The sequence below is a fragment of the Streptomyces sp. NPDC107654 genome, assembly GCF_055639035.1.
This window is the reverse complement of the sequence record NZ_JBVKBI010000015.1, coordinates 109,864-164,804: the sequence shown is the minus strand read 5'-3', so window position 1 is coordinate 164,804 and position 54,941 is coordinate 109,864. Positions and strand designations below refer to the sequence as shown.

Here is a 54,941-nt window from a genome sequence, read left to right as displayed (position 1 = left end):
AGGCGCACTCCTCGTTCGTCAGCGTGACGGTCTCGCCGGCCCGCCGGTCGTACGCGATCACCTCGGTGATCGTCGAGGAGACCTCCTGGCCGTAGGCGCCCACGTTCTGGATCGGCGTGGCGCCGGCGGATCCGGGGATGCCGGCCAGGCACTCGACTCCGGCGAGCCCGGCCTCGACGGTGCGGGCGACGGCGTCGGTCCACACCTCGCCGGCCGCCACCTCCAGCGTCGTGCCGCGCAGCTCGATTCCGCGCGTGGCGATGCGCAGGGCGGTGCCGTCGAAGCCCTTGTCGCCGATGACCAGGTTCGATCCGCCGCCGATGACCAGCAGCGGCGTACCGCTGTCGTCGGCCTCGCGGACGGCGGCGATCACCTCGGCGTCGGTCGCGGCGGTCACCAGCCGTGTCGCGGGACCACCCAGCCGGAAGGTGGTCAGCGGGGCAAGGGGGGCGTCGTGGAGTACCTGCACGCGCCCAAGACTACGAGACCCCTCGGACGGTCCCGTGCCCCTCACCCCTTCCATCACGAGCCGCGCCCGGCGCCGGCCGGCCGGGCGTGCACACCCGCGCGACAGCACGCACGCGCGCGTGGAGCCGCCCGGCTGTGCCGGAGGTCCACGCGCGCGTGCCCGGTGCTGCCGCCCCGCCGGCTACGTCAGCTGCCGTGCCGCCTCCTCCCAGCGCACCGGCAGTTCGTCGGCGGAGGTGCTCCAGGTGGCGAACGCGACGTCGCGCATCTCGGCCGCCAGGGCGCGGGAGGTCGGCCGGTGGGCGCCGGAGCGGGCGAAGGCGTGCAGCGCGTCGGCCGATTCCCAGGCGGACAGCGTCCAGAAGGTGCGCCGCAGGGGCCGTGCCCTGAGGGTGGCCCCGTAGGCACCGGGCGCCCGGCCGACCTGGCGCCACACGGCCGGGGTGCGGGCGAGGAAGCGGAGGGCTCCCCACAGGGTGCGGGTCCGGAAGCGGGAGGCGAAGACGTGCACCTCGGTGCCGGGTGGCGGGGTGTGCGGAGCGGTCCAGGGAAGCGTGGGCATCGCGGGCTCCTCGGCGGGCGTGGCGGGTCGGCGGAGGCGGGTCGGGGTCAGCGGGAGGCGGTTTCGAGGACCGGTGCGGGCGCCTGTCCGTCCGCCGTGGCGGTCCGCCCGGCGCCTCGGCGGGCGGGGATCAGCAGGGCGGCGACGGCGGCGAGGGCGACCACCGCCGAGCCGGTGACCAGGGCCGGCCGCAGACCGTTCACGAAGCTCCGCGCGGACTCGTAGCCGCCCTGCGCGGAGAAGATCGAGGACATGACCGCGATGCCGAGCGCGCCGCCCACCTCGCGCAGCGCGTTGTTGGCGCCGGAGGCGATGCCCTGCTCCTGCGGGCGGACGCTGGACATGACCAGGTTGGCGGCCGGTGCGAAGTACAGCGCCATGCCGACGCCGCTGATGACCAGGGCGGGGAGCTGGACGCCGTAGGAGGCGTCCGCGGTGGCCACCCAGGCCATGTAGCCGAGGCCGGCGGCCTGGAGGAACAGGCCCGCGGCGACGACCGGGCGGCCGCCGATCCGGTCGGAGAGGATCCCGGCGACGGGCGCGACCAGCATCGGCATCCCGGTCCACGGCAGCATCCGCAGCCCCGCCTCGGTGGGCGAGTAGCCGAGGACGCCCTGCATGTACTGGCTGAGCAGGAAGATCGAGCCGAACATCCCGACGAACATCAGCAGGCTGGCCGCGTTGATGCCGGAGAAGGCCCGGGAGCGGAACAGCCGCATCGGGAGCATCGGGTGCGCCGCGCGGGAGCTGTAGCCGACGAAGGCCGGCAGCAGGGCGCCGCCGCCGAGGAGCGCAGTCAGCACCACGGGGTCGGTCCAGCCGTCGGCGGGCCCGCGGACCAGGCCGTACACGATGCCGAAGAGCCCGCCGCTGGCCAGCAGTGTGCCGGGGACGTCGAGCCGGGCGCCGGTGCCGTGGGACTCGGCGAGGCGCAGCCGGGCGAGCGGCAGCGCGACCAGGCCGAGCGGTACGTTCAGCCAGAAGATCCAGTGCCAGGAGACGTGCTCGGTGAGGCTGCCGCCGATGAGCGGCCCGGAGGCGACGGCGAGCCCGTTGACGGCGCCCCAGATGCCGTAGACCATTCCGCGCCTGGCCGCGGGCACGGCCGCGGTCAGCAGGGTGAGCGTGAGCGGCATCATGACGGCCGCGCCGACGCCCTGCACCGCGCGGGCGGCGATCAGGGAGCCGATGCCGGGTGCCATGGCCGCGGCGGCGGAGGCGCCGGTGAACACGGCGAGTCCGGTGATGAAGAGCCGGCGGCGCCCGAAGCGGTCGCCGAGCGCGGCGCCGAACATCAGCAGCACCGCGAAGGTGAGCGTGTAGGCGCTCACGGTCCACTCCAGGTCGTCCAGCGCGCCACCGAGGTCCTCGCGGATGGAGGGCAGGGCGGTGGTGACGACGAGGTTGTCCAGGGCCGCCATGAACCCGGCGACGCTGGTGATGACGAGGGCCCACACGGCACGCGCGCGCGTGGAGGTGGTACCGGCTGTTGCTGTCTGCTGCGACATCGCTCCCCCAGAAAGTGGCCGCTGACCGACCACCGATGGTTAGTTATTGCTTACTAACTTTCACGCCCGAGAAAAGGCGCCCCGCCCCCGCCGGGTCAGGACTCCGCGCGCCCCTTCAGCCGGGCCGACGGATACAACCCCTCCCACACCCGGTGGTCGGGCGGGAACCCCATGGCGACCAGGCAGTTGATGAGCATTCCGTAGGCCATGAAGGTGGTGGTCTCGCCGACGTCCGCGCCGAGCGGCAGATGGACCGTGTCCCACAGCCGCATCCAGCCGGCGCGCACGCTCTCGCCGAACTCGCGGTCGCCCTCCTCCTCGGCCGCCGCCACGGCGACGTACATCTGCATCTGCATCAGCAGCCGCTCGGGCCGCTCCGCGATGACCTTGGTGTACGCGTTCGCCATGGCGTGCAGGGCCTCTTCGCCCCGCAGCCCCTCGGAAGCCTCCGCGAAGGTCCGGATGGTGTCCTCCACGCAGCGCTCGACCGCCGCGAGGAAGATCGCCTTCTTGCCCGGGAAGAGCCGGAAGAGGTAGGGCTGCGAGACGCCTACCCGCTTGGCGATCGCCTCCGTGGAGGTGCCGTGGTATCCGCGGCGCGCGAACTCGGCGGTCGCGGCACGGATGACGCTCTCGCGCCGCTCCTCTGCGCTCATCCTGGGCATGAGGCTAAGTTAGTACTCAATCACTAACTTCGCAAGAGCGGGGGTGGCGGTGCGGTCCTGCGCCGTCCCGGGCGGTCACTGCACCAGTGACACCGGGCCGCCGCGTACGCGTAAGGGGCGCCCTCTCAGAGGGCATCTGATGTGATCAGATGCCCTCTCAGAAGGACGCCCCTTACGTCGGCCGAGCGTAGTCACGCGCCGGTCAGGCCAGTCGTACGACCGCCCGGGACATGCCGAGCACCTTCTCGCCGGCGCTCGTCGCCGTCAGGTCCACGCGGACGGTGTTGTCGTCCAGCTTTGCGGCGACCTTGCCGGCTACCTCGATCAGGGCGCCCTGGTCGTCGTTCGGGACGACGACGGGCTTGATGAAGCGGACGCCGTACTCCACCACCGCGCCCGGGTCCCCGAGCCAGTCGGTGACCACACGGATCGCCTCGGCCATGGTGAACATGCCGTGCGCGATGACGTCCGGCAGGCCCACCTCCTTGGCGAACCTCTCGTTCCAGTGGATCGGGTTGAAGTCACCGGAGGCGCCCGCGTAGCGCACCAGGGTCTCGCGGGTCACGGGGAAGGTCTGGGCCGGCAGCTCGGTGCCGACCTCGACGTCGTCGTACGCGATCTTCGCCGTCATCGGGTGCTCACGCCTCCTCGGCCGCACGGGCCACGAGCTTGGTCCAGGCGGTCACGACGTGCTCGCCGGCCTCGTCGTGCACCTCACCGCGGATGTCCAGGATGTCGTTGCCCGCGAGGGACTTGATCCGCTCGATCGTGGAGGTGACCGTGAGCCGGTCACCGGCGCGCACCGGGCGGGCGTAGGCGAACTTCTGGTCGCCGTGGACGACGCGGCTGTAGTCCAGGCCCAGCTGCGGGTCCTGGATGACCTGTCCGGCGGCCCGGAAGGTGATGGAGAACACGAAGGTCGGCGGGGCGATCACATCGGAATGGCCGAGCGCCTTGGCGGCTTCGGGGTCCGTGTACACCGGGTTGGTCTCGCCCACCGCCTCGGCGAACTCACGGATCTTCTCCCGGCCCACCTCATAGGGCGCGGTGGGCGGGTAGGTCCGTCCCACGAAGGACTGGTCGAGCGCCATGGCCCGGCACCTCCTGACGTCTGCTGTGATGGCCCCAAATTAGCCGGAAACCGGTCGCGGAATGCGGGCGGGGCCGGGGCCCGGTGTGTGCCGGGCCATGGAAACGCCGTGAGGCCGCCCCCTCGGAAGGGGACGGCCTCACGGACGAGCCTGATTTATCGCGTCTCGCGGTGCGCGGTGTGCGCATTGCAACGCGGGCAGTGCTTCTTCATCTCCAGACGATCCGGGTTGTTACGCCGGTTCTTCTTGGTGATGTAGTTCCGCTCCTTGCACTCCACGCAGGCCAGCGTGATCTTCGGGCGGACGTCGGTGGCAGCCACGTGAGTGCTCCTAAGACGAACGGATGGACTGATTCAACGCAAGAAAGAGTAGCCGATCGAAGGACCGACCCCACAATCGGCTACTGTCAGTAGCGGTGACCGGACTTGAACCGGTGACACAGCGATTATGAGCCGCTTGCTCTACCGACTGAGCTACACCGCTTTGATGAGATCAGCTCCCGCCTCGCGACGGGAACCTCTCACACCAGAGCCCCAAAACGGAATCGAACCGTTGACCTTCTCCTTACCATGGAGACGCTCTGCCGACTGAGCTATTGGGGCGAGCGATGAAGACATTACACGGTCTGCCGCCGTTCACCCAAATCCGTATCCCGGCGCCCGCGACCACCTCCGCCCCAGGACTCCCGGCAGCCTCCAGGCCTCCCCCACGGGGGCCGATCCGGCGGCGCGTGTGAACCGCCGGCGGGGCCCGAAGGCGGTCTGCGGGGACCCGCTGCGGGGCCGGTGCGGTGGGCCGCGGGACCCATCGCGAAGCCTCGTCCGGTGGACTTGGGGACCCACTGCGAAGCCCGCCGGTGGGCTGCGGGCACCCACTGCGGAGCCCGTCCGGCAAGGGGCCCGTGAGACCCCGCGGCCTGTGGGAAGCTTCCCGCGGGGGCATCCGGCGGCACGTGCGCCCGGGCGTCGCGGAGGCGGCGTCGCGCCACCGCGCGCGGGGGCGACGCGCGTACCGCCCGGGGCGGACCACGCCGGTACGACTATTGCGCTCCTGCGGGACCCGCACGGCTCGCCGCCCTAGGCTCGACTCACTCTGTGTGATCTTGGGGCCGCTCGTGGCCCCGGACCACTCACGCCGTCCCTCCCGAGCCCTCCCCGGCCCCACCCTGGAGCGCGATGCCCGACAGCCGGCCGCAGCCGCCACCGCCGTCGAACCCGTCGGGGTCCTCCGGACCCTCCGACCCGGCCGCCCTGCTGCTCTGCGGGGCACGGCTCACCGACGGCCGGACCGTGGACGTACGGCTGGGCGGCGGGCGCATCGAGGCGGTCGGCACGGCCGGGAGCCTCGCCCCGGGACCGGCCCGGCAGGGCGCCGCACGCGTCGACCTGAGCGGCTACCTGCTGCTGCCGGCCCCGGCCGAGCCGCACGCCCACGGCGACACCGCCCTGTCCGCCGAGTGCCCCGGCCCGGTGTCGTACGCCCCCGAGGACGTCCAGCGCCGGGCGACGGAGGCCGCCCTGCTGCAGCTCGGGCACGGGGCGACGGCGCTGCGCGCACACGTGCGCGTGGGCGACGTCCAGGGGCTCGGTGCGCTGGGGGCGGTCCTGCAGGCACGGCGGTCGCTGCGGGGGCTGGCGGAGCTGACGACGGTGGCGACGCCGCGGCTGCTGACCGGAGCGGCCGGCGCCGACGGACTCGCCATGCTGCGGGACGCGGTGAAGATGGGCGCCTCCGTGGTGGGCGGCTGCCCCGACCTGGACCCTGACCCCACCGGCTACGTCGAGACGGTCCTGGAGGTGGCCTCCGAGCACGGCTGCCCGGTGGACCTGCACACGGACGCCGCCGACCCGGCCCGGCTGTCCCGGCTCGCGGCCATGGCGGGCGGCCTGCGCCCCGGCGTGGCGATCGGACCGTGCGCGGGCCTCGCGCGCCTGCCGGCCGAGGCCGCCGCGCGCATCGCCGACCAGCTCGCGGCGGCCGGTGTGACGGTGGTGTGCCTGCCCCAGGGCGGTTGCGGCGGCGCCGAGCGGCGGGGCACGGCGCCGGTACGACTGCTGCGCGCGGCCGGGGTGCGGGTGGCGGCCGGCAGCGGGGCCCTGCGCGACGTGTCGAACCCCGTCGGCCGCGGCGACCCGCTGGAGGCCGCCTACCTCCTCGCCTCCGCCCACGGTCTGCGCCCTGAGGACGCCTACGACGCCGTGTGCGCCTCGGCCCGCGCGGTCCTGGGCCTGCCGGAGGTCCGGGTGGAGGCGGGCTTCCCCGCGGAGCTGCTGGCGGTGCGCGGCGATCATCTGGCCGGCGCGCTCTCCCTGGCCTACAGCCGGATCGTCGTGCACCGGGGCCGGGTGGTGGCCCGTACCAGCGCCGTGCGCGAGTACTGCAACTCGGCGGCGGCAGCGGAACTGGGGCTGCCGCGGCAGGGGCGCGGGGAGCTGTCCTGAGCGAGCGCGCGGCGCCCGCCGGGGCGGCCGGCAACTCGTGCGGCGGATGCGGCCCTTCGGGCGTACGGTCGGTTTCATGCGCATTGTCATCGCTGGTGGTCATGGTCAGATCGCGCTGCGGCTGGAGCGGCTGCTCTCCGCGCGCGGGGACGAGGTCGCGGGGATCATCCGCACGCTCGAACAGGGCGACGATCTGCGGGCGGCGGGCGCCGAACCGGTCCTGCTCGACCTGGAGTCCGCCTCGGTGGAGGAGGTCGCGGCGCATCTGCAGGGCGCGGACGCGGCGGTCTTCGCGGCCGGTGCGGGCCCGGGCAGCGGCGCGGCCCGCAAGGACACGGTGGACAGGGGCGCGGCGGTGCTGTTCACGGACGCGGCCGTACGCGCGCGCGTGCGGCGTTTCCTGGTGGTGTCCTCGATGGGCGCGGATCCCGCGCACCAGGGGGACGACGTCTTCGACGTGTACCTGCGCGCGAAGGGCGAGGCCGACGCGTACGTCGCCCGGCAGGAGACGCTGGACTGGACGATCCTGCGCCCGGGCTCGCTGACGGACGAGCCGGGCACCGGTCTGGTCCGGCTGGAGGCGCACACGGGGCGCGGCCCGGTTCCCCGGGACGACGTGGCGACCGTCCTCGCGGAGCTGGTGGACACCCCGGCGACGGCCGGTCTCACCCTGGAGCTGGTCAGCGGCTCGACGCCGGTGTCGGTCGCGGTGAAGTCGGTCGCCGGGAACTGAGGACGGCCGCCGGTCGTTGACCGGTCGACGAGCCGTAGGCGCGCTCGGGGAACCGACCGGCCGTCAGGACCGAGAACCTGCGAACAACCCGTCAGAACCGGAACCCGAACGCCCCGTCAGTTCCCGTCCGGCCTCAGAACAGCGGCAGCTGCCCGGGAAAGTCCGGCACGGCGTACCCGTCCAACGACGGCTGTACGGCCCCGAGTTGCGCGGGCTGTCGCGACCCGGTGCACGAGACGAGGTCCCCGCTCTCCCGCGCCCCGGGCGGATCGTGCCGCGCGAAGCGGCCCGCCACGACGGCGATCTCGCGGCGGCACACGGGACAGGTTCTGCGTCGGGAGGACATGCCGCCAGTGTGCCCGGAACGCGCCGTCCGTGCGTCTCCGCGCGGTCCGTGCGTCTCCGCGGGCGGCCAAGCGGCGGACGCGTAGGCGGCGGCGCACGGGCGGGGAGGGGGCGGATGCGCGGGGAGGCGCTGGAGCAGTCAGGTCCTGGTCTCCGCCTCCCACCGGTCGGGCCCGACCCCGCGCCAGTCGATCAGCGGCGAGTCGGCCACTTCCTCCGGTTCGATCTCCAGCCCCGCCCGGCGCAGGAACTCCACCAGGTCCCGCACGTTGTGCGCGAGGCCGAGGATCTCGCCGTCCACCCGCACCCGGCGACCGCCGGTCGGGGACGGCAGGTGCACGATGATGGGACGTTTCCCGGCCATGGCTCCAGCATCATCCGGACCGCCCGGGACCGCACCCGGGCCGGTCATTCGACAATTCCCAGCGCGGTGTCCGGCCGGCACAGCGGGCATGCGGGGACACCTCCCTCGGTGAGGGCCCGTACCGCCTGCTCCCGGCCGACGCCCTTCGCGCGTCCGCCGGCGCCCGTACAGCCGCCGACGTGGACGTACACCGCGCTCCGGCCGTTCAGGCCGTGCTCGACGGCCCATTCCGGAGCGTTCCGCCGGGCGGCGAGGCGGCGCCGCCGCTCGGCCTCCCGGCGTTCCTCGTCGGCGATCCACCGGTCCATCAGGGCGAGTTGCCTGGCGGCCTGGTGTTCGACGACGCGGCGCGCGAAACGCAGCATGTCGAGACGCGTCAGCGGACGGTCCTCGTTCACACGTTCGATTCTAATGAGGTACGGGGCATGAGCGCGACCAGTGCCGCCCGACCAGGACACCGGGGCGGTCGGCCGGGACCGGCACGACAACGACAAAGGCCCCGTGATCTGCTCTCGCAGATCACGGGGCCTTTGTTTCCCGTGTGGCGGCGCCAGGATTCGAACCTGGGAAGGCTGAGCCGGCAGATTTACAGTCTGCTCCCTTTGGCCGCTCGGGCACACCGCCGGGTAACGCTGCCGTTCTCGAACCCCGCTTTCGGCGGTGCTCCCCGGCAACGACGTAAACAATACCCGATGCACGGGGGTGCTCCGCCACCCGGTTGATCTCCGCCCCCGGACGCGGAGGGTGGCTAGGCTGGTGCGGATGCGGCCCGGTGCCGCACCGGGCCCGGCGGTCGTCGCCGCGCGCCGCACGCACCCGACCCGCACCCCGACAACACCCGATACAAGGAGCCACAGGACATGGCCGACTCCAGTTTCGACATCGTCTCGAAGGTCGAGCGGCAGGAGGTCGACAACGCCCTCAACCAGGCCGCCAAGGAGATCTCGCAGCGCTACGACTTCAAGGGCGTGGGAGCCTCGATCTCGTGGTCCGGTGAGAAGATCCTCATGGAGGCGAACTCCGAGGACCGGGTGAAGGCCGTCCTCGACGTCTTCCAGTCCAAGCTCGTCAAGCGCGGCATCTCGCTGAAGGCACTGGACGCGGGCGAGCCGCAGCTCTCCGGCAAGGAGTACAAGATCTTCGCGTCGATCGAGGAGGGCATCTCCCAGGAGAACGCGAAGAAGGTGGCGAAGATCATCCGCGATGAGGGCCCGAAGGGTGTGAAGGCCCAGGTCCAGGGTGACGAACTGCGTGTCAGCTCCAAGAGCCGCGACGACCTGCAGGCCGTGATCGCCCTTCTCAAGGGCAAGGACTTCGACTTCGCGCTGCAGTTCGTGAACTACAGGTGAGCCTGAGAAGGGCGGGCACCCGGTGGTGCCCGCCCTTCGTGCTGCCGTGACCGCGAGCTCAGTCGCGTGAGTTGCCGAACAGGAGCCGGTAGACGATCAGCAGCACCAGGGAGCCGCCGACGGCCGCGGCCCAGGTGGCGCCGTCGTAGAAGTTCCTGCTGATCGGATGGTCGAGCCAGCGGGCCGATATCCAGCCCCCGATGAACGCGCCCGCGATGCCGATGAGGGTCGTACCGACGAAGCCGCCGGGGTCGCGTCCCGGCAGCAGGACCTTGGCGATGGCTCCGGCCAGCAGCCCCAGGATGATCCAGCCGATGATGCCCATACCGTGAACCTGCCCTTCCGCGCTGTGTCCGCCCTGTCGGATCCCTGGGATTGCGATGCGGATCCGCCGGCGTCGCGCGCGTGTGCGTGCCGTGTCGTCGAAGAGGACGTCACGGAGCCGTCCGCCGGTTGCCGCCGTCAGTAGGGTGCGGCGCATGACACGTACCGATGACGGTCTCCGCCGCACTCTGGGCGTGTGGGACGCCGTGGTCGTCGGCCTGGGCTCGATGGTCGGCGCGGGCGTCTTCTCCGCGCTGGGGCCGGCCGCGCGAGCGGCCGGTTCGGGGCTGCTGCCGGGGCTCGCCGTCGCCGCCGTGGTGGCCTACTGCAACGCCGTGTCCTCGGCCCGGCTCGCCGCCCGCCACCCGGCCTCCGGCGGGACGTACGTGTACGGCAGGGAGCGGTTGGGCGCCTTCTGGGGGTATCTGGCCGGCTGGGCGTTCGTGGTCGGCAAGACGGCCTCCTGCGCGGCCATGGCGCTCACCGTGGGCGCGTACGTGTGGCCGGGGCAGGCGCACGCGGTGGCGGTCGCGGCCGTGGTGGCGCTGACCGCGGTGAACTACGGCGGGATCCAGAGGTCGGCCTGGCTGACGGGGGCGATCGTGGCGGTCGTCCTGGCGGTACTCGCGGCCGTGGTCGTGGTATGCCTGGCCTCCGGGCGGGCCGCCGGGGGGCGGCTGGGCACCGGGCCGTCGTCGGGGGCCGGCGGCGTGCTCCAGGCGGCCGGTCTGCTGTTCTTCGCGTTCGCCGGGTACGCGCGGATCGCCACCCTCGGGGAGGAGGTGCGCGACCCGGCGCGCACGATTCCGCGGGCGGTCCCGCTGGCCCTGGGGATCGCCCTGGTGGTGTACGCGTGCGTGGCCGTCGCGGTGCTCGCCGTGCTGGGCGCGGGGACCCTGGGGCACACGGCGGCTCCGCTGGCCGACGCGGTCCGGGCGGCCGGGGCGCCGGGGCTCGTGCCCGTGGTGCGGGCGGGGGCTGCGGTGGCCGCGCTGGGCTCGCTGCTCGCGCTGATCCTCGGGGTGTCCCGCACGACGCTCGCCATGGCCCGGGACGGACATCTGCCGGGCGCGCTGGCGGCCGTGCACCCGCGGTTCCGGGTGCCGCACCGGGCGGAACTGGCCGTGGGCGCGGTGGTCGCCGTGCCGGCCGCCACGGTGGACGTGCGCGGCGCGATCGGCTTCTCGTCCTTCGGCGTGCTCGCCTACTACGCCGTCGCCAACGCCTCGGCCTGGACCCTCGGCACGGCCGCACGCGCGCGTGCGGTACCGGCGGTGGGCCTGCTGGGCTGCGCCACCCTGGCGTTCGCGCTGCCCGCCGCCTCGGTGGCCGTGGGCGCCGGCGTGCTCACGGTGGGCGTGGCGGCGTACGGCGTACGGCGGTGGTGGGCGGCGCGGCGCGGGGTGTGACGCGTCTGCGCGGCGTACGGCGTCGGCGGGCGGCTCGGCTTGGGACGTTGGCGGGCGGCTCGGCGTGGGCCGGTGTGGTCAGCGGGTCGCGAAGGGCTGGTCGGTGGGGACGATCTCGCGGCCCAGCGGAAGCAGGGAGACCGGTATCAGCTTGAAGTTGGCGATGCCGAACGGGATGCCGATGACCGTGACGCACAGGGCGATGCCGGTGACGATGTGCGCGAGCGCCAGCCACCAGCCGGCCAGGAGCAGCCACAGGACGTTGCCCACGCAGGAGGGGCCGCCCGCGTCGCGGCGCTCGACCGTGGTGTAGCCGAAGGGCCAGAGCGCGTAGAGGCCGATACGGAAGGCGGCGAGCCCGAAGGGGATGCCGATGACCGTGATGCACAGCAGCACGCCGGCCAGCAGGTAGCCGAGGAACAGCCACAAGCCGCTCAGGACGAGCCAGATGACGTTCAGGATGGTCTTCACGGGCGTCCTGCCATCTTCTCCAGGCGGGCGATGCGCTCCGCCATCGGCGGGTGGGTGGAGAACATCTTGGACAGTCCCTGGCCCGGGCGGAAGGGATTGGCGATCATCATGTGGCTCGCCGTCTCGATCCGGGGCTCGGGGGGCAGCGGAAGCTGCTGGGTGCCCGTCTCCAGCTTGCGCAGGGCACTGGCGAGGGCGAGCGGGTCACCGGTGAGCTGGGCGCCGGAGGCGTCCGCCTCGTACTCCCGGGACCGGCTGACGGCCAGCTGGATCAGGGAGGCGGCGAGCGGGCCGAGGATCATGATCAGCAGCATGCCGAGCAGGCCGGGGCCGTCGTCGTCGTCCGAGCGGCCGACCGGGATCAGCCAGGCGAAGTTCACCAGGAACACGATCACGGACGCGAGCGCGCCGGCGACCGAGGAGATCAGGATGTCCCGGTTGTAGACATGGCTCAGTTCATGGCCGATGACGCCGCGCAGCTCCCGCTCGTCCAGCAGGCGCAGGATGCCCTCGGTGCAGCACACGGCCGCGTTGCGCGGGTTGCGGCCCGTGGCGAAGGCGTTGGGAGCCTCCGTCGGCGAGATGTACAGCCGCGGCATGGGCTGGCGGGCCTGCGTGGACAGCTCCCGCACCATCCGGTACAGCGCCGGGGCCTCGAACTCGCTGACCGGGCGGGCCCGCATCGCGCGGAGCGCCAGCTTGTCGCTGTTCCAGTACGCGTACGCGTTCGTGCCCAGGGCGACCAGGACCGCGACGACCAGTCCCGTGCGGCCGAAGAAGCTGCCGATGACGATGATGAGTGCGGACAGCCCCCCGAGGAGTACGGCGGTCCTGAGCCCGTTGTGCCGGCGGTGCACGGTGCGCCCTCCAAGTCGTACGGCTGGGGAACACTCTGATCCAGTGGACCCTCCCGCTTCTGACAACGCCGGACGGCGGTCCCGAGTTCCCCGGTGGGTGCGGCGGCACGGATCGGCCGTACGGGTGACGTGCGGGTTCGGCCTCACGCGCGCGTGGCGGCACGAGTGCCCCACACGCGCGTGGTGACGCGTCAGAACAGTCCGGTGGCCGCGAAGCGGAGGACCAGCTGCGGTGCGCCGGACAGGACGACGCCGAGGACGCCGGTGACGGCGAGGGCGGCCGTGACGGGCGCGGGGACGCGGTGCCGGACGGGCTCGCCCTCGGGGGCGCGGAACAGCAGGGCCGTCCACTGCAGGTAGTAGAACAGGGCGATCACGACGTTGAGGGCCATGACGACGGCGAGCCAGCCGAGGCCCGCGTCGACGGCCGCCGAGAACACGGTGACCTTCGCGAACAGCCCGATGACGCCCGGTGGCAGTCCGGCCAGGCAGAGCAGGAAGAAGGCCAGGAGGAGCGCGCTGAGCGGGTTGGTGGCGTACAGCCCCCGGTAGTCGCTGACCCGGTTCAGGGTGCGGCCGCGGCCCACCAGGGCGGCCACGGCGAAGGCACCGAGGTTCACGGCGGCGTACATCAGGGCGTACGCGACCGTGGAGCCGATCGTCTTCTGGGCGTCCTTGGTGTATCCGGCGGCGGCGATCGGCACCAGCAGGTACCCGGCCTGGCCGACGGAGGACCAGGCGAGCAGCCGTACGGCGCTGTACGCGCGCGTGGCCTGCTGGCGCAGGGCGGCGACGTTGCCGACGGTCATGGTGAGCGCGGCCAGAACGGCGAGCGCGGGTCCCCACACGTCGGCGTAGGAGGGGAACGCGACGACGGTGACGAGGATGAGGCCGGAGAAGCCGACCGCCTTGCCGACGACGGACAGGTAGGCGGCGACCGGCAGGGGCGCGCCCACGTAGGTGTCGGGGACCCAGAAGTGGAACGGCACGGCGGCCGTCTTGAAAGCGAAGCCGACGAGGGTCAGGACGACGCCGGCCTGGGCCAGGGTGTGCAGCCGGCCGTCGACGTGCGCGAGGCGCTGGGCGACCAGGGTGAGGTGAAGGGTGCCGGTGGAGGCGTAGACGAAGCTGATGCCCATCAGACTGACCGCGGTGGCGGTGACCGAGGACAGGAAGAACTTCAGGGCGGCCTCGGAGGAGCGCTTGTCGCCGTGCCGGATGCCGACGAGGGCGAACGCGGGCAGGGAGGCGACCTCCAGGGCGACGATCAGGGTGGCCAGGTCGCGGGAGGCGGGCAGCAGGGCGGCACCGGCCGCCGAGGACAGCAGCAGGAACCAGAACTCGCCCGCCGGGACGCGCCGCCGCTCGTCGTCCAGGTGGGTGACGGACAGCAGGGCCGCGAGCAGGGCCCCGCCGAGGACCAGGAACTGGATGACGAGGGTGAAGTGGTCGGCGGTGTAGCTGCACGCGCGCGTGCCGCCGGTCAGGCAGAAGGTGCTGCGGTCGCCGTCCAGGAGGGGCAGGAGCAGCAGGACGGAGGCGGCGAGTCCCGCGACCGAGACCCAGCCGAGCAGGGCCTTGCGGGGCTCCGGCACGAACAGGTCGGCGACGAGGACGGCGAGCGCCACGAGAGCCGTGAGGGTGGGCGGGGCGATCGCGAGCCAGTCGACGGACTGGACCAGCGACTCGGCAAGCGGCTGGGCGCTCATCGGGTGCCTCCTGCGAGGAGCTGCTGCACGGCCGGGTCGGTCAGGCCGAGCAGGGCCTTCGGCCACAGTCCGGCGAGAACGGTGAGGGTGACGAGCGGGGTCCAGGCGGCGAACTCGTACCCGTGGACGTCGGCGAGTTCCGGCACCTCCCGCTCCGCGCCGCCCATGCAGACGCGGCGGACCACGATCAGCATGTACGCGGCCGTGAGGAGGGTGCCGAACGCGCCGATCGCCATGAAGGTGAGGAAGGCGGGGCGGCTGAGGCCGGCGGCGGGCCGGAACGAGCCGAACAGGGCCAGCATCTCGCCCCAGAATCCGGCGAGCCCGGGCAGGCCGAGGGAGGCGACGGCACCGAAGGCGAGCAGTCCGCCGAGGCGCGGGGCCCTGCCGTACAGCGCGGCGCCGGTCTTCTCGGCAAGGGTGTCCAGGTCGGTGGTTCCGGTACGGTCCTTCACCGCGCCGACCAGGAAGAACAGCAGGCCGGTGATGAGACCGTGGGCGATGTTGGCGAACAGGGCGCCGTTCACACCGGTCGGGGTCGCGCTGGCGATGCCGAGCAGGACGAAGCCCATGTGGCCGACGGAGGAGTAGGCGATCAGCCGCTTGAGGTCGCCCTTCGCGCCCCGCTTGGCCAGGGCCAGGCAGGCCAGGGAACCGTAGACGATCCCGACGACGGCGAGCGCGGCGAGGTACGGCGCGAACGTGTGGAAGCCGTCCGGTGCCACCGGCAGCAGGATCCGGACGAACCCGTACGTGCCCATCTTCAGCAGCACGCCGGCCAGCAGCACCGAACCGACGGTCGGCGCGGCGGTGTGGGCGTCGGGCAGCCAGCTGTGCAGCGGCCACATCGGCGTCTTCACGGCGAGCCCGAGCCCGATCGCCAGAACGGCGATGACCTGCACGGACAGGGTCAGGGACCGGCCGTTGTCAGTGGCGAGTGCCACCATGTCGAACGTGCCCGCCTTGAGTCCGATCAGGAGCAGGCCGAGCAGCATGACCACGGAGCCGAGCAGCGTGAACAGGATGAACTTCCACGCGGCCCGGGTCCGGCCCTCACCGCCCCAGCGGGCGATGAGGAAGTACATCGGGATGAGCACCATCTCGAACGCGAGGAAGAACAGCAGCAGGTCGAGGACGGCGAAGGTCGCGAGGGTGCCGGACTCCAGCAGGAGCAGCAGGGCGACGAACGCCTTCGGGGACGGACCCGACGGCGGCTTGAAGTAGGAGTAGAGCGCGCAGAGGAAGGTCAGCAGCGCGGTCAGGACCAGAAGGGGGAGGGAGATGCCGTCGGTGCCGAGGTGGATCCGCACGTCGAGTGCGGGGATCCAGCTGATGTCGGTCGTGGCCTGCATCCTCGACGGATGGTCGTGGTCGAAGCCGAGCGCGAGGACGATCGCGGCGATGAGGACCGCGCCGGTCACGGTCACACCGTGCCGCAGCACGGCCTGCTCGGGGGACTTCCCCTTCAGTCCGGGCGGGGCCGGGAGGAGGGCGGCGGCGGCGCCGAGGAGCGGGCCGACGACGACGAATGCCAGAAGGAACTGCATCACGGACTCGTTGATATCAATCACGCCTGCTCACGCTCCCGTGGCGACGAGGAGGACGGCGACCGCCAGGACGACGGTGCCGGCGAGCAGCGCGCTCACATAGGTCTGCACATTGCCGGTCTGGGCGCGCCGTACGGCGGCCCCGAGCAGCCGGGGCAGGGCGGCGGCGCCGTGTACGTAGGTGTCGACGACCTCGCGGTCGAGGAACCGGACGAGACGCGCCCCGGCCTGCACCGGGCGGACGAACAGCGCCGCGTACACGGCGTCCAGGTGGAAGCCGGCGGCAGCGGGCCGGCGCAGCGGGCCGAGCAGCAGCCGTGACGGGTCCGCCGGGTCGGGGGCGTAGGCGATGTCGCCGTAGGCCGGCTCGTGGGTGGCGATGGCCTCGGCCTCGACCAGGCCGGCGTCCTCCTCCGGGTGGGCGGCGACCGCGCCCAGCGGGACCCGGGCGGTGAGCTGGGTGGTCCGCTGCCAGGCGCCGTAGGTGATCAGTCCGCCGACCAGGGCGAGGCCCGTGCCGAGGATGGAGGTGAGCAGGGTCGGGGTGAGGGCGCGGCCGTCGAACCAGGCGGGCAGCGCGCGGTAGGTGAGCGCGCCGAAAGCCAGGGACGGGACGGCCAGGACCCACAGCACCACGGTCATCGCCGGCGGCTGGCGTCCGTGATCGGGGGCCTCGGTGCCCCGGCCGCGGAAGGCCAGCAGCCACAGCCGGGTTGCGTACGCGGCGGTGAGCAGCGCGGTGAGCAGGCCGGCGACGAGGACGATCCAGCCGGCGGCGCCGGGGACGTGCTCGGTGTGGCCGGCGGTCACGTGCTCGGCGGCGCCGAGGACGGACTCCTTGGAGAAGAAGCCGCTGAAGGGCGGGATCGCGGCGAGGGCGAGCAGCGCCACGGTCATCGTCCAGTAGGCGTCCGGGATCCGGTCGCGCAGTCCGTGCACGCGGGACATGGCGGCCAGCGAGTTGGTGCCGGCGGCGTGGATGATCACGCCGGCCGCGAGGAACAGCAGCGCCTTGAAGGCGCCGTGCGAGAGGAGGTGGAAGACGGCGGCACCGCGGTCGCCGACGGCGAGGGCGCCGGTCATGTAGCCGAGCTGGCCGACGGTCGAGTAGGCGAGCACGCGCTTGATGTCGTCCTGGGCGAGCGCGGCGAGACCGGAGCCGGTCATCGTGACGGCGGCCATGACGGCAAGGACCACCATCGCGGCCTGGGAGGACTCGAAGAGCGGGAGGAGACGGGCGATGAAGTAGACACCGGCGGCGACCATCGTCGCGGCGTGGATCAGCGCCGAGACGGGCGTCGGGCCCGCCATCGCGTCCGGGAGCCAGGTGTGCAGCGGGAACTGCGCCGACTTGCCCGCGACACCGGCGAGCAGCAGCAGTGCGATCAGCGTCGGGTGGCCGATGTCGCCGGTCGCGACGGCGCCGAGGACTCGGGTGATCCGGAACGACCCGGCGTCGCCGGCCAGCGCGAACAGGCCGATGAGGAAGGGCACGTCGCCGAGCTTGGTGACCAGGAAGGCCTTCAGGGAGGCGGCGCGGGCCTCGGGGGTCTCCCAGTAGTGGCCGACCAGGAAGTAGGAGCAGATGCCCATGACCTCCCAGCCGACGAGCAGCACGATCAGGTCGCCGGAGTAGACGACCAGCAGCATCGCGGAGGTGAACAGGGAGACGAGAGCGGCGTACGAGGGGTAGCGCGGGTCGTCGCGCAGGTAGCCGGTGGAGTAGATCTGCACGCAGGTCGCGACGAAGGCGACGAGGACGGCGACGAGCGCGGCGAAGCCGTCGATGTGCAGGGCCAGCTCCACGGGGACGGACCCGGTGGGCGTCAGCTCGGTGTGGGCGTCGACGGCCGCGTCACCGCCCTGCCGTACGGCGACCAGCGCGGCCAGCACCAGCGAGGCCAGCGGCGGCAGCACGGCGAGGGGGCGGGCGAACCCGGGCGCGGTACGGCCGAGCAGCAGGCCGGCCGCGGCACCCAGGAACGGCAGGAGGGGGACGAGGACGGCGAGGGTGGTCGTGGTCACGCGAGGGCCTCAGCCTTCTCGGCCGCGGAGGTGCCGGGGCCCTCGGTGTCCGGGCCCCCGGTCTCGGGGCCTTCGGCGGTGTCGCGGAGCTTGTCGATGTCGGAGGTGCCGCGGGTGCGGTGGACGGCGAGCACGATCGCGAGGCCGATGCCGATCTCGGCGGCGGCGATGGCGATGGTGAACAGGGTCAGGGCCTGGCCGGAGTGCAGGGTGTCCTTCGCGGCGCGGCTGAGCCAGACGTCGAAGGCGACCAGGTTGAGGTTGACGGCGTTGAGCATCAGCTCGACCGACATCAGGACCAGGATCGCGTTGCGGCGGGCGAGGACGCCGTACAGGCCGGTGCAGAAGAGGAGGGCGGAGAGTACGGCCGGGTAGGCGAGGTGCATCAGCGGACGCCTTCCTTCCCGGGGGCCGGGGGTGCGGCGGCCGTGTCCGCCTGGGTCTTGCGGGACAGCACGATCGCGCCGACCAGCGCGGCGAGGAGCAGCACGGACAGTGCCTCGAAGGGCAGCACCCAGTGCCGGAACAGACTCGCGCCGGTGACCGCGGTGGTGCCGGCGGCCGGGCCGTCCAGGTCGAGCCAGGTGGTCCGGAAGGCGTCCGTGACCACCCACACCAGGGCGACCGCCGCGGCGAGCGCGACGGTCAGGGCGGCCCAGCGGTTGCCGGAGTCGGCGTCCGGGGAGCGGCCGATGGGCGCCTTGGTGAGCATCAGACCGAACAGGAGGAGGACGACGACGGAACCGACGTAGATCAGGACCTGGACCCAGGCGATGAACTCGGCCGTGAGCAGCAGGTACTCCACGGCGAGACCGCCGAGCGCGACCACCAGCCAGAGGGCGGCGTGCACCAGCTGCCGGGTGGTGACGGTGATCAGCGCGGCGCCGAGGGTGACCAGGCCGACGAGGAGGAAGGCGATCTCGACGCCGGTCGGAGACAGGAAGCCGTGCGGGGCCTGGGCGAGCGTCATGACGTCTCCTCCCCCGGTTCCGCCTGCGCGGCGGCCAGCTTCTCGGCGGTCTTGCGGGCGGCGGCGATCTCCTTGGGCTCCTCCGCGCCGGGGTCCAGGGCGGGCGGGGCCGGCACGGTCCACATCCACTCGCGGAGCTTGTCCCGCTCGTGGGTGAGGTCGCGGATGTCGGTCTCGGCGTACTCGAACTCCGGGGACCAGAACAGGGCGTCGAAAGGACAGACCTCGATGCAGATACCGCAGTACATGCACAGCGAGAAGTCGATCGCGAACCGGTCGAGGACGTTGCGGCTGCGCTCCCGGCCGCCGGGGGCGGCGGGCGGGACCGTCTCCTTGTGGGAGTCGATGTAGATGCACCAGTCCGGGCACTCGCGGGCGCACAGCATGCAGACCGTGCAGTTCTCCTCGAACAGGCCGATGACGCCGCGGGTGCGGGGCGGCAGCTCGGGGAGGGCGTCCGGGTACTGCTCGGTGACGTGCTTCCTCGTCATCGTGCGCAGGGTGACGGCCAGGCCTTTGGCGAGGCCGCTGCCGGGGATGCGGGGCCGGGCGGGCGGGGTCGGCACAGCCATGGCTAGCTGATCACCACCTTGACGATGCCGGTGAGGGCGATCTGGGCGAGGGAGAGGGGGACGAGGAGGGTCCAGGACAGCTTCTGGAGCTGGTCCTCGCGCAGCCGCGGGTAGGTCACGCGGAGCCAGATGACCAGGAAGGCGAGGACCGCGGTCTTCAGCAGGGTCCAGACCCAGCCGAGGCCGTCGGCGCCCCACGGGCCGTGCCAGCCGCCCAGGAAGAGGACGGTGGTCAGGCCGCACAGGACCACGATGCCCGCGTACTCGGCGAGCAGGAAGAGGGCGAAGCGCAGGCCGGTGTACTCGGTGTACGCGCCGAAGATGATCTCCGAGTCGGCGACCGGCATGTCGAACGGCGGGCGTTGCAGCTCGGCGAGTCCGGCGACGAAGAAGACGACGGCGCCGACGATCTGCCAGGGCACCCACCACCAGTGGAAGGAGTGCAGGATGCCGGGCAGGGAGACCGTGCCCGCGGCCATCGCGACGCTGGCCGCGGCCAGCAGCATCGGCAGTTCGTAGGCGAGCAGCTGGGCGGCCGTGCGCAGGCCGCCGAGCAGGGAGAACTTGTTGGCGCTGGCCCAGCCTGCCATCAGCGAGCCGAGGACGCCCACGCCCATCACCGCGAGCACGAAGAACACGCCGGCGTCCAGGACCTGGCCGACGGCGCCCTCGCTCGGGCCGATGGGGATGGCGAGCAGGACGAGGAGGTACGGCAGCAGGGCCACGGCCGGGGCGAGCTGGAAGACACGGCGGTCGGCACCGGCCGGGACCACGTCCTCCTTCTGCGCGAACTTCACACCGTCCGCGATGAGCTGCGCCCAGCCGTGGAAGCCACCCGCGTACATCGGGCCGAGGCGGCCCTGCATGTGGGCCATCACCTTGTGCTCGGTCTGACCGACGATCAGCGGGAAGGTGAGGAAGACGACGAAGACGACGAGGAGTCGCAGGGCGACGTCCAGCGCGCCGTTCACTGCGGGCCTCCTGGGGGGTCGTCGGGGGTGCTGGGGTCGTCGGGGGTGCTGGGGGGTTGGGGGATGTCCGGGGTTTCGGAAGCCTCGGGGGCACCGGAAGCCTCCGGACCGTCGGGGCTGCCGGAAGCCTCGGGGGCACCGGAAGCCTCCGGACCGTCGGGGCTGCCGGGAGCCTCAGGACCGTCAGGGGTCTCGGAAGCCGCGGGGGCACCGGAAGCCTCCGGACCGTCAGGGGTCTCGGAAGCCTCGCGGGCACCGGAAGCCTCCGGACCGTCAGGAGCGCCGGAAGCCTCAGGGGTGCCTGAGGTGCCTGGGGTGCCTGAGATGCCTGAGGTGCCTGAGGTGCCTGAGATGCCTGAGGTGCCTGGGGTGCCTGGGGTGCCTGAGGTGCCGGAAGGTTTGGGGGCCTCGGGGGCACCGTCCGATTCGGGTTCGGGGGCCTGGTCGGGGTCGGCGGCGGGCTTGCGGGACTCCGGTTGAGGGGGCTCCGGCTCCTCGAAGGCCGGGCGGGCGTGGTGCCACGGGGCGTCCGAGCTGCGCGGGGGCGTGCTGCGGCGGGCGGGTTCGGCCGGGGCCTGCTCAGCCGACGGGGTTCGCTGCGAGGCCGAGCCCTCCGAGGCGCTGCGCGCGCGGCGGGGCCGGACGGGCGTGGGCGCCGGCCCTGGCTCGTGAGCCACCGAGGCCTCGGCGGCCGGCCCCTGCACCGGGCCTTCGGCAGCCGCCCGGGTGGCGTCTCCCTCGGTCGCGGCCTGCTTGCGCGTAGCAGTGTCCCCGGCTCCCCCGGCTCCCCCGGCGCCCTGTGCCCGCACGGGCTGCTGGCTGGCCGAGCCCTCACTGGCACTCCGCGTCCGCCGAGGCCGGGCAGCAGCACCGGCACCACCAGCACCACCAGCCTCGTCCGGCTGGCCCGCCTGGGGGGTCTGGCTGGCCGAGCCCTCCGAGGCCGAACGGGTCCGCCGTACCGGACGGTCCCCCGCCGCGCGGGCCGGACGCTCACCCGCCGCGCGGCCCGCCGCCGCCCTGGCCGGGCGGGCCGGGGCAGGGGGGAGCTGGCCCTTCAGGGGGCCCCACTCGTTGGGGTCGGGTACGCCCGGCGGCAGCATCTGGCGCCGCTTGGGCCCGCCGTGCTCGGACTCGCCGGGTTCCTTGGCGCCGGGCCAGGCCTTGGCGACGCGGGCGGCCAGGACGAAGTCCTTGCGGAGCGGGTGGCCCTCGAAGGTCTCCGGGAGGAGCAGATGCTCCAGGCCCGGGTGGCCTTCGAAGACGACGCCGAACATCTCGTGGGTCTCGCGCTCGTGCCAGCCGGCGCCCGCGTAGACGCCGACGGCCGTAGGCAGGGCGGGGGCGTCGTGCGGGACCGTCGTGCGGACGAGGAGACGGCGGACCGGATTCAGGGCGACGACGTGCGCGGAGACCCGGAAGCCGGTGCCCGGTTCGTCGACCGCGCTCAGCCAGTCGAAGTAGGTGCAGGACAGGGTCGTACGGGCCGTCTCCAGGGCGGTGAGCCAGGAGGACGGCGGTACGTCCACGGTCAGGAGGTCGTACGACTCCTCGGCCGTGGCGTCCGGGCCGAAGAGTTCCTCGGCGGGGGCGGGCAGCCAGCCGGCGGCCGTACTCATCGGGCGTCCCCCTCACCGGCCGGCGCGGGAGGCTTCACCAGGCCGCTCTGCAGCGCGGCCGCCGACGGCCGGGCGGGCTCGTTGCGGTACCGCTCCCCCAGCGACTCGCGGGCGATCTTCTCCTGGAGCTTGAGGATGCCCTGGAGCAGCGCCTCGGGCCGGGGCGGGCAGCCGGGGACGTAGACGTCGACGGGGATGATCTGGTCGACGCCCTTCGTCACCGAGTAGGAGTCCCAGTAGGGGCCGCCGCAGTTGGAGCAGGCGCCGAAGGAGATGACGTACTTCGGCTCGGGCATCTGCTCGTACAGACGCTTGACGGCCGGGGCCATCTTGTCCGTGACCGTGCCCGACACCACCATCAGGTCGGCCTGCCGGGGGCCCGGCGCGAACGGGATCACGCCGAGCCGGATGAAGTCGTGGCGGGCCATCGACGCGGCGATGAACTCGATGGCGCAGCAGGCGAGGCCGAAGTTGAAGACCCAGAGCGAGTAGCGGCGGCCCCAGTTCAGGACGACCTTCATCGGCTCGGGAGCGAGGCGGGCGAGCGCGCCCAGCCTCTTCGGTTCCGGCAGGTACACGGGCTCGGGGGACTCCGAGGCCCCGGAGAGCCCGGAGGTCGAGGGGTTCACGTCCATGCCAGGACGCCCTTCTTGTATGCGTACAGCAGGCCCACGGTGAGGAAGCCGAGGAAGATGAACATCTCCACGAGGGTCGTCGCGCCGTAGCCGGGGGCGGCGAAGACCGTCGCCCAGGGGAACAGGAAGATCGAGTCGACCGCGAAGATCACGTAGAGGAAGGCGTAGACGTAGTAGCGGACCTGGGTGTGGGCCCAGCCCTCGCCGACGGGGTCGACGCCGCACTCGTAGGTCAGGAGTTTCTCCGGTGTCGGTACCACCGGGCGCAGCAGGCGGCCCGCGCCGAACGCGACGGCGACGAACAGCACGCCGATGACGGCGAGCAGTCCGACCACCGAGTAGGACCGGAAGTAGCCGGCCGCGACGACGTGCGCCGCGGCGAACGACGAGTCCCCCAACGTCTCCCGCACCGTCCGTCCCTCGCTCCCTGACCTCGTGACCTTAGTGAACTCTGTGATGCAACGTGATTCGAGGATGTGTACGCACGGGAGTCTAGGCCCTGATAAAGAAGCGGTAAGCAGCCCGTCACGCCGTGAGACAGCCGGTACCGGTGTCGGCGCCGGTGAGGGTGGGGTTTCCCCCCGGCGGCGGAGGGCGGCGTACCGCATGGCGTGAACGGTCCCCCGCACGGCACGCTGATCAGCATGACCGCTCCCAGCCCCGCCGCCGACCGGCCGGACGGCACCGACCGGCCTCACGGCACCGACCGGCCTCACGGCACCGATCGGCCCCATGGCACCGGCCGGCCCCATGGCACCGGCCGGCCCGACCACCGGCCGCACAGCGACAACGGAAAGCACGACGACCCCAGCGACCCCAGCGACGGTAGGGCCCACGGGGACGGTAGGAACCACGGCGACGGTGGTGACCGCGCGGACCGCACCGCCCGACTCGACGGCCACGCCACCCCGCACCGGCTGCCTCCGCCCCGCCCGGCCCTCGACGCGCACACCTGGAAGGAGATCGCGCATCTCCTGCTGAACCTGCCGGTGGCGGTGTTCGGGTTGGTGTACGCCTTCACCGTGCTGGTCGCCGGCGGCATCCTCAGTCTCACCGCGATCGGTCTCCCGCTGTTCGCGCTCTGCCTGCTGGGCGCCCGGCAGCTGGGCAAGCTGGAGCGGGCCCGGGCGCGCAGGCTGCTCGGGGTGCGGGTGGAGGAGCCGTCACCGCTGCCGCTCGCGAAGGGCGGGGGCCCGGTGCAGCGGCTGTGGATGGCGCTGAAGGACCCGGTGGGCTGGCGGACCCTGCTGTACGACGCGATCCGGCTGCCCTGGGGCGCCCTGACCTTCTGCACCGTGCTGGTCTCGCTGTTCGTGCTGTGGCCGGTGCTGCCGTACCTCGCGCGGGGCATGGCGAACGTGGACCGGGCGATGGTGCGCGGGCTGCTGTCGCCCTCGGACGAGCTGGAGCGGCGGATCGCCGAACTGGAGTCCGACCGCGGGATCGTGGTCGACACGGCGGCGGCGGATCTGCGCCGGATCGAGCGCGACCTGCACGACGGCGCCCAGGCGCGGCTGGTCAACCTGGCCATGGGGCTCGGCCTGGCCAAGGAGAAGCTGCTGGAGGACCCCGACACGGCGGCGGCGATGGTCGACGAGGCGCACGGCGAGGTGAAACTCGCCCTCCAGGAGCTGCGGGACCTGGCCCGGGGCATCCACCCGGCCGTGCTCACCGACCGCGGCCTGGACGCGGCCCTGTCCTCGGTCGCCTCCCGCTGCACGGTGCCGGTGACGGTGACCGTGGACCTGCCGGCCCGGCCCGCGGAGGCCATCGAGGGCATCGCCTACTTCACCGTCTCCGAGCTGCTGCAGAACATCGGCAAGCACAGCCGGGCACGGACCGCCTCGGTCGACGTCTGGCGGGCCGACGACCGGCTGCTCATCCAGGTCCGGGACGACGGCCGGGGCGGTGCCCGGCTGGACGCGGGCAGCGGCATGCGGGGCCTGGCGGAGCGGCTGGGCGCGGTGGACGGCCTGTTCGCGGTGGACTCCCCGGCGGGCGGCCCGACGGTGGTCACCGCGGAGCTCCCGTGGCGGGACCGCACGGCCTGACCCCCTGGCGGGACCGCACAGCCTGACCCCCGCCGCGCCATTCCCGCCGCACTCGCCAGTGCCGTCCCGCCCCGCCGAGTTCGCCTCGTCCCGCGAGTCCCGCGCACCCCGCCAAGTCCGCGACCTCACCCCGCCTCACCGCGCCGCTCCCCTGAGCGGGGGTGGGGAAAACCCCCCGCTCAAGACGCCGACGGACTCCATGTCGGACAGTCGCGCGACGGACCACCCTGGACGTACGGCCCGACGCAGCGGACGTCCTGACGTACCGCCGTACGGCCGAACCGCCACCTGGACGAGCAGAACGGAACACCACCGATGGTCACGGAGTACGGACAGGGCTACGCCCACCGGAGCGAGCGGCACCACCGGCTGCCCCCCGCGCTGCGGGCGCCCGTCGAGGCGCGCAGCTGGCGTGAGTTCGGCTACGTGCTGCTCGGCCTGCCGGTCGCGACCGTGCTGTTCGCCTGGACGGTGACGACGGTCGCGCTCGGCGCGGGCCTGCTGGTGACCTTCCTCGGCATCCCGGTGCTGGCGGCGGCCCTCGCCGGCTGCCGGGGCTTCGGGGTGCTGGAGCGGGCGCGGGCGCGCGGACTGCTCGGCCTGGAGGTGGCCGACCCGGAGCCGCTGCGGATGCGTAAGCCGGGGGCGGCGGCCTGGGTGGGCGCGATGCTCAAGAGCGGTGCCTCCTGGCGACACGCGCTGTACGCGCTGGTGCAGTTCCCGTGGGCGGTGTTCTCGTTCTCGGTCGCGGTGAGCTTCTGGTCCTGCGGCTGGGCGCTGCTGAGCTATCCGCTGTGGTTCTGGGTGTTCCCGGCGTACGCCGGCACGGGCGGCATCCAGCTGTACGGCGACGCCCACCACAGCGTCTACCTCGACAACCCCTTCGAGATCGCCGTGACCGCGCTGATCGGTCTGCTGTTCACGCTGGCCACGCCGTGGCTCGTACGGGCGCTGACCACCGTGGACGGGTTGCTGGTGCGCGGGCTGCTCGGGCCGTCGCCGCTGTCGGCGCGGGTGGTGGAGCTGGAGTCGGACCGGGGTGCCGTGGTCGACACGGCCGCCGCCGACCTGCGGCGCATCGAGCGGGACCTGCACGACGGGGCACAGGCCCGGCTGGTCGGTCTGGCGATGGACCTGGGGCTGGCCAAGGAGAAGCTGCGGGAGGACCCGGACACGGCGGCGGCGATGGTGGAGGAGGCGCACGGCGAGGTGAAGCTGGCCCTCCAGGAGCTTCGTGACCTGGCCCGGGGCATCCACCCGGCCGTGCTCACCGACCGCGGCCTGGACGCGGCCCTGTCCTCGGTCGCCTCCCGCTGCACGGTGCCGGTGCGGGTGGAGGTCGACCTGCCGGCCCGGCCGGCGCCGGCCATCGAGGGCATCGCCTACTTCACCGTCTCCGAGCTGCTGCAGAACATCGGCAAGCACAGCCGGGCACGGACCGCCTCGGTCGACGTCTGGCACTCGGAGGACCGGCTGTTCATCCAGGTGACCGACGACGGTGTGGGCGGCGCCGACGTCTCGCGCGGCTCCGGGCTGGCCGGTCTCGCCGCGCGCCTGGACGCGGTGGACGGCGTCCTGGTGGTGGACTCCCCGGCGGGCGGCCCCACCCGGGTGATCGCGGAACTGCCCTGGCGCGGCTGAACACACCCGCGGCCCCGCGCCTTCTCCCGGCTCCCTCCTCCCCGCTCCCTCCCCCACACGATGGCGGTCACCGGCAACAGCAACGGCACCTGTCCCGGGCACATCGGCGCTCACCGACCCCTCCCCGGCCCGCGGCGGTCCCGCTCTCTCCCCCGTACAGCGGCACCCCGGCGTGAATCCTGGAATGCTGGTCCTCCGGAGAACGGCGTGGACCGGCGTCGTCGCGGGGAACGGGCTGTGGGGGGAACGGAAGATCGTGGAGGACAGGGTGCGGGTGGTCATAGCCGAGGATTCAGTGCTGCTCCGGGAGGGCCTGACCCGGCTGCTGACCGATCGGGGGCACGAGGTCGTCGCCGGGGTCGGTGACGCGGACGCGCTGGTGAAGACCGTCTCGGACCTGGCCGAGCTGGGCGAGCTGCCGGACGTGGTGGTGGCGGACGTGCGGATGCCGCCGACGCACACCGACGAGGGCGTCCGGGCGGCCGTACTCCTGCGCCGGCTGCACCCGGGGCTCGGGGTGCTGGTCCTGTCGCAGTACGTGGAGGAGCGTTACGCCACCGAGCTGCTGGCCGGTTCCAGCCGGGGCGTCGGTTATCTGCTCAAGGACCGGGTCGCGGACGTACGGGAGTTCGTGGACGCGGTGGTGCGGGTGGCCGAGGGCGGTACGGCGCTGGATCCGGAGGTGGTCGCGCAGCTGCTCGGCCGCAGCCGCAAGCAGGACGTGCTGACGGGGCTGACCCCCCGGGAGCGCGAGGTGCTCGGGCTGATGGCGGAGGGGCGGACCAACTCGGCGATCGCCCGGCAGCTGGTGGTCAGCGACGGCGCCGTGGAGAAGCACGTCAGCAACATCTTCCTCAAGCTCGGGCTGACGCCGAGCGTCGGCGACCACCGTCGGGTTCTGGCCGTTCTCACCTACCTGAACTCCTGAGCGGCGCCCGTGGACGCGTGAGACGGCCACGGGGCGGGGAGCCGGGCGGACCCGGAGGGCCCCCGGCGGGAGGCGGGCCGCACCCGGGCCGGGGGCCGGAACCGGCCGGGGCGGGAGACGGGGACAGACCCGGACGGGAGGGCGGAAAGTCCCGTAGGGGACGGCCGCGGGCCCGACGGCGGCCGGACGGGAGAACCCGGGAACGCGCGGGGAGCGCCTTGACCGGCGCCCCGGCGATATGCGGGACATGATGTGAAGCCAGCGCCACAGGCCGTCTCGAATTCGTCCAATCCACGGATGACCTCGGGAAGGCGACCCTAACCGACGTAGGGTTGATCCTGGGATGGTCCGTGGGACGACCAGGCCCCGGACAGCCGCCTCGAAGGAGGTCCAGTTCAGTGACCAGCCAGGTCAGCAGCCCAGCGGAGCAGACCGACGGAACCGTCGTGGGAGAGCAGCGCAAACCGGGCGGCGCGAAGGACGTGCGGCGCCTGGACCGGGTGATCATCCGGTTCGCGGGGGACTCGGGTGACGGCATGCAGCTCACCGGTGACCGGTTCACCTCGGAAACCGCCTCGTTCGGCAACGACCTCTCCACCCTGCCGAACTTCCCCGCCGAGATCCGCGCCCCCGCCGGCACCCTGCCGGGTGTCTCGTCCTTCCAACTGCACTTCGCCGACCACGACATCCTCACCCCCGGTGACGCGCCGAACGTCCTCGTCGCCATGAACCCGGCCGCCCTGAAGGCCAACATCGGCGACCTGCCCCGCGGCGCCGAGATCATCGTCAACACCGACGAGTTCACCAAGCGCGCCCTGCAGAAGGTCGGGTACGACGCCTCTCCGCTGGAGGACGGCTCGCTCGACGGCTACAGCCTCCATCCGGTGCCGCTGACCACGCTCACCGTGGAGGCGCTGAAGGAGTTCGACCTGTCCCGCAAGGAGGCCGAGCGCAGCAAGAACATGTTCGCGCTGGGCCTGCTGAGCTGGATGTACCACCGGCCCACCGAGGGCACCGAGAAGTTCCTGAAGTCGAAGTTCGCGAAGAAGCCGGAGATCGCGGAGGCCAACATCGCGGCGTTCCGCGCGGGCTGGAACTTCGGCGAGACGACGGAGGACTTCGCGGTCTCCTACGAGGTCGCGCCGGCCGCCAAGGCCTTCCCGGTCGGCACCTACCGCAACATCTCCGGCAACCTCGCCCTGGCCTACGGCCTGATCACCGCGTCCCGCCAGGCGGACCTGCCGCTGTTCCTGGGGTCGTACCCGATCACGCCGGCCTCGGACATCCTGCACGAGCTGAGCCGGCACAAGAACTTCGGGGTGCGCACCTTCCAGGCCGAGGACGAGATCGCGGGCATCGGGGCGGCCCTCGGCGCGGCGTTCGGCGGCTCGCTCGCGGTGACCACGACGAGCGGCCCCGGTGTCGCCCTGAAGAGCGAGACGATCGGCCTCGCGGTCTCGCTGGAGCTGCCCCTGCTGGTGGTGGACATCCAGCGCGGCGGCCCGTCGACGGGTCTGCCGACCAAGACCGAGCAGGCCGACCTGCTGCAGGCGATGTACGGCCGCAACGGCGAGGCCCCCGTGCCGGTGGTGGCGCCGAGGACCCCGGCCGACTGCTTCGACGCCGCGCTGGAGGCGGCCCGGATCGCGCTGACGTACCGCACGCCGGTGATGCTGCTGTCGGACGGCTATCTGGCCAACGGCTCCGAGCCGTGGCGCATCCCGGACCTGGAGGAGCTGCCCGACCTGCGGGTGCGGTTCGCCTCCGGCCCGAACCACGCGCTCGCGGACGGCACCGAGGTCTTCTGGCCGTACAAGCGGGACCCGCAGACCCTGGCCCGCCCGTGGGCGGTCCCCGGCACCCCGGGTCTGGAGCACCGTATCGGCGGCATCGAGAAGCAGGACGGCACGGGCAACATCTCCTACGACCCGGCCAACCACGACTTCATGGTCCGCACCCGGCAGGCCAAGGTCGACGGCATCGACGTCCCCGACGTGGAGGTCGACGACCCGCACGGCGCGACGACCCTGGTCCTCGGCTGGGGTTCCACCTACGGGCCGATCACGGCGGCGGTACGGCGGCTGCGCGCGGCCGGCGAGTCGATCGCCCAGGCCCACCTGCGCCACCTCAACCCCTTCCCGCGCAACCTCGGCACGGTGCTGAAGGGCTACGACAAGGTGGTGATCCCCGAGATGAACCTGGGGCAGCTCGCCACCCTCATCCGAGCGAAGTACCTGGTCGACGCCCACTCGTACAACCAGGTCAACGGCATGCCGTTCAAGGCGGAACAGCTCGCCGCGGCGCTGAAGGAGGCCATCGATGACTGACGCCGGCAACGCGCTGCTGCAGCTGGTCCCCAAGGCCGAGGCCAGGCAGTCGATGAAGGACTTCAAGTCGGACCAGGAGGTGCGCTGGTGCCCGGGCTGCGGTGACTACGCGATCCTCGCGGCCGTCCAGGGCTTCATGCCGGAGCTGGGCCTCGCCCGGGAGAACATCGTCTTCGTCTCCGGCATCGGCTGCTCGTCCCGCTTCCCGTACTACCTGAACACCTACGGGATGCACTCCATCCACGGCCGCGCCCCCGCCATCGCGACGGGTCTGGCCTCCTCCCGCCGCGACCTGAGCGTGTGGGTCGTCACCGGCGACGGCGACGCGCTGTCCATCGGCGGCAACCATCTGATCCACGCCCTGCGCCGCAACGTCAACCTGAAGATCCTGCTGTTCAACAACCGGATCTACGGCCTCACCAAGGGCCAGTACTCGCCCACCTCAGAGGTCGGCAAGATCACCAAGTCGACGCCGATGGGCTCGCTGGACGCGCCGTTCAACCCGGTGTCGCTGGCGATCGGCGCGGAGGCGTCCTTCGTGGCCCGCACGATCGACTCCGACCGCAAGCACCTGACCGAGGTGCTGCGCGCCGCCGCCGACCACCCGGGCACGGCGCTGATCGAGATCTACCAGAACTGCAACATCTTCAACGACGGCGCCTTCGACGCCCTGAAGGACAAGCAGCGGGCGGAGGAGGCGCTGATCCGGCTGGAGCACGGGCAGCCGATCCGCTTCGGTGCCGACGGGACGAGAGGGGTCGTCCGCGACCGGCAGACCGGTGACCTGCGGGTGGTGACGGTGACCCCGGAGAACGAGGCGGACGTCCTGGTGCACGACGCCCATGCCGCGTCCCCGACCACGGCCTTCGCCCTGTCCCGGCTGGCCGACCCGGACACCCTGCACCACACCCCGATCGGAGTGTTCCGCTCCGTCGAACGGCCGGTCTACGACAGCCTGATGGCCGAGCAGCTCGACACCGCGATCGAACAGCGCGGCAAGGGCGACCTGGCCGCGCTGCTGGCCGGCGGGGACACCTGGACGGTCGTCGGCTAGCGGGTCCGCCCGTCCTGCCGTCGGCCGACCGGTTCGCCCGTCTCTCCGAGTCGTTCCGATCACGAGGCCCGGGACTGGATTTCCCGGGCCTCGTCGTATGCCCGGCGGGCGCTGAGCACGTCGTCCATGCGCTGCTGGGTCCACTGCGCCAGCGCCCGCACCTGCTCCGCCGCCTCGCGTCCCAGCCCGGTCAGGGAGTAGTCGACGCGGGGCGGGATGACCGGCTTGGCGTCCCGGTGGACGAGACCGTCGCGCTCCAGGGTCTGGAGGGTCTGCGTGAGCATCTTCTCGCTGACCCGGCCGATGGCCCGGCGCAGTTCGCTGAAGCGATGGGGGCGGTCGAGGAGCCGGATGAGCACCAGCACCCCCCAGCGGCTGGTGACGTGCTCCAGAACGAGGCGGTGGGGGCACATGGCCTCGCCGTCACCCTTGCCGGTACTTACCTTCACACCCGTACCTTACTTCAAAGTGGGTACTTTCCCATAGTTAGCGCCTTCCTTAGGGTTAGCAAAAGACCGCACCCGAGAAGGAGACCCCCCTCATGAGCATCGTCGTCACCGGAGCCACCGGACAGCTCGGCCGCCACGTCGTGGAGCAGCTGCTGGAGAAGGTCCCCGCGGACCGCATCACCGCCGTCGTGCGTGACGAGGCGAAGGCCGCCGACCTCGCCGCCCGCGGAGTGCGGCTCGCGGTCGCCGACTACAACGCGCCCGAGTCCTTCGACGGCCTGTTCGCCGCCGGCGACAAGGTCCTGCTGATCTCCGGCAACGAGTTCGACAAGGGCCGGGTGGGACAGCACACGGTCGTCATCGAGGCGGCCAAGGCGGCCGGCGTCGCCCTGCTCGCGTACACCAGCGCCCCCGGCGGCCTGACGGCCGCACTGGCGGACGACCACCGGGCCACCGAGCGGGTGCTGCTCGCCTCCGGCCTGCCGTACAGCCTGCTGCGCAACGGCTGGTACCACGAGAACTACACGGAGAACCTGGCGCCGGTCCTGGAGCACGGCGCGGTCGTCCAGGCCGCCGGTGACGGCCGGGTCTCCTCCGCCTCCCGGGCCGACTACGCCGCCGCCGCGGTCGCGGTGCTGACCGGCGAGGGGCACGAGAACACGACGTACGAGCTGGGCGGCGACGAGGCGTGGAGCTTCGCCGAGTACGCGGCCGAGCTGAGCCGGCAGACGGGCAGGGAGATCGTCTACACCCCGGTCTCGGTGGACGCCCTGACCGGCATCCTGACCGGCGCGGGGCTGCCCGCTCCGCTGGCCGGGGTGCTGGCGGGCGTGGACGCCTCGATCGAGAAGGGCGAGCTGGTCGTCTCCTCGGGCGACCTGTCCCGGCTGACCGGCCGCCCGACGACGCCGCTGGCCGAGGCGGTCTCCGCCGCGCTGAAGGGCTGACACCGGCAGGCCGACCCGACTGTCATGACCGTATGACGATACGGGCATGACAGCCGGGAAGCTCCGGCGTTACCTTCGTTCTCGCACGTCCAGGGAGGACGCGCGGGCAACAAGGAGGGGCCGTGGCCGGGACGTCCGAGGCTGAACACCGAATAGGCCTGCTGAACGGTTTCGCCGCCTATGGGATGTGGGGGCTGGTCCCCCTGTTCTGGCCGCTGCTCAAACCCGCCGGCGCCATGGAGATCCTGGCCAACCGGATGGTGTGGTCCCTCGTGGCCGTCGCCGTCGCACTGCTCTTCGTACGGCGCTGGGCCTGGGCCGGAGAACTGCTGCGCCAGCCCCGGCGGCTCGGCCTGGTCGCCGTGGCGGCCGGCGTCATCACCGTGAACTGGGGCATCTACATCTGGGCCGTGAACTCCGGCCACGTGGTCGAGGCCTCGCTCGGCTACTTCATCAACCCGCTGGTCACCATCGCGATGGGCGTGCTGCTCCTGAAGGAGCGGCTGCGGCGCGTGCAGTGGGCGGCGGTCGCGATCGGCTTCGCCGCCGTCATCGTGCTGACCATCGGCTTCGGCCGCCCGCCGTGGATCTCGCTGTGCCTCGCCTTCTCCTTCGCCACCTACGGGCTGGTGAAGAAGAAGGTGGCACTCGGCGGTGTCGAGTCGCTGGCCGCGGAGACCGCGATCCAGTTCCTGCCGGCGCTCGGTTATCTGCTGTGGCTGACCGCGCACGGCGACGCCACGTTCCTGGGTCACGGCAGCGGACACGCCGCACTGCTCGCCTCCACCGGCGTCGTCACCGCGCTGCCCCTGGTCTGCTTCGGCGCGGCGGCGATCCGCGTGCCGCTGTCCACGCTGGGCCTGCTGCAGTACCTGGCCCCGATCTTCCAGTTCCTGCTCGGCGTCCTCTACTTCCACGAGTCCATGCCCGCCGAGCGGTGGGCCGGGTTCGCCCTGGTCTGGCTGGCGCTGATCCTGCTCACCGGCGACGCGCTGCGCTTCGCGCGGCGGCGGCCGGAGCGGCTCACCGTACCGACGGCCCGCGCGGCCGAGTCCGCGGCCTCGGCTCCGGCGGACGCCTGACGGCACGCAACCGCGCGGAAGGGGCGCGGGGCGAGCGGGAAGGGACGCAGCGGGCGGGAAGGGATGCAGCGGACGCGGCGAGCGTGGAGAGGCGCGGCGAGCGAGAGGGGCGCGACCGACGGGGGCTCCGCGACCGACGCGAGACCCGAGGCTCCGCGCCCGACGCGAGGTCCGTGACCGGGGGGAGGCTCCGCGCCCGACGCGAGGTGCGCGGCGGGCGGGCGGAAGGGGCCCCTCCGTCGGGGCGCCCGGCTATAAGTGGGAGCCATGACCACACAGGCACCCGCCCCGCTGCACTGGAAGATCGTCATCGACGCGGCCGACCCGCACGCCCAGGCCGACTTCTGGGCCGCGGCCCTGCACTACACCGCCGAGGACAACAGCGCCCTCGTCGAACGGCTGCTGTCCCTCGGCGCGCTGTCCGGGGAGGCCACCGTCGAGTACCACGGCCGGCCCGCCTTCCGTGACCTGGTCGCCGTACGCCACCCCGACGACCCGTACGACCCCGAGACCGGCACCGGGCTCGGACGCCGGCTGCTGTTCCAGCGGGTACCGGAGCCGAAGACCGTCAAAAACCGGCTCCACCTCGACCTCCACGCCGGACCGGAGCGGCGCGCGGACGAGGTGGCACGCCTTCGGACGCTGGGCGCACGGGTCCTGCGCGAGGTGAGGGAACCCGCGGGCCAGTGGGTCCTGATGGCGGATCCCGAGGGCAACGAGTTCTGCGTGCAGTAGCCGGGGGTCCGTCCGTCGGACGGCCCGGAGGCGCGCGGGTCAGGTCACCCCCGGGCCGCCGCCTTCGCCGCGCGGTCGGTGAGGCGGACCATGCGGGCGCGGGCGGACTCCAGCGGGCGCGGGTCGTCCGCGGCGGGGCCCGGCTCGGCGGTGAGGTCCGTCCACAGGGCGATCAGGTCGCGCCCCAGCCGCAGGCCCTCCTCGGGGTCGCGCACCGCGCGCCAGGCGGTGGCCGCGCTCTGCACGTTGCCGTAGGCGGCCTCCCCGTCCCGTGCCCGGCTGCGCAGCCGGGCGAGATCCAGGGACAGCCGGAAGGCACGGACCGGGTCGTCGGCCAGGTAGGCGATGTAGGCGCGCAGTTCGCGCAGGTGCAGCACCTCGACGTGGTGCTCGCCGAGCACGGTGGACGCCTCGGTGAGAGTTTGGTCGGCCAGCTCCGCCGCCGCGTCGATACGGCCCGCCCGTACGGCCTCGTTGATACGGCTCATCGGCTCGGTGAGCAGTTCCGCCCCCTCGGCCGTCTCGGTCAGCGGCCCGTCCCCGAGCACCTCCTCGGCCACCGCGTCGAACCCGCGGGGCGGGGTGGGCGTGGCGGTGGTGGCCGGGGCGGCGGACTCCTCCGGTACGGCGGCGACGAGCGGCTCCACCGGTACGGCGATGAGCGGCTCCGGCCGTACGGGGGCGACCGGGGCGGCCTGCTCGGCCGGTGCGGCGGCGACCGCGGCGTCGCCCATCACGGGCGCCGGTCCGAACCGTCCGGCCGGCGCCTGCACGGGACCCGACGGCACGGCCCCCGGTCCCGGGACGGGCGCGGCGGACACCCGCTCCGGCTCGCCCGTCATCCGGCTGGAACCGTCCGCCGAGACCTCCAGCGGCACGATCCAGCCCGCCCGGTCGTCCTGGACCGTGGCGCGTATGGGGGCGCCGAGGCTGATGGCCAGGCGCTGGAGGTGATTCAGGACGGCCTGCTGGATCTCCTCACCCGCCGCCGCCACGACCGACGCCCCGCCGACCGTCGCGTACCCCGGGCCGAACACCCTGACGGGCACTGCCGCCGGATACTCCACGGGCTGCTGCGTCCGCTTCTTCTCGAAGCTGAGTCGAGCCATCGGTGTCCTCACTCCCCCGGCGTCGCGATCCGGTCGTACGCGTCCTGCCCACCAGTGTGTCGGTTCCCCCCGGCTTCCGCGTCACCGCGACGTCACAGCCTCGCACCAGCCCCGCCCTGGCCAAATTTCCTTGCGTATGCATAAAATGCATACGCCTTTAACCGGGGTACGACACGACGCACCTGGGGGACCCATGAACCGCCGCTTCCTCTTCGTCCTGGGCAGCGCCCGCCAGGACGGCAACACCGAGCTGCTGGCCCGAGAGGCCGCCACTCAGCTGCCCACCGGCGTCGAACAGCGCTGGATCCGCCTCGCCGACCACCCGCTGCCGGACTTCGCGGACCTGCGCCACGACGAGGACCACGTACGGCCGTCCGCGGACACCCCGGTCGGCCGGCTGCTGGACGCCACCCTCGCCGCGACCGACATCGTGATCGCCTCGCCGCTGTACTGGTACTCGGTGTCCAGCCTCACCAAGCGCTACCTGGACTACTGGTCGGCCTGGCTGCGCACCCCGGGCGTCGACTTCAAGGCGACGATGGCCGGCCGCACCGTGTGGGGCGTCGCCGCACTGGCCGATGACGAGCCGGTGGTCGCGGACCCGTACGTCGGCACGCTCAACAACTCGGCCGCCTACCTGGGGATGCACTTCGGCGGGGTCCTGCTCGGCAACGGCAGCGCGCCCGGTGACGTACGGAAGGACACGGCGGCGCTGGCGCGCGCGAAGACGTTCTTCGCCCAGGACGCGCCTCTCGCACGCTTTCCGTACGAGACCGACGGCGTCCGGGCCGGTGCCGGCGTCCAGGGCTAGGCGCTGATGTCCTTCGCCGTGAACCGCGCCCAGGCGGCCGAGCCGAACACCACGGCGTAGAGCCCCTGGAGGCCGAGGTTGCGCACCACGTCGTCCCAGTAGACGGGATCGCGCACCAGGTCGGCGAAGGACAGCCAGTAGTGCGGGAAGAGGTAGGGCTGCACCGCGTGCAGCTGGGGTATCTGGTCGACGATCTGCACCGTGATGAGCAGCCCTACCGTGGTCGCCATCGCCGCGATGCCGCTGTTGGTGAGGGTCGACACGAAGAGGCCGAGGGCCGCCACGCCGACCAGTGAGGCGGCGACGACCAGCGCGATCAGCAGGGCCCGGCCGAGTCCCTCGGCGAAGCTGATCCGGGTGCCGGAGATCGTCGTCAGCTCGCCCAACGGGAAGAGCAGCGCACCGACGACCAGCGCGGATCCGGCGACGACCAGCGTGGCCAGCAGGCAGAAGGCCAGCACGGTCGCGTACTTGGTGAGCAGCAGCCGGGTACGGCCGGCCGGGGCGACCAGCAGATAGCGCAGGGTGCCCGCGCCCGCCTCCCCGGCGATCGCGTCGCCCGCGACGACGCCGACGGCCATCGGCAGGAAGAACGGCAGGGTCGCGGCGAGCGCGGTGAACACCAGGAACAGCCCGTTGTTGGTGATCTGCGTGATGAACGCCGGGCCCTCGCCGCCCCCGCCGCCGACCGGTCCGCCGCCCCGTGTCTCGACCCTGACCGCGATCCCGACCAGGACCGGCACCGCGGCCAGCACTCCGAGCAGGGCCAGGGTGCGCCAGCGGCGGACGGTGGTGACCAGCTCGCTGCGCAGCAGCCCGAGGGCCCACAGCGGACTCGTCCGGCGCCCGGAATCCGCCACCGGCACGTCAGTCCGCGACATCGACGACCTCCCCCGACACGTCAGTCCGCGACATCGACGACCTCCCCGGCACGTCAACCCGCGACATCGAAGCCCTCCCCCGTCAGTGCCACGAACGCGTCCTCCAGCGAGGCGCGTTCGACCGTCAGTCCCCGGACCCGGACGCCCGCGGCGACCAGGGCCGCGGTCACCTCGGCGAGGTCGCGCCCGGGCGGTTCGCCGGTGACCCGGTCGCCGTCGGCGGTCACGTCCCCGACGCCCAGTTCCTTCAGTACGCGGGTCGCCTCCGCGCCGTCCGGGGTGGTGACCACCAGCCGGCCGCGCGCCCCGGCCGCGAGGTCCGCCACCGCGCCCTGGGTGACGAGCCGCCCCTGCGCCATGACCGCCGCGTGGGTGCACACCTGCTCGATCTCGTCCAGGAGGTGGGAGGAGAGGAAGACGGTCGTGCCGTCGGCGGCCAGTTCCCTGATCAGCGTGCGGATCTCGCGCATGCCCTGCGGGTCGAGGCCGTTGGTGGGTTCGTCCAGGACCAGCAGTCTGCGCGGCTGGAGCAGTGCGGCGGCCAGCCCCAGGCGCTGCTTCATGCCGAGCGAGTACGCCTTCGCCTTCTTGCCCGCGGCGGCCGCGAGGCCGACCCGGTCCAGTGCAGCTGCGACGCGGGCGCGCCGGGTGCGCGGGTCGGCGGTCGGGTCGGCGGCGTCGTAGCGCAGCAGGTTGTCCCGGCCGGACAGGAAGCCGTACAGGGCGGGGCCCTCGATGAGGGCGCCGACCTGCGGCAGGACCGTGCGCGCCGAGCGGGGCATGGGCCGGCCCAGCACGCGGACGGTGCCCGCGGTCGGCTCGATCAGGCCCATCAGCATGCGGATGGTGGTCGTCTTGCCGGAGCCGTTGGGCCCGAGGAAGCCGAAGACGCTGCCCGCCGGGACGGTCAGGTCGAGACCGTCCACGGCGAGCTGTCCGCCGCGGTAGCGCTTGGTGAGACCGCGCGTGACGATCACGCTCGCCGGCGCGTCCCCCGGGCCCGGCTGCGTGGCGGACGGTGCGTCCATCGGCTCCCCTCGAATCCTCCGATGCGTCGTGCCCGACGGGTCACTTGGCCGCGTCGGCCGCCTTCACCAGGGCGTCCTTGGTCACCGCGCCGGCGTAGACCTTGCCGTCGTCGGTGATCAGGGCGTTGACCAGGCGGGTGGAGAACACCATGCCCTTGCCGAACTTCCCGTCGACCTGCTCGCCGAGCGAGCCGAGGAAGCCGCCGAGGTCGCCGCCCTGGGAACCGGTGGGCAGGCCGCCCTTGGCGCCGGTGTCGACGGTCACCACCGAGGTCCAGCCCTTGCCGAGGACCGTCGGGGCGCCCGCGCCCTTCAGGCCCCCGGCGAAGTCCTCGCCGTGCCGCGGGGCCTGTCCGTGGCTGGGGGCGTGCTCGCGCGCCTCGGCCTCGTCCTTCTCCTCGGTGACCTTCGCGCCCTTGGGCGGGGTGAAGTCGAAGGTGGAGGCGGCCGGCCTGGCGAAGGAGACCTGGGTGAAGCCCGCGTCGAGCACGGCGGCGCCGCCGCTCCTCGGGGTCAGGGTGAACTTCAGCGGCATGCCCGTCTTCGCGTCCACGGCGATGCTGATCGCGCCGACGGTGGTGCCGGACTGCCTGGGCTGGATCAGCAGCTTGTAGGCGTCGCGCCCGGCGACCTGCGCGGTGCCGTCGACGGTGACGGACGTGGTGTCGTCCACCGCCTTCAGGGCCTCGTCGGCGAAGTCCTTGGGCGTGGCCGGCGGCTCGGCCCGGTGATCCTTGCCGGAGCCGGCCGCGGTGGAGTGGTAGACCTCGTTGCTCTTGCTGTCGTAACCCCAGACGTCCTTGCCGTCGTGGATCAGGCTGTACTCGGCACCCTGCTCCAGCACGGAGAGCTTCTGCCGGTCCGGGCCGTCGGCGGCGACGCGCAGGGTGTGCGTGCCGGAGACCAGCTCGGTGAGCTTGGCCTGCGGGTCGGCCGAGGAGCCGTCACCGGAGCCGCCCCGGCCCGCGCCGGAGAGCAGGCCGTCCTGCAGGCCGCCGAGGTCGGGCAGGCCGAGGTCGGTGCTGACCTTCACGGTGCCGGACAGCTGCTGCACGTCCGACTTGGCGATCTTCTCGATGAGCTGCTGTGCGCTGATCTTCGGCAGGTCGGGGTCACCGGAGTCGGCGAGCGCCGGGACCAGCCCGATCGTGGCCGCCGCCACCCCCACCACAGCCACCGGGACGGCGTACCGGGCGGCCTTGCGCCGGCCGGAGCGCGACGTCTCGTCCTGCGCGGCGCCCACTGCGTCGTCGGATTCGTACGGTGCCATGTGTGCCTTACCTCCGTCGTCGGCGGCGGCTGTCCTCACGCTGGTCCGCTGGTCCAATGGTCCGCTGGTCCACCCTGAGCCGCCATTCTCACCCGAATCGGTGAGGAGTGGTGATTTCCGTGGTGTCCATCTGACCAAATCGGCCGTGAGGAGGCGTCAGCCCACGGAGGCAACTCCGGGTCCACCTGCGGTATGACACACGGCGCCGAAGTCTCCACCCGACCCGTAGGGGTCGTGCGGGAGGCCGGCGCCGGTACGTGTGGCCGGGCCGGTCAGCCGGCGCGGGCAGGCGGCTCGGTACGTCGGCCCGGTACGTCGGCCCGGTCGGCCGGCGCAGTTCGGCGGCCCGGCCGGCCGGCGCGATACGTCGGCTCGGTCAGCCGGCGCGGTGCACGACCGCGTCGTCAGCCGGCGCGGTGCACGACCGCGTCGCACAGCTCCGTCAGGGCCGCCTTGGCGTCGCACTCGGGCAGCGGGGCGAGCGCGGCCCGCGCCTCCTTCGCGTACCGGACGGTGTCCCGGCGGGCCTGCTCCAGCGCGGGGTGCGCGCGCAGCGCGGCCAGCGCCTCGGCGTGCCGGGCATCGTCGCTGAGGTCGGAGTCGAGCAGCTCGCACAGCGCGATGTCCTCGGGCAGGCCCAGCCGGGCGGCCCGCTCGCGCAGCCGGAGGACCGGCAGGGTCGCGATGCCCTCGCGCAGGTCGGTGCCCGGGGTCTTGCCGGACTCGTGGGAGTCGGAGGCGATGTCCAGGACGTCGTCGGCGAGCTGGAAGGCGACCCCGAGCCGTTCGCCGTACTGGGTGAGCACGTCGACGACCCGCTCGCCGGCACCGGACATCATCGCGCCGAACCGGCACGAGACCGCCACCAGGGAGCCCGTCTTGCCGCCGAGCACGTCCAGGTAGTGCTCGACCGGGTCACGGCCGTCCGAGGGGCCCGCGGTCTCCAGGATCTGGCCGGTGACCAGCCGTTCGAACGCCAGGGCCTGCACCCGGACCGCCTCGGGGCCGAGGTCGGCGAGGATCTGGGAGGCGCGGGCGAAGAGGAAGTCACCGGTGAGGACCGCGACGGAGTTGCCCCAGCGGGTGTTGGCGCTGTCCACGCCGCGCCGTACGGCCGCCTCGTCCATGACGTCGTCGTGGTACAGCGTGGCCAGGTGGGTCAGCTCCACGACCACGGCCGACGGTACGACGCCCGGCGCGTAGGGGTCGCCGAACTGGGCGGCGAGCATCACGAGGAGTGGCCGGAAACGCTTCCCTCCGGCCCGCACGAGGTGCTGCGCGGCCTCCGTGATGAACGGGACCTCGCTCTTGGTGGCTTCGAGCAAGCCTTCCTCGACAGCCGTCAATCCGGCCTGGACATCGGCTTCCAGAGCCTGGTCCCGCACGCTCAGCCCGAACGGCCCGACGACGGTCACGAGGGGTCTCCTGTCTGCTGGTGTCTGCTGGCGATTACACGGTTTGTCGATAGGTCGCTGCCCTCACTCAAGTCAGCGTATCCGGTCCCGTTTCGATCACCGATAGCGCCCACCGGTCCACCCCGGGCGGTATGGGACCACGACCGGCATGGTCTTGATCACATAGTAAGAACGGACATTTATTGACTTAACAGCAATACGGGCACTGTTTCGCAACCTCTCCACACCCTCCCTTCCGTCACCTTAGGGGCGAATCCCCCTATTCCCCCATGCCCGATTTGAAGCGATTTGCCATTTCGTGAATTGGGTCACGCGCCCCGTATACCCGGCCCACACCCCGCGACCCCCGCCACCCCTTGCCGCACAAGCGAGTTGAGGCTTGGCAATAGCAAAGGATCAAGCGCCCCATACAACGTCGATCAAGGTCAAATCGCCCGTTGTATGAATCCGGTACTTGTTCCCGACATGTGCTCTCGCATACGTTCCGGGCCGTCGGGCGGACGCCGAATCCTGCCGCCGCCCGCATAACCCATCGACGAACTCATTCGTACGGCAGGAGCGGGGGACCCCAGGTAACTCGCCGGGCCGGTCGGCACACGCCGCACCGGTACGGCTCGGGGTGAAGCCGTGCCTCTCCAGGGCGCGGCCGGGCACCTCCTCGCCCGAACCCGACAGCTCACCTCGCAGGCGCCGGAGAGGAACACCCCCATGTCCGCTGCCGTTCAGCACCGCCGCACCCGGAACAGCCGCCTCGTCCGCGCCCTCGCCGCCGCAGGCACCGGCGTCGCCGTCCTCACCCTGCCGCTCATCGGCGCGACCAGCGCCTCCGCGGCCCCCAGCACCTCCACGACGGCCACCACCCCCGCCGGATACCCGAACAACCTGGACGGCTGGATCCGCGAGTCGCTCGCGATCATGGCCGAGAAGAAGATCCCGGGCACCTACAACGGCATCTACCGCAACATCATCCGCGAGTCCTCGGGCAACCCGACGGCCATCAACCTCTGGGACTCCAACGCCGCCAAGGGCATCCCGTCCAAGGGCCTGCTCCAGGTCATCGACCCGACCTTCAACGCGTACCACGTCGCCGGAACCTCGTTCAACATCTACGACCCGGTCGCGAACATCACCGCCGCCTGCAACTACGCGGCCGCGCGGTACGGGTCGATCGACAACGTGTTCGGCGCGTACTGACCGGCTCCGGCCGGCCGCCGCACCCTTCTCTCCCGACATCCCGGTCCGTCGGCCATCCCGGTCTGTCAGACGTCACGGTCGACCGGTCATCACGGCCGGTCGGCCGTCACGATCGACCGGTGGTCACCGTCGACCGGACGTCACCGTCGACCGGACGTCACCGTCGACCGGCGGTCACCGTCGACCGGTCGCACGGCCGGTCTTCGCCCTCGGTCTTCACCCTCGGTCGTCACGGCCGGGCATCACGGCCGGTCGGTCGGGAAGAGGCCTTCGAGGACGACGGCGATGCCGTCGTCCTCGTTCGACAAGGTGACCTCGTCGGCCACCGCCTTCAGTTCGGGGTGGGCGTTGGCCATCGCGACACCGCGCCCGGCCCAGTCGAACATCGGGATGTCGTTGGGCATGTCGCCGAAGGCGAGGGCCCGGTCGGCCGCCACCCCGAGCCGCTCGGCGGCCAGTGCCAGTCCGGTCGCCTTCGTCACCCCCCTCGGCTGCAGCTCCACGGTCCCCGGCCCCGACATGGTGACCGTCGCCAGCGAACCCACCGCCGAGCGGGCCACCGCCGCCAGCTCGTCGTCGGACAGGGAGGCGTGCCGCAGCAGCACCTTGCTGATGGGCTCACGCCAGAGCTCGTCCCGCCGGCCGACGCGCACCGCGGGCAGTGTCGGGTGGGGCATCCGGTAGCCGGGTTCGATGAGCGTGAGCCCGTCCACGCCGTCCTGGTCGACCGCCGCGTAGACCTGCCCCACCTCCGCCTCGATCTTGCCGAGCGCGGTCTCGGCCAGCTCCCGGTCCAGCCGGACCGACCACAGCAGACGGTGTAACCCCGCGTCGTAGACCTGCGCTCCCTGTCCGCACACCGCGAGCCCCGTGCAGCCGAGGGCCGCCAGCAGCGGCCGCACCCGCGGCGCCGGGCGGCCTGTCACCACCAGGTGCCGGGCACCGGCCCGCACCGCCCGCGCGAGCGCGGCGAGCGACCGGTCGGAGACGGTGTCGTCGCCGCGCAGCAGCGTTCCGTCCAGGTCAGTGGCGATCAGTGCATATGCCGGGGAGGGTTCCATGATCCGAGAATACGGACACGGCGCCCCGCCGACTCACCTGTCTTTTCAGGCACTTGGCCGCCCTACGGCTTCAAGTGGCGTACGCGCACGTCGGAATGAGTGTGCCTCCGGCACGTGCGCCGGCCGGGACGGACCGGCGTACGACGACGACCGCGCACGCGGTGAACGGCTCTCCGGAGTGCGGCACTGCCCAAGACATGCGAGTCGGCCGTAACGTGTGGCCCGATCACATGGAACGCCACGCCGTGCATGGCCCGGATGAGAGTGAGGCAGCACCCCATGCCCCCCTTCGACGTCCCCGAGGGCGACCCCTTCGGTCCGCACAACCTCCCCTATGGCGTGTTCTCGCCCTCCGGCAGCACGGAGCGGAGGATCGGCGTCCGGCTCGGAAACCACGTCCTCGACGCGGGCGCCACGGCCGCGGCGCTCGGCTCGCCCCACCAGGCGCTGCTCGCCCGGCCCACCCTGAACCCGCTGCTCGCCGCCGGCCGCACCACCTGGTCGGACGTACGGCGCGCCGTCACCTCCTGGATCACGGACCCGGCACACCGCGAGACCGTCGAGCCGCTGTTCCACCCCCTGTCCGAGGTGACCCTGCACCTGCCCTTCGAGGTCGCGGACTACGTCGACTTCTACGCCTCGGAGAACCACGCCCGCAACGTCGGCCAGATCTTCCGCCCGGACGCCGAGGATTCCCTCACCCCCAACTGGAAGCACCTGCCGATCGGCTACCACGGCCGCTCCGGCACGGTCGTCGTCTCGGGCACCGACGTCGTACGGCCGTCCGGGCAGCGCAAGGGCCCCGGCGACCCCGCGCCCGTCTTCGGCCCGTCGATCCGGCTGGACATCGAGGCCGAGGTCGGCTTCGTCGTGGGCGTGCCCTCCCGGCTGGGCAGCCCGGTCGCGCTCGGCGACTTCCGGGAGCACGTGTTCGGCCTGTGCCTGCTGAACGACTGGTCCGCGCGGGACGTCCAGGCCTGGGAGTACGTCCCCCTCGGCCCGTTCCTCGGCAAGTCCTTCGCCACCTCCGTGTCGGCGTGGATCACCCCGCTCGAAGCGCTGGAGCACGCGCGCGTGGCACCCCCGCAGCGCACGCACCCGCTGCTGCCCTACCTGGACGATTCGGCGCCCGGCACCGAGCCCGGCGGGTACGACCTCCGCATCTCCGTCGCGATCAACGGCCATGTGGTCTCCGAACCCCCGTTCTCCACCATGTACTGGACCGCCGCCCAGCAGCTCGCCCACATGACGGTCAACGGTGCCTCGCTGCGCACCGGCGACCTGTACGGCTCGGGCACGGTCAGCGGCCCGGACGAGAACCAGCGCGGCTCCCTGCTGGAGCTGACCTGGAACGGCCGCGACCCACTTGAACTCCCCGACGGCAAGCGGACGTTCCTGGAGGACGGCGACGTGGTGACCCTGTCGGCCTGGGCTCCCGGCGCGGACGGGCGCCGGGTGGGGCTGGGTGAGGTCAGCGGGCGGGTCGTGTCGGGCTGACCCGCGGCGGGTGCCGCCGGGCCGGCGCCGGCCCGGCGGCACGGGCACGCGCGGGTGGCGTGCGGGAACCGCCCACGCGTGTGCCACGGTCCGGCCGGATCGCCGCCGACACCTGACTCGCAGCGCCCGTCTTCGTCATACTGGCGGGGACACGCACCGCGCGCGAGCCGCCGTCGCGTGCCGCGTGCCCGGAACCACCGACACCCGCACACCTCTCCGAACAGGAACCGGAGCCCCGGCATGACCGTCTGCCTGCTCCTGCTGAGCGTCGTGGCCCTCACGGCCGCCGTACCGGCACCGCGCGCGCTGACCCGTGCCGCGTGGCCCGAGCGGGAACCCGTGGTCGCGCTGTGGGCGTGGCAGTGCCTGGTCGCGACCGTGCTGCTGTGCTGCCTGACCGCGCTGGTGCTGGGCGCGGCGGCCGTCTTCCACACCGTCCGCGACCGCGTGTTCGCCCCCGCACCGCCCGCGGTCACCGCGGCCTACGACCTGTCCACCGCGCCGGTGTGGGCGGCGGCCCTCACCGTACTGCTGGCCTGCGGGGCGGCCTGGACGACGGCGATGCTGGCCCGGGAACTCGTCGAGGCCCGCCGCAGCCGGGGACAGGCCCGGGCGCAGCTGCGTGAGCGCGCCCCCGAACTGCCGGCCGGGCTGCCCGCGGCGCGCGGGCCGATGCTGGTGCTGGAGGACGAGTACCCGGACGCCTGGTGGATGCCGGGACACCCGCCCCAACTGGTCGTCACCACGGGAGCGCTGCACCGCCTCACCGACCTCCAGCTGGACGCCGTCCTCACCCACGAGCGCGGACACGCCCGCGCCCACCACGACTGGCTGCTGCACCTGTCCACCGCCCTCGCCACCGGCTTCCCGCGCGTGCCGCTCTTCGCCCACTTCTGCGACCAGACGCACCGCCTGGTCGAACTGGCCGCCGACGACACGGCATCCCGCCGCTGCGGGCACCTCACCACGGCCCTCGCCCTGATCGAGCTGAACCAGCACCGGGGCGTCCTGTCCTGCGACTCCAGCCGCCGCCTGCTGGGCGAGCGGGTCGACCGCCTGCTGGAGCCGCCGCCGCGGCTGCTGCTCCGGCACCGGGCACTGACGACGACGGTGGCCGCGCTGGTCCCCCTGCTTCCGCTGCTGATCACCTTCGCCCCGGGCCTGACGGCACTGTCCTGACGGCACTGTCCTGACGGCTCCCTCCTGGCTCTGACGGCTCTGTCCCGGTCTCTGCCCCGTGGTGCGGGCCGCTGCCCTCCATGTACTGCGGGGCCTGCGGCTCGGCGGGGCCGGGGTGTTCGGGCGGCGCCGGACGACCCCGACATCACCGTCCGGACGGAGGCCGTGCGGGCGCTCGTCTCGGTGGACGCGGTCCGGCCCCTGGCGGGCGCGGCGGACGGTCCCTCCAGGGAGGTCCGGGTCACCGTGGCGAAGGCCGTGGCCACCGTCGGAGCGGACGTCCTCACCCCGGCCGACCGGGACCTGATCACCGCCGCGCTGGACCGGCCACCGAGGACGGCGACACGCTGGTGCGCGGCGCCGCGCTCCGTGCGCTGGCCGACACCGGCTGCCCGCGGGCGCCGGCCGCGCGTGCCGTGGCCGCGCTGTCGGTCCCGGCCTGGCAGGTACGGTCCGGCGCCGCGACCGCGCTGTCGGCCGCGCCCGCCGACCCGGCCGTCCCGGCTCTCGCCGACCCGAACGCCGACGTCCGCAAGGCGGCGGTCCTGGCCCTGGGCCGGCACCGGACCTCGGCGGAGGCCCGCGCGGCCCTCGCGCCACGGCCACGGCCGACCCGGACGCGGACGTCCGGGCCTATGCGGCGCGGGAGCTGTGAGCCTCGGACCGCACGCGGCCGTATCCGGCTATATCCAGTCGTCGGGCTCGGGCTCGTCCGCGGGATCGGGCCAGTCGGCGGCCGGCGCGTGGTCGGCGTCCGGGGTGTCGTCGGAGGCGGAGGCGTCGTCGGAGGCCGGGGCCGGCCCGTTCAGGGAGGCCAGTACCTGGATCACGCCTTCCCCGTACGTCGCCAGCTTCTTCTCCCCGACGCCGCTCACCGTGCCGAGTTCCCGCACCGAGCCGGGCCGGCGGGTCACGATCTCCCGGAGGGTGGCGTCGTGGAAGATGACGTAGGCCGGGACGCCCTGTTCCCGGGCCTGCTCGGCGCGCCAGGCCCGCAGGGCCTCGAAGGCGGGGAGCAGCGCGTCGGGCAGTTCGGCCGCGGCGGCCTTGGCCTTGCCGGCGCCCCCGGAGGAGCCGGCGGACCGCGACCGGGAGGCGGCCGGTTTCTTCGGCTCCTTGCGCAGCGGCACCTCGCGCTCCCGCCGCAGCACCGAGCCGCTCGCCTCGGTGAGGACCAGCGTGCCGTACTCCCCCTCGACCGCGAGGAGCCCCTGGGCCAGCAGCTGCCGGATGACGCCCCGCCACTCGGCCTCGGTGAGGTCCTGGCCGATGCCGAAGACGGACAGCTGGTCGTGGTCGAACTGAATCACCTTGCCGGTGCGCTTGCCGAGCAGGATGTCCACGATCTGCAGCGCGCCGAACTTCTGTCCGCGTTCCCGCTGCAGCCGCACCACCGTGGACAGCACCTTCTGCGCGGCGATCGTGCCGTCCCAGGTCTCGGGCGGGGTGAGACAGGTGTCACAGTTGCCGCAGGCCGCCGCGTCGGGGTCCTGGCCGAAGTAGGCGAGCAGCTGGCCGCGGCGGCACTGGGCGGTCTCGCACAGCGCGAGCATGGCGTCGAGGTGGGCGGCGGCCCGGCGGCGGAACGCCTCGTCGCCCTCGCCGGACTGGATGAGCTTGCGCTGCTGTACGACGTCGTTCAGGCCGTATGTCATCCAGGCCGTGGACGGCAGGCCGTCGCGGCCCGCCCGGCCGGTCTCCTGGTAGTAGCCCTCGATCGACTTGGGCAGGTCCAGGTGGGCGACGAAGCGGACGTCCGGCTTGTCGATGCCCATGCCGAACGCGATGGTCGCCACCACGACCAGGCCGTCCTCGCGCAGGAACCGGGACTGGTGCGCCGCGCGCGTGGCCGCGTCCAGGCCCGCGTGGTACGGCACCGCGGAGATGCCGTTGGCGGTCAGGAACTCCGCCGTGCGCTCCACGGAGTTGCGCGAGAGGCAGTACACGATGCCGGCGTCGCCCGCGTGCTCCTCGCGGAGGAAGGCGAGCAGCTGCTTCCTGGGGTCGGCCTTGGGCACGATCCGGTACTGGATGTTGGGGCGGTCGAAGCTGGCGACGAAGTGGCGGGCCGTCGGCAGGTTGAGCCGCTGGGTGATCTCCTGGTGGGTGGCGTGGGTGGCCGTGGCGGTGAGGGCGATCCGCGGGACGTCCGGCCAGCGCTCGCCGAGCAGGGACAGGGAGAGGTAGTCGGGGCGGAAGTCGTGGCCCCACTGGGACACGCAGTGGGCCTCGTCGATGGCGAAGACGGAGATCTTGCCGCGGGAGAGGAGGTCCAGCGTGGCGTCCAGGCGCAGCCGCTCCGGCGCGAGGTACAGCAGGTCCAGTTCGCCGGCCAGGAACTCGGCCTCGACCACCCGCCGCTCGTCGAAGTCCTGCGTGGAGTTCATGAAGCCGGCGCGGACGCCGAGGGCGCGCAGGGCGTCCACCTGGTCCTGCATGAGGGCGATCAGCGGGGAGACCACTATGCCGGTGCCGGGCCTGACCAGGGCCGGGATCTGGTAGCAGAGCGACTTTCCGCCGCCGGTCGGCATGAGGACGACGGCGTCGCCACCCGCCACCACGTGTTCGATGACCGCCTGCTGCTCGCCCCGGAAGGCGTCGTACCCGAAGACCCGGTGGAGCGTGGCCAACGCCTCGCTGTCGACCGCGTCCGGTCCCTCGGTCACCTGTGTCATCTCGCTGATACCGCCCGTCACGCCCATCGTCCTGTCCCCCGTCGGTCCCCCGTGTGTCGTCTCTCGACCGCTGCATCCACGATAGGGGCCCGCACCGACAGCCCCGCAGTTATCCACAGGTTCGCCGGCGGCACCGTGCGTCAAGGGCACGATCATCGTTCACAGGTTCGCGGGAGGCTTGCCCCCTTTCCGCCCGATAGCCTGAACGCACTGGCGAGACTCCGTCGCACGGGAGCACTGATGAGCGTCGCACCGAAGGCGTCCGCGTCCAGTTGACCGATCCCGCCGGAGGGCGGCTGGACCGCCGATGGCCTGGACCGCCTCCCGAATCTTCCTCCGCACACGGAATTGATCGACGGGAGCCTGGTCTTCGTGAGTCCGCGGACGATGTTTCATGTACGGGCTGTCGACTTCTTCAATGGGCAGCTCCAGTCGCTGGCACCGGAGGATTTCGAGGTCGTCCGCGAGTTCACGATCGACATCGACCGCCAGAACAGGCCCGAGCCGGACGTCGTGGTGGTAAGCGCAGACGTGGTCGAGGACTCGCGCCAGACCCGCCTCCCCGGCGGAGTCCGTCGTCCTGGCCATCGAGGTCGTCTCCGAGGACTCCGTCTCCCGCGACCGCGAGACCAAGCCGCTCAAGTACGCCCGCGCCAAGATCCCCCACTGCCGGCGGGTCGAGAACGAGAACGGCCGGGCCGCGGTGCACGTCTTCGAGCTGGAGCCGGCCACCGGCACATACACCGGCACCGGCATCTTCCGCCGGCGCGAATGAAACTTGATGCGCCGTTCCCGATGGACCTCGACCTCACCCGGATCAAGACGCGTCGCGACAGAGATCAGTGACCACACCGACATGCTGTTGCCCGGCACCCTGACCGTGGGTGCCGGGCAACGCCATGCATGCGGTGGACGTCAGCGCACGAACACTCCCGCCTGGCTCGCCAGGTCCAGGAAGTACTGCGGGGCCACGCCCAGCACCAGCGTCACTGCCACGCCCAGGCCGATCGCGACCATGGTCAGCGGGGACGGGACGGCGACGGTCGGGCCCTCCGGCCTCGGCTCGCTGAAGAACATCAGCACGATCACGCGGATGTAGAAGAACGCGGCGATCGCCGAGGAGATCACACCGATCACGACCAGCGGCGCCGCACCGCCGTCCGCCGCGGCCTTGAACACAGCGAACTTTCCGGCGAAACCGCTGGTCAGCGGGATGCCGGCGAAGGCCAGCAGGAACACCGCGAACACCGCCGCCACCAGCGGGGAGCGGCGGCCGAGCCCCGCCCACTTGGACAGGTGGGTCGCCTCGCCGCCCGCGTCGCGGACCAGGGTGACCACGGCGAAGGCGCCGATCGTGACGAAGGAGTAGCCCGCCAGGTAGAAGAGGACGGACGACACGCCGTCCTTCGAGGTGGCGATGACACCCGCGAGGATGAAGCCGGCGTGCGCGATGGACGAGTACGCCAGCAGCCGCTTGATGTCGGTCTGGGTGATGGCGACGATCGCACCGCCCAGCATGGTGATGATCGCCACGGCCCACATGACCGGCCGCCAGTCCCAGCGCAGCCCGGGCAGGACGACGTACAGCAGGCGCAGCAGCGCACCGAACGCGGCCACCTTGGTCGCCGCCGCCATGAAGCCGGTCACCGGGGTGGGCGCGCCCTGGTAGACGTCGGGCGTCCACATGTGGAACGGCACCGCGCCGACCTTGAACAGCAGGCCCATCACGAGCATGGCGCCGCCGATCAGCAGCAGTGCGTCGTTGCCCATGGTGTTCGCGAGCGCCGGGTCGACGTCGGTGGCCGTGCCGTCCACGACCTGCGCGATGCGCGCGTACGACACCGAGCCCGCGTAGCCGTACAGCAGCGCGATGCCGAACAGGGTGAACGCGGAGGCGAACGCGCCCAGCAGGAAGTACTTGACCGCGGCCTCCTGCGACATCAGCCGCTTGCGGCGGGCCAGCGCGCACAGCAGGTACAGCGGGAGGGAGAAGACCTCCAGGGCCACGAACAGGGTCAGCAGGTCGTTGGCCGACGGGAAGACCAGCATGCCGCCGATCGCGAAGAGGAGGAGCGGGAAGACCTCCGTGGTGGTGAAGCCCGCTCTCACCGCGGCCTTCTCGCTGTCGCTTCCGGGTACGGAGGCGGCCTGCGCGGCGAAGGAGTCGACCCGCCTGCCGTGTGCGGCCGGGTCCAGGCGCCGCTCGGCGAAGGTGAACAGGCCGACCAGGCCGGCCAGCAGGATCGTGCCCTGCAGGAAGAGGGCCGGGCCGTCGACCGCGATCGCGCCCATGGCCGCGATGTGCGCCTTGGTGGTGCCGTACCCGTCGGCCGCGAGGGCGACGACGGCGGCGAACGCGGCACACAGGGCCACGACGGACACGAACACCTGCGCCCAGTAGCGGGACCGGCGCGGCACGAACGCCTCGATGAGCACCCCGACCAGTGCCGCACCGATGATGATCAGTGTCGGCGACAATTGTCCGTATTCGATTTTCGGCGCGTCGATCTTCGAGATCGGGTCGGCCGCTGTTGTCCACAGGCTGTGGACGGCTGGTGCGCTCACTTGGCCGCCTCCACTGCGGGCTTGGGGTCCTTCTTCTGTACGTCGGACATGGTCTGTTTGACCGCCGGGTTGACGATGTCCGTGACGGGCTTCGGGTAGACGCCCAGGAAGATCAGCAGCACGATCAGCGGGGCGACGACGACCAGCTCACGCACGCGGAGGTCGGGCATCGCCGAGACCTCCGGCTTCACCGGGCCGGTCATCGTCCGCTGGTACAGCACCAGGGTGTACAGCGCGGCGAGCACGATGCCGAAGGTGGCGATGACGCCGATCACCGGGTAGCGCGTGAACGTGCCGACCAGGACCAGGAACTCACTGACGAACGGCGCCAGTCCGGGCAGTGACAGAGTGGCGAGGCCGCCGATCAGGAAGGTGCCGGCGAGCACCGGGGCGACCTTCTGCACACCGCCGTAGTCGGCGATGAGCCGCGAGCCGCGCCGGGAGATCAGGAAGCCGGCGACCAGCATCAGCGCGGCGGTCGAGATGCCGTGGTTGACCATGTAGAGCGTGGCGCCGGACTGGCCCTGGCTGGTCATCGCGAAGATGCCCATGACGATGAAGCCGAAGTGCGAGATCGACGCGTACGCCACCAGGCGCTTGATGTCCCGCTGGCCGACGGCGAGCAGCGCGCCGTAGACGATGCTGATCAACGCCAGGACGAGGATGACGGGCGTCGCCCACTTCGACGCCTCCGGGAACAGCTGCAGGCAGAAGCGGAGCATCGCGAAGGGGCCCACCTTGTCGACCACCGCCGTGATGAGCACGGCGACCGGGGCGGTGGACTCCTGCATGGCGTTGGGCAGCCAGGTGTGCAGCGGCCACAGCGGGGCCTTCACCGCGAAGGCGAAGAAGAAGCCGAGGAACAGCCAGCGTTCGGTGCCGGTCGCCATGTGCAGCGAACCGTTGGCGCGGGCCTCGGCGATCTCGGTGAGCGAGAAGTTCCCGGCGACCACGTAGAGGCCGATCACCGCGGCCAGCATGATCAGACCGCCGACCAGGTTGTACAGCAGGAACTTCACCGCCGCGTACGACCGCTGGGTGGCCGCCGTCTCCTCGCCGTGCTCGTGCGCCCGGTCCCCGAAGCCGCCGATGAGGAAGTACATCGGGATGAGCATGGCTTCGAAGAAGATGTAGAAGAGGAAGACGTCGGTGGCCTCGAAGGAGATCACCACCATCGCCTCGACCGCCAGGATCAGTGCGAAGAAGCCCTGGGTGGGCCGCCAGCGGCGGCTGCCGGTCTCCAACGGGTCGGCGTCGTGCCAGCCGGCGAGGATGATGAACGGGATCAGTACGGCGGTCAGCGCGATCAGCGCCACCGCGATGCCGTCGACGCCCAGCTCGTACCTCACCCCGAAGTCCTTGATCCAGGCGTGGGACTCGGTGAGCTGGTAGCGGGCGCCGTCCGGGTCGAAGCGGACCAGGACGGTGACCGCCAGGGCGAGCGTGGCGAGGGAGACGACCAGCGCCAGCCACTTGGCCGCGGTGCGCCGGGCGGCCGGTACGGCGGCCGTGGCGACGGCCCCGAGCGCCGGGAGCGCCGCCGTCGCTGTCAGCAGAGGAAAGGACATCGGTATCAGACCGCCCTCATCAGCAGGGTCGCGGCGACCAGGAGTGCCGCGCCGCCGAACATCGAGACCGCGTAGGAGCGGGCGAAGCCGTTCTGGAGCCGGCGCAGCCGTCCGGACAGGCCGCCGAAGCCGGCCGCCGTGCCGTTGACGACACCGTCGACCAGGGTGTGGTCGACGTACACCAGGGAGCGCGTGAGGTGCTCGCCGCCGCGCACCAGGACCACGTGGTTGAAGTCGTCCTGGAGCAGGTCGCGACGGGCGGCGCGGGTGAGCAGGGAGCCGCGCGGGGCGACGGCCGGGACGGGCTTGCGGCCGTACTGCGCCCAGGCGATGGCGACGCCGATGACCAGGCACACCATGGTGGCGCCGGTGACCGTGGCCGCGCTGAGCGGGGAGTCGCCCTCGCTGTGGCCCGTGACGGGCTCCAGCCAGTGCAGGAAGCGGTCGCCGATGCTGAAGAAGCCGCCGCCCAAGACGGATCCCACGGCCAGGACGATCATCGGGATCGTCATGACCTTCGGCGACTCGTGCGGGTGCGGTTCGGTGTGCTCGCCCCGGGTCTCGGCGGCGGGCTCCACGCTGGGCTCGGCCGGGGACGGGGTCGGGGCGTCGCGCCACCGCTCCTCCCCGAAGAACGTCATCAGCATCACGCGCGTCATGTAGAAGGCGGTGATGGCCGCGCCGAGCAGGGCCGCGCCGCCGAGGATCCAGCCCTCGGTGCCGCCCTTGGCGAACGCCGCCTCGATGATCTTGTCCTTGGAGAAGAAGCCGGACAGGCCCGGGAAGCCGATGATGGCGAGGTAGCCGAGGCCGAAGGTGATGAACGTGACCGGCATGTACTTGCGCAGGCCGCCGTAGCGGCGCATGTCGACCTCGTCGTTCATGCCGTGCATCACGGAACCGGCGCCGAGGAACAGACCGGCCTTGAAGAAGCCGTGCGTCACCAGGTGCATGATCGCGAAGACGTAGCCGATGGGGCCGAGGCCGGCGGCCAGCACCATGTAGCCGATCTGCGACATGGTCGATCCGGCCAGCGCCTTCTTGATGTCGTCCTTGGCGCAACCGACGATCGCACCGAACAGGAGCGTGACCGCACCGACGACGGTGACGGCCAGCTGGGCGTCGGGGGCGGCGTTGAAGATCGCGCCGGAGCGGACGATCAGGTAGACGCCCGCGGTCACCATCGTCGCCGCGTGGATGAGGGCGGAGACCGGGGTCGGGCCCTCCATGGCGTCCCCGAGCCAGGACTGGAGCGGCACCTGGGCGGACTTGCCGCACGCGGCGAGCAGCAGCATCAGCCCGATCGCGGTGAGCTTCCCCTCGGAGGTGTCACCGGCGTGGCCGAGGACCGGACCGAACGCGAAGCTGCCGAAGGTAGTGAACATCAGCATGATCGCGATCGACAGGCCCATGTCGCCGACGCGGTTGACCAGGAAGGCCTTCTTCGCGGCCGTGGCGGCGCTGGGCTTGTGCTGCCAGAAGCCGATCAGCAGGTACGAGGCGAGGCCGACGCCCTCCCAGCCGACGTACAGCAGCAGGTAGTTGTCGGCGAGGACGAGCAGCAGCATCGCCGCGAGGAACAGGTTCAGGTAGCCGAAGAAGCGGCGGCGCCGCTCGTCGTGCTCCATGTATCCGACCGAGTACAGGTGGATCAGCGAGCCGACGCCCGTGATGAGCAGCACGAACGTCATGGACAGCTGGTCCAGGCGGAAGGTGACGTCGGCCTGGAAGCCGGCCACCGGGACCCAGCTGAAAAGGTGCTGGATCAGGGTGCGGTGCTCGGCTCCCCGGCCCAGCAGGTCGGCGAAGAGCGCGACACCGAAGGCGAAGGAGACGAACGACAGCAGGGTGCCGATCCAGTGGCCGACGGCGTCGAGCCGCCGGCCGCCGACCAGGAGGACGGCCGCTCCGAGCAGGGGCGCCGCGATGAGCAGCGCGATCAGGTTCTCCACGATTCTTCCGACCCCTTACAGCTTCATCAGGCTGGCGTCGTCGACCGAGGCCGAGTGGCGGGTACGGAACAGCGACACGATGATCGCGAGGCCCACCACGACCTCCGCGGCGGCGACGACCATCGTGAAGAAGGCGATGATCTGGCCGTCGAGGTTGCCGTGCATCCGGGAGAAGGTGACGAACGCGAGGTTGCAGGCGTTCAGCATCAGCTCGATGCACATGAAGACCACGATGGCGTTGCGCCGGATCAGTACGCCCGTCGCGCCGATCGTGAACAACAGGGCGGCGAGGTAGAGGTAGTTGACCGGGTTCACTTCGACGCCTCCTCGGGCCGCTTGAACGTCTCCGGCTCGATCGCCCGGCGCTCCAGGCGTTCCTCCGCGCGCTGCTCCAGCGCCCGCAGGTCGTTGAGCGCCTCCATGGACACGTCACGGATCTGGCCGCGTTCGCGCAGCGTCTTGCTGACGGTCAGCTCGGACGGGGTGCCGTCGGGCAGCAGGCCGGCGATGTCCACGGCGTTGTGCCGGGCGTAGACACCGGGGGCGGGCAGCGGCGGGATGTGGGCGCCCTCGCGGATGCGCTGCTCGGACAGCTCGCGCTGGGTCCTGGCGCGCTCGGTGCGCTCGCGGTGGGTGAGCACCATCGCGCCGACCGCGGCCGTGATGAGCAGGGCGCCGGTGATCTCGAAGGCGAAGACGTACTTGGTGAAGATGAGGGACGCGAGGCCCTCCACGTTGCCGTTCGCGTTCGCCTGTCCGGTGCCGTTGAACTCCTTCAGGGAGGCGTTGCCGATTCCGGCGAACAGCAGGACGCCGAAGCCGACGCCGCACACGAGGGCCAGCCAGCGCTGGCCCTTGATGGTCTCCTTCAGGGAGTCCGCTGCCGT

52 protein-coding genes, 3 tRNA genes, 2 pseudogenes and 1 riboswitch (2 of these 58 only partly in view) are annotated in these 54,941 nt (G+C 72.2%); of the genes and pseudogenes, 18 read left to right on the top strand and 39 right to left on the bottom strand.

Annotation, left to right across the window (positions count from 1 at the left end; genetic code table 11):
* The 9 genes from ACZ7N4_RS25675 to ACZ7N4_RS25635 all read right to left on the bottom strand — a co-directional run.
* Positions 1–469 carry the 5' portion of a UDP-N-acetylmuramate dehydrogenase gene (locus ACZ7N4_RS25675; protein ID WP_471361870.1) on the bottom strand. It extends 587 nt beyond the left edge of the window, so the window shows 469 of its 1,056 coding nt (coding positions 1–469); it begins with the start codon at positions 467–469; its stop codon lies off the left edge, out of view.
* 180 nt (positions 470–649) lie between these two features.
* On the bottom strand, positions 650–1,030 hold the full coding sequence (locus ACZ7N4_RS25670; protein ID WP_471361867.1) for a DUF3291 domain-containing protein: 381 nt from the start codon (positions 1,028–1,030) through the stop codon (positions 650–652).
* A gap of 47 nt (positions 1,031–1,077) precedes the next feature.
* Positions 1,078–2,538, bottom strand: a complete 1,461-nt coding sequence (locus ACZ7N4_RS25665; RefSeq protein ID WP_471361864.1) for a DHA2 family efflux MFS transporter permease subunit — start codon at positions 2,536–2,538, stop codon at positions 1,078–1,080.
* A 95-nt stretch (positions 2,539–2,633) separates the two neighbouring features.
* Positions 2,634–3,203 carry a TetR/AcrR family transcriptional regulator gene (locus ACZ7N4_RS25660; protein ID WP_471361861.1) on the bottom strand — a complete coding sequence of 190 codons (570 nt, stop codon included), beginning with the start codon at positions 3,201–3,203 and terminating at the stop codon, positions 2,634–2,636.
* Positions 3,204–3,405: 202 nt separating this feature from the next.
* Positions 3,406–3,834 carry a MaoC family dehydratase gene (locus ACZ7N4_RS25655; protein WP_471361858.1) on the bottom strand — a complete coding sequence of 143 codons (429 nt, stop codon included), beginning with the start codon at positions 3,832–3,834 and terminating at the stop codon, positions 3,406–3,408.
* Positions 3,835–3,841: 7 nt separating this feature from the next.
* Positions 3,842–4,294 carry an FAS1-like dehydratase domain-containing protein gene (locus ACZ7N4_RS25650; RefSeq protein ID WP_467927148.1) on the bottom strand — a complete coding sequence of 151 codons (453 nt, stop codon included), beginning with the start codon at positions 4,292–4,294 and terminating at the stop codon, positions 3,842–3,844.
* Positions 4,295–4,449: 155 nt separating this feature from the next.
* Positions 4,450–4,614: a 50S ribosomal protein L33 gene (rpmG, locus tag ACZ7N4_RS25645; protein ID WP_003948671.1), complete on the bottom strand. Its 165-nt coding sequence runs from the start codon at positions 4,612–4,614 to the stop codon at positions 4,450–4,452.
* A 90-nt stretch (positions 4,615–4,704) separates the two neighbouring features.
* Positions 4,705–4,777, bottom strand: a tRNA-Met gene (locus ACZ7N4_RS25640).
* A gap of 46 nt (positions 4,778–4,823) precedes the next feature.
* Positions 4,824–4,896 (bottom strand) — tRNA-Thr (locus ACZ7N4_RS25635).
* 573 nt (positions 4,897–5,469) lie between these two features.
* Here ACZ7N4_RS25635 and ACZ7N4_RS25630 point away from each other — a divergent pair.
* On the top strand, positions 5,470–6,735 hold the full coding sequence (locus tag ACZ7N4_RS25630; RefSeq protein ID WP_471361855.1) for an amidohydrolase family protein: 1,266 nt from the start codon (positions 5,470–5,472) through the stop codon (positions 6,733–6,735).
* Positions 6,736–6,811: 76 nt separating this feature from the next.
* Positions 6,812–7,468, top strand: coding sequence for an SDR family oxidoreductase (locus ACZ7N4_RS25625; protein WP_471361852.1), 657 nt, complete (start codon positions 6,812–6,814; stop codon positions 7,466–7,468).
* Between the two features lie 133 nt (positions 7,469–7,601).
* On the opposite strand, the gene ACZ7N4_RS25620 is transcribed toward ACZ7N4_RS25625, so the two are convergent.
* From ACZ7N4_RS25620 to ACZ7N4_RS25605, 4 genes are all read right to left on the bottom strand, one after another.
* Positions 7,602–7,814, bottom strand: a complete 213-nt coding sequence (locus ACZ7N4_RS25620) for a hypothetical protein (RefSeq protein ID WP_471361850.1) — start codon at positions 7,812–7,814, stop codon at positions 7,602–7,604.
* Positions 7,815–7,952: 138 nt separating this feature from the next.
* Entirely contained in the window at positions 7,953–8,177 is a 225-nt protein-coding gene (locus ACZ7N4_RS25615) for a hypothetical protein (protein ID WP_030641125.1), read from the bottom strand.
* Positions 8,178–8,221: 44 nt separating this feature from the next.
* Positions 8,222–8,575 (bottom strand): DUF6233 domain-containing protein, encoded by a 354-nt coding sequence (locus tag ACZ7N4_RS25610; protein ID WP_471361847.1) that lies wholly within the window; start codon positions 8,573–8,575, stop codon positions 8,222–8,224.
* 144 nt (positions 8,576–8,719) lie between these two features.
* A tRNA-Tyr gene (locus ACZ7N4_RS25605) sits at positions 8,720–8,801 on the bottom strand.
* Positions 8,802–9,037: 236 nt separating this feature from the next.
* Here ACZ7N4_RS25605 and ACZ7N4_RS25600 point away from each other — a divergent pair.
* On the top strand, positions 9,038–9,526 hold the full coding sequence (locus ACZ7N4_RS25600; RefSeq protein ID WP_471361845.1) for a YajQ family cyclic di-GMP-binding protein: 489 nt from the start codon (positions 9,038–9,040) through the stop codon (positions 9,524–9,526).
* 58 nt (positions 9,527–9,584) lie between these two features.
* Here ACZ7N4_RS25600 and ACZ7N4_RS25595 read toward each other — a convergent pair whose 3' ends face one another.
* Positions 9,585–9,851: a GlsB/YeaQ/YmgE family stress response membrane protein gene (locus ACZ7N4_RS25595; RefSeq protein WP_471361842.1), complete on the bottom strand. Its 267-nt coding sequence runs from the start codon at positions 9,849–9,851 to the stop codon at positions 9,585–9,587.
* 154 nt (positions 9,852–10,005) lie between these two features.
* Here ACZ7N4_RS25595 and ACZ7N4_RS25590 point away from each other — a divergent pair, with 154 nt between their 5' ends.
* The gene (locus ACZ7N4_RS25590; RefSeq protein WP_471361839.1) at positions 10,006–11,259 is read left to right on the top strand and encodes an APC family permease; all 1,254 of its coding nucleotides are present in this window, start codon (positions 10,006–10,008) and stop codon (positions 11,257–11,259) included.
* 78 nt (positions 11,260–11,337) lie between these two features.
* Here the strand turns inward: ACZ7N4_RS25590 and ACZ7N4_RS25585 are convergent, their stop codons facing one another.
* From ACZ7N4_RS25585 to ACZ7N4_RS25530, 12 genes are all read right to left on the bottom strand, one after another.
* Positions 11,338–11,730 carry a YccF domain-containing protein gene (locus ACZ7N4_RS25585; protein ID WP_471361836.1) on the bottom strand — a complete coding sequence of 131 codons (393 nt, stop codon included), beginning with the start codon at positions 11,728–11,730 and terminating at the stop codon, positions 11,338–11,340.
* Entirely contained in the window at positions 11,727–12,587 is an 861-nt protein-coding gene (htpX, locus tag ACZ7N4_RS25580; RefSeq protein WP_471361834.1) for a zinc metalloprotease HtpX, read from the bottom strand. Before htpX ends, ACZ7N4_RS25585 begins: the two co-directional genes overlap by 4 nt.
* 191 nt (positions 12,588–12,778) lie before the next feature.
* Complete coding sequence (locus ACZ7N4_RS25575; protein WP_471361831.1) at positions 12,779–14,296, bottom strand: NADH-quinone oxidoreductase subunit N; 1,518 nt, start codon at positions 14,294–14,296, stop codon at positions 12,779–12,781.
* Complete coding sequence (locus tag ACZ7N4_RS25570; RefSeq protein ID WP_471361828.1) at positions 14,293–15,867, bottom strand: NADH-quinone oxidoreductase subunit M; 1,575 nt, start codon at positions 15,865–15,867, stop codon at positions 14,293–14,295. The genes ACZ7N4_RS25575 and ACZ7N4_RS25570 overlap by 4 nt, the downstream gene beginning before the upstream one ends.
* Positions 15,868–15,873: 6 nt before the next feature.
* Positions 15,874–17,868, bottom strand: coding sequence for an NADH-quinone oxidoreductase subunit 5 family protein (locus ACZ7N4_RS25565; RefSeq protein ID WP_471361826.1), 1,995 nt, complete (start codon positions 17,866–17,868; stop codon positions 15,874–15,876).
* Positions 17,865–18,254, bottom strand: coding sequence for an NADH-quinone oxidoreductase subunit NuoK (gene nuoK, locus ACZ7N4_RS25560; protein ID WP_471361824.1), 390 nt, complete (start codon positions 18,252–18,254; stop codon positions 17,865–17,867). Before nuoK (ACZ7N4_RS25560) ends, ACZ7N4_RS25565 begins: the two co-directional genes overlap by 4 nt.
* Complete coding sequence (locus ACZ7N4_RS25555) at positions 18,254–18,838, bottom strand: NADH-quinone oxidoreductase subunit J family protein (RefSeq protein ID WP_471361821.1); 585 nt, start codon at positions 18,836–18,838, stop codon at positions 18,254–18,256. The genes nuoK (ACZ7N4_RS25560) and ACZ7N4_RS25555 overlap by 1 nt, the downstream gene beginning before the upstream one ends.
* Positions 18,835–19,410 (bottom strand): NuoI/complex I 23 kDa subunit family protein, encoded by a 576-nt coding sequence (locus ACZ7N4_RS25550; RefSeq protein ID WP_471361819.1) that lies wholly within the window; start codon positions 19,408–19,410, stop codon positions 18,835–18,837. The genes ACZ7N4_RS25555 and ACZ7N4_RS25550 overlap by 4 nt, the downstream gene beginning before the upstream one ends.
* 2 nt (positions 19,411–19,412) lie before the next feature.
* On the bottom strand, positions 19,413–20,381 hold the full coding sequence (locus ACZ7N4_RS25545; protein ID WP_356147257.1) for a complex I subunit 1/NuoH family protein: 969 nt from the start codon (positions 20,379–20,381) through the stop codon (positions 19,413–19,415).
* Entirely contained in the window at positions 20,378–22,000 is a 1,623-nt protein-coding gene (locus ACZ7N4_RS25540; RefSeq protein ID WP_471361816.1) for an NADH-quinone oxidoreductase subunit C, read from the bottom strand. Before ACZ7N4_RS25540 ends, ACZ7N4_RS25545 begins: the two co-directional genes overlap by 4 nt.
* Positions 21,997–22,635 carry an NADH-quinone oxidoreductase subunit B gene (locus tag ACZ7N4_RS25535; protein WP_471361814.1) on the bottom strand — a complete coding sequence of 213 codons (639 nt, stop codon included), beginning with the start codon at positions 22,633–22,635 and terminating at the stop codon, positions 21,997–21,999. The genes ACZ7N4_RS25540 and ACZ7N4_RS25535 overlap by 4 nt, the downstream gene beginning before the upstream one ends.
* Positions 22,626–23,045 carry an NADH-quinone oxidoreductase subunit A gene (locus ACZ7N4_RS25530; protein WP_471361811.1) on the bottom strand — a complete coding sequence of 140 codons (420 nt, stop codon included), beginning with the start codon at positions 23,043–23,045 and terminating at the stop codon, positions 22,626–22,628. The genes ACZ7N4_RS25535 and ACZ7N4_RS25530 overlap by 10 nt, the downstream gene beginning before the upstream one ends.
* A gap of 234 nt (positions 23,046–23,279) precedes the next feature.
* Between ACZ7N4_RS25530 and ACZ7N4_RS25525 the strand changes: the two genes are divergently transcribed.
* The 5 genes from ACZ7N4_RS25525 to ACZ7N4_RS25505 all read left to right on the top strand — a co-directional run bounded on the left by ACZ7N4_RS25525 (position 23,280) and on the right by ACZ7N4_RS25505 (position 30,636).
* Entirely contained in the window at positions 23,280–24,686 is a 1,407-nt protein-coding gene (locus ACZ7N4_RS25525) for a sensor histidine kinase (RefSeq protein ID WP_471361808.1), read from the top strand.
* Between the two features lie 315 nt (positions 24,687–25,001).
* Positions 25,002–26,327 (top strand): sensor histidine kinase, encoded by a 1,326-nt coding sequence (locus ACZ7N4_RS25520; protein WP_471361805.1) that lies wholly within the window; start codon positions 25,002–25,004, stop codon positions 26,325–26,327.
* A gap of 268 nt (positions 26,328–26,595) precedes the next feature.
* Entirely contained in the window at positions 26,596–27,255 is a 660-nt protein-coding gene (locus tag ACZ7N4_RS25515; RefSeq protein WP_471361958.1) for a LuxR C-terminal-related transcriptional regulator, read from the top strand.
* A gap of 398 nt (positions 27,256–27,653) precedes the next feature.
* Positions 27,654–29,582 (top strand): 2-oxoacid:acceptor oxidoreductase subunit alpha, encoded by a 1,929-nt coding sequence (locus tag ACZ7N4_RS25510; RefSeq protein WP_471361802.1) that lies wholly within the window; start codon positions 27,654–27,656, stop codon positions 29,580–29,582.
* Positions 29,575–30,636, top strand: a complete 1,062-nt coding sequence (locus ACZ7N4_RS25505; protein ID WP_471361799.1) for a 2-oxoacid:ferredoxin oxidoreductase subunit beta — start codon at positions 29,575–29,577, stop codon at positions 30,634–30,636. The genes ACZ7N4_RS25510 and ACZ7N4_RS25505 overlap by 8 nt, the downstream gene beginning before the upstream one ends.
* 59 nt (positions 30,637–30,695) lie before the next feature.
* Here the strand turns inward: ACZ7N4_RS25505 and ACZ7N4_RS25500 are convergent, their stop codons facing one another.
* A complete protein-coding gene (locus ACZ7N4_RS25500) occupies positions 30,696–31,049 on the bottom strand; it encodes a winged helix-turn-helix transcriptional regulator (protein WP_471361956.1) in 354 nt (117 codons plus the stop codon).
* A 128-nt stretch (positions 31,050–31,177) separates the two neighbouring features.
* On the opposite strand from ACZ7N4_RS25500, the gene ACZ7N4_RS25495 reads away from it, so the two are divergent.
* The 3 genes from ACZ7N4_RS25495 (at position 31,178) to ACZ7N4_RS25485 (ending at position 33,849) form a co-directional block, all read left to right on the top strand.
* Positions 31,178–32,032, top strand: a complete 855-nt coding sequence (locus ACZ7N4_RS25495) for an SDR family oxidoreductase (protein ID WP_471361796.1) — start codon at positions 31,178–31,180, stop codon at positions 32,030–32,032.
* Positions 32,033–32,154: 122 nt separating this feature from the next.
* On the top strand, positions 32,155–33,114 hold the full coding sequence (rarD, locus tag ACZ7N4_RS25490; protein WP_471361793.1) for an EamA family transporter RarD: 960 nt from the start codon (positions 32,155–32,157) through the stop codon (positions 33,112–33,114).
* Positions 33,115–33,381: 267 nt separating this feature from the next.
* The gene (locus ACZ7N4_RS25485) at positions 33,382–33,849 is read left to right on the top strand and encodes a VOC family protein (RefSeq protein ID WP_471361790.1); all 468 of its coding nucleotides are present in this window, start codon (positions 33,382–33,384) and stop codon (positions 33,847–33,849) included.
* 44 nt (positions 33,850–33,893) lie between these two features.
* On the opposite strand, the gene ACZ7N4_RS25480 is transcribed toward ACZ7N4_RS25485, so the two are convergent.
* Complete coding sequence (locus ACZ7N4_RS25480) at positions 33,894–34,958, bottom strand: hypothetical protein (protein WP_471361787.1); 1,065 nt, start codon at positions 34,956–34,958, stop codon at positions 33,894–33,896.
* 193 nt (positions 34,959–35,151) lie between these two features.
* Between ACZ7N4_RS25480 and ACZ7N4_RS25475 the strand changes: the two genes are divergently transcribed.
* Positions 35,152–35,769 (top strand): flavodoxin family protein, encoded by a 618-nt coding sequence (locus tag ACZ7N4_RS25475; protein ID WP_471361784.1) that lies wholly within the window; start codon positions 35,152–35,154, stop codon positions 35,767–35,769.
* On the opposite strand, the gene ACZ7N4_RS25470 is transcribed toward ACZ7N4_RS25475, so the two are convergent.
* The 4 genes from ACZ7N4_RS25470 to ACZ7N4_RS25455 all read right to left on the bottom strand — a co-directional run bounded on the left by ACZ7N4_RS25470 (position 35,766) and on the right by ACZ7N4_RS25455 (position 40,363).
* Entirely contained in the window at positions 35,766–36,650 is an 885-nt protein-coding gene (locus ACZ7N4_RS25470) for an ABC transporter permease (protein ID WP_471361782.1), read from the bottom strand. The two genes, ACZ7N4_RS25475 and ACZ7N4_RS25470, sit on opposite strands and share 4 nt — an antisense overlap.
* Positions 36,651–36,703: 53 nt before the next feature.
* The gene (locus ACZ7N4_RS25465) at positions 36,704–37,678 is read right to left on the bottom strand and encodes an ABC transporter ATP-binding protein (RefSeq protein WP_471361779.1); all 975 of its coding nucleotides are present in this window, start codon (positions 37,676–37,678) and stop codon (positions 36,704–36,706) included.
* Positions 37,679–37,718: 40 nt separating this feature from the next.
* Positions 37,719–38,948 carry a LolA family protein gene (locus ACZ7N4_RS25460; protein WP_471361776.1) on the bottom strand — a complete coding sequence of 410 codons (1,230 nt, stop codon included), beginning with the start codon at positions 38,946–38,948 and terminating at the stop codon, positions 37,719–37,721.
* A gap of 404 nt (positions 38,949–39,352) precedes the next feature.
* The gene (locus ACZ7N4_RS25455) at positions 39,353–40,363 is read right to left on the bottom strand and encodes a polyprenyl synthetase family protein (RefSeq protein ID WP_471361773.1); all 1,011 of its coding nucleotides are present in this window, start codon (positions 40,361–40,363) and stop codon (positions 39,353–39,355) included.
* A 523-nt stretch (positions 40,364–40,886) separates the two neighbouring features.
* Positions 40,887–41,066: riboswitch (cyclic di-AMP (ydaO/yuaA leader) on the top strand.
* A 5-nt stretch (positions 41,067–41,071) separates the two neighbouring features.
* On the opposite strand from ACZ7N4_RS25455, the gene ACZ7N4_RS25450 reads away from it, so the two are divergent.
* Entirely contained in the window at positions 41,072–41,557 is a 486-nt protein-coding gene (locus tag ACZ7N4_RS25450; RefSeq protein WP_471361770.1) for a transglycosylase SLT domain-containing protein, read from the top strand.
* Positions 41,558–41,799: 242 nt separating this feature from the next.
* On the opposite strand, the gene ACZ7N4_RS25445 is transcribed toward ACZ7N4_RS25450, so the two are convergent.
* Positions 41,800–42,618: an HAD family hydrolase gene (locus tag ACZ7N4_RS25445; protein WP_471361767.1), complete on the bottom strand. Its 819-nt coding sequence runs from the start codon at positions 42,616–42,618 to the stop codon at positions 41,800–41,802.
* Positions 42,619–42,897: 279 nt separating this feature from the next.
* On the opposite strand from ACZ7N4_RS25445, the gene fahA reads away from it, so the two are divergent.
* The 3 genes and pseudogenes from fahA to ACZ7N4_RS25430 all read left to right on the top strand — a co-directional run.
* On the top strand, positions 42,898–44,115 hold the full coding sequence (gene fahA, locus ACZ7N4_RS25440; RefSeq protein WP_471361764.1) for a fumarylacetoacetase: 1,218 nt from the start codon (positions 42,898–42,900) through the stop codon (positions 44,113–44,115).
* 240 nt (positions 44,116–44,355) lie between these two features.
* Complete coding sequence (locus ACZ7N4_RS25435; protein WP_471361761.1) at positions 44,356–45,294, top strand: M56 family metallopeptidase; 939 nt, start codon at positions 44,356–44,358, stop codon at positions 45,292–45,294.
* Between the two features lie 55 nt (positions 45,295–45,349).
* A pseudogene (locus ACZ7N4_RS25430) lies at positions 45,350–45,949 on the top strand (fumarate reductase/succinate dehydrogenase flavoprotein subunit); the annotation flags it as partial.
* Between the two features lie 28 nt (positions 45,950–45,977).
* On the opposite strand, the gene recQ reads toward ACZ7N4_RS25430, so the two are convergent.
* Positions 45,978–47,996, bottom strand: a complete 2,019-nt coding sequence (gene recQ, locus ACZ7N4_RS25425) for a DNA helicase RecQ (RefSeq protein ID WP_471361758.1) — start codon at positions 47,994–47,996, stop codon at positions 45,978–45,980.
* A 252-nt stretch (positions 47,997–48,248) separates the two neighbouring features.
* Between recQ and ACZ7N4_RS25420 the strand changes: the two are divergent.
* Positions 48,249–48,815, top strand: a pseudogene (locus ACZ7N4_RS25420) (Uma2 family endonuclease).
* A gap of 69 nt (positions 48,816–48,884) precedes the next feature.
* Here ACZ7N4_RS25420 and nuoN read toward each other — a convergent pair.
* The 5 genes in view from nuoN to ACZ7N4_RS25395 are tightly spaced (at most 15 nt apart) and all read right to left on the bottom strand, a layout consistent with a single transcriptional unit that may run on beyond the window.
* Entirely contained in the window at positions 48,885–50,534 is a 1,650-nt protein-coding gene (gene nuoN, locus ACZ7N4_RS25415) for an NADH-quinone oxidoreductase subunit NuoN (protein WP_471361755.1), read from the bottom strand.
* Positions 50,531–52,102, bottom strand: coding sequence for an NADH-quinone oxidoreductase subunit M (locus tag ACZ7N4_RS25410; RefSeq protein WP_471361752.1), 1,572 nt, complete (start codon positions 52,100–52,102; stop codon positions 50,531–50,533). The genes nuoN and ACZ7N4_RS25410 overlap by 4 nt, the downstream gene beginning before the upstream one ends.
* 5 nt (positions 52,103–52,107) lie before the next feature.
* A complete protein-coding gene (gene nuoL / locus ACZ7N4_RS25405) occupies positions 52,108–54,054 on the bottom strand; it encodes an NADH-quinone oxidoreductase subunit L (protein ID WP_471361749.1) in 1,947 nt (648 codons plus the stop codon).
* Between the two features lie 15 nt (positions 54,055–54,069).
* A complete protein-coding gene (gene nuoK / locus ACZ7N4_RS25400; RefSeq protein ID WP_023547474.1) occupies positions 54,070–54,369 on the bottom strand; it encodes an NADH-quinone oxidoreductase subunit NuoK in 300 nt (99 codons plus the stop codon).
* On the bottom strand, positions 54,366–54,941 hold the 3' portion of the coding sequence (locus ACZ7N4_RS25395; protein WP_471361745.1) for an NADH-quinone oxidoreductase subunit J. It continues 267 nt past the right edge of the window; the window shows 576 of its 843 coding nt (coding positions 268–843); its start codon lies off the right edge, out of view; it ends in the stop codon at positions 54,366–54,368. Before ACZ7N4_RS25395 ends, nuoK (ACZ7N4_RS25400) begins: the two co-directional genes overlap by 4 nt.

Bases quoted from the DNA above. Each gene is read 5' to 3' on its own strand.
- ACZ7N4_RS25435 (WP_471361761.1), top strand. From the start codon at position 44,356: ATGACCGTCTGCCTGCTCCTGCTGAGCGTCGTGGCCCTCACGGCCGCC.
- ACZ7N4_RS25495 (WP_471361796.1), top strand. From the start codon at position 31,178: ATGAGCATCGTCGTCACCGGAGCCACCGGACAGCTCGGCCGCCACGTC.
- ACZ7N4_RS25615 (WP_030641125.1), bottom strand. From the start codon at position 8,177: ATGGCCGGGAAACGTCCCATCATCGTGCACCTGCCGTCCCCGACCGGC.
- ACZ7N4_RS25540 (WP_471361816.1), bottom strand. From the start codon at position 22,000: ATGAGTACGGCCGCCGGCTGGCTGCCCGCCCCCGCCGAGGAACTCTTC.
- ACZ7N4_RS25475 (WP_471361784.1), top strand. From the start codon at position 35,152: ATGAACCGCCGCTTCCTCTTCGTCCTGGGCAGCGCCCGCCAGGACGGC.
- ACZ7N4_RS25655 (WP_471361858.1), bottom strand. From the start codon at position 3,834: ATGACGGCGAAGATCGCGTACGACGACGTCGAGGTCGGCACCGAGCTG.
- ACZ7N4_RS25665 (WP_471361864.1), bottom strand. From the start codon at position 2,538: ATGTCGCAGCAGACAGCAACAGCCGGTACCACCTCCACGCGCGCGCGT.
- ACZ7N4_RS25485 (WP_471361790.1), top strand. From the start codon at position 33,382: ATGACCACACAGGCACCCGCCCCGCTGCACTGGAAGATCGTCATCGAC.
- fahA (WP_471361764.1), top strand. From the start codon at position 42,898: ATGCCCCCCTTCGACGTCCCCGAGGGCGACCCCTTCGGTCCGCACAAC.
- ACZ7N4_RS25480 (WP_471361787.1), bottom strand. From the start codon at position 34,958: ATGGCTCGACTCAGCTTCGAGAAGAAGCGGACGCAGCAGCCCGTGGAG.
- recQ (WP_471361758.1), bottom strand. From the start codon at position 47,996: ATGGGCGTGACGGGCGGTATCAGCGAGATGACACAGGTGACCGAGGGA.
- ACZ7N4_RS25470 (WP_471361782.1), bottom strand. From the start codon at position 36,650: ATGTCGCGGACTGACGTGCCGGTGGCGGATTCCGGGCGCCGGACGAGT.
- ACZ7N4_RS25650 (WP_467927148.1), bottom strand. From the start codon at position 4,294: ATGGCGCTCGACCAGTCCTTCGTGGGACGGACCTACCCGCCCACCGCG.
- nuoK (WP_471361824.1), bottom strand. From the start codon at position 18,254: ATGCACCTCGCCTACCCGGCCGTACTCTCCGCCCTCCTCTTCTGCACC.
- ACZ7N4_RS25590 (WP_471361839.1), top strand. From the start codon at position 10,006: ATGACACGTACCGATGACGGTCTCCGCCGCACTCTGGGCGTGTGGGAC.
- ACZ7N4_RS25445 (WP_471361767.1), bottom strand. From the start codon at position 42,618: ATGGAACCCTCCCCGGCATATGCACTGATCGCCACTGACCTGGACGGA.
- ACZ7N4_RS25500 (WP_471361956.1), bottom strand. From the start codon at position 31,049: ATGTGCCCCCACCGCCTCGTTCTGGAGCACGTCACCAGCCGCTGGGGG.
- ACZ7N4_RS25555 (WP_471361821.1), bottom strand. From the start codon at position 18,838: ATGACGCTCGCCCAGGCCCCGCACGGCTTCCTGTCTCCGACCGGCGTC.
- ACZ7N4_RS25505 (WP_471361799.1), top strand. From the start codon at position 29,575: ATGACTGACGCCGGCAACGCGCTGCTGCAGCTGGTCCCCAAGGCCGAG.
- ACZ7N4_RS25535 (WP_471361814.1), bottom strand. From the start codon at position 22,635: ATGGACGTGAACCCCTCGACCTCCGGGCTCTCCGGGGCCTCGGAGTCC.
- ACZ7N4_RS25670 (WP_471361867.1), bottom strand. From the start codon at position 1,030: ATGCCCACGCTTCCCTGGACCGCTCCGCACACCCCGCCACCCGGCACC.
- ACZ7N4_RS25600 (WP_471361845.1), top strand. From the start codon at position 9,038: ATGGCCGACTCCAGTTTCGACATCGTCTCGAAGGTCGAGCGGCAGGAG.
- ACZ7N4_RS25410 (WP_471361752.1), bottom strand. From the start codon at position 52,102: ATGTCCTTTCCTCTGCTGACAGCGACGGCGGCGCTCCCGGCGCTCGGG.
- ACZ7N4_RS25550 (WP_471361819.1), bottom strand. From the start codon at position 19,410: ATGGCTGTGCCGACCCCGCCCGCCCGGCCCCGCATCCCCGGCAGCGGC.
- ACZ7N4_RS25450 (WP_471361770.1), top strand. From the start codon at position 41,072: ATGTCCGCTGCCGTTCAGCACCGCCGCACCCGGAACAGCCGCCTCGTC.
- ACZ7N4_RS25575 (WP_471361831.1), bottom strand. From the start codon at position 14,296: ATGAGCGCCCAGCCGCTTGCCGAGTCGCTGGTCCAGTCCGTCGACTGG.
- ACZ7N4_RS25520 (WP_471361805.1), top strand. From the start codon at position 25,002: ATGGTCACGGAGTACGGACAGGGCTACGCCCACCGGAGCGAGCGGCAC.
- ACZ7N4_RS25525 (WP_471361808.1), top strand. From the start codon at position 23,280: ATGACCGCTCCCAGCCCCGCCGCCGACCGGCCGGACGGCACCGACCGG.
- ACZ7N4_RS25660 (WP_471361861.1), bottom strand. From the start codon at position 3,203: ATGCCCAGGATGAGCGCAGAGGAGCGGCGCGAGAGCGTCATCCGTGCC.
- ACZ7N4_RS25630 (WP_471361855.1), top strand. From the start codon at position 5,470: ATGCCCGACAGCCGGCCGCAGCCGCCACCGCCGTCGAACCCGTCGGGG.
- ACZ7N4_RS25595 (WP_471361842.1), bottom strand. From the start codon at position 9,851: ATGGGCATCATCGGCTGGATCATCCTGGGGCTGCTGGCCGGAGCCATC.
- ACZ7N4_RS25620 (WP_471361850.1), bottom strand. From the start codon at position 7,814: ATGTCCTCCCGACGCAGAACCTGTCCCGTGTGCCGCCGCGAGATCGCC.
- ACZ7N4_RS25460 (WP_471361776.1), bottom strand. From the start codon at position 38,948: ATGGCACCGTACGAATCCGACGACGCAGTGGGCGCCGCGCAGGACGAG.
- ACZ7N4_RS25465 (WP_471361779.1), bottom strand. From the start codon at position 37,678: ATGGACGCACCGTCCGCCACGCAGCCGGGCCCGGGGGACGCGCCGGCG.
- ACZ7N4_RS25625 (WP_471361852.1), top strand. From the start codon at position 6,812: ATGCGCATTGTCATCGCTGGTGGTCATGGTCAGATCGCGCTGCGGCTG.